Raw genomic sequence first — 53,668 nt, 5'->3', positions numbered from 1 at the left:
GCGCAGCCCAGCCGCTTCATCGCCGAGATGGCGCTGGACAAGGCCACGGTCAAGGAGGACCCGCGCGAGAAGCTCAAGGCCCTGCGCGCGGAGTTCGCAAAGAAGAGCGCCGCCAGTGCGGCCGCGGCGGCGGCGGCCGCCGGGAACGCCGGCTGATGCACCGCCTGCTGCCCGCGGGGGTCGTGGCGGTGCTGCTTGGGGCGGCCGGGGCCGCGCAGGCCCAGCCGATGCCCGATTGCCCGGCAGCGCGCACCCTGGAGGCACGGCAGCTGGTCGGCCTGTGGCGGGCGCAGTTCGAGGGCCTGCCGCAGGGCGCCACCTTGCTGCTGGAGCCCCATCCGCAGTACCCCGGCAGCCTGTCCGGCGAGGTCAACCGCAACGGGGAGCGCTCGCGCCTGGCGGCCGACCTCGAGGACGGCGAGCTGACGCTGGAGGAATCCGCGGATGGCCGGCGCATCGCCGCCACCTGGCTGGGCGAGCTGGTCGAGGGCTCGTGCGGCCGCGAGATCCGCGGCAGCTGGCAGCCCCGCGACGACCCGCGTGCGCGCGGGTTCGTGCTGCGCAAGGTCGACCGCTAGGCACCGGGCGGCGTCGCGCCTGCAGGCGCCCCCCGTTCCCCCGGCGCGCCCAGACCGGCGCCGGCCTCAGCCGCGCGCCGAGCGCCGCCCTGCGAGCAGCACGGCCAGCGTCAGCGCCAGCATGGCCGCCTGCGCGGCCAGCCCCTGCCAGTTGGGATGCACCCCGAGCAGCGGGACCGCCACGAAGTCGACCGGCGTGGAGGTGAGCAGCCCGGCTTCCTGCAACGCCGCGATGCCATGGCCGACGAACACCACCGCCATCGCCACCAGCAGCCACGACGTGGTGGAGAAGAACAGGCCGATCGGCAGCCGCACGCTGTATTTCAGGATCAGGCCGCCCAGCACGGCCAGCAGCAACGCGCTCGCGCCGATGCCGCCGAGCACCTGCGGCCGCCGCGCCTCGCCGGCCTGCGCAAGCAGGGTCTCGTAGAAGAGGATGACCTCGAACAGCTCGCGGTAGACCGCCAGGAACGAGATGCCGGCCATCGCCCACAGCGTGCGCCTGGCGAGCGCCCCCGTCACCTTGTCGCGGATGAAGGTCTGCCAGGCCTGCGCATGCGACTTGTTGTGCAGCCACAGCCCCACGTACAGCAGCATCGCGGCGGCCAGGAGCGCGGCGAAGCCCTCGGTCAGTTCGCGGCTCGCGCCCGAGACCGACAGCAGGTGGCTGGCCACGAACCAGGTGGCCACGCCCAGCAGCACCGCCGCGATCCACCCCGCGTGGATGTACGGCAGCGCGTCGCGCCGGCCGGTCTTGCGCACGAAGGCGATGATGGCCGCCAGCACCAGGATGGCCTCGAGCCCCTCGCGCAACAGGATCAGCAGCGAACTGACGAAGGCCGTGGCAGGCGACATCTCGCCGTCCGACAGCTTGCGGTCGGCCTCGGCCAGCAGGGCCTCGACCTGCTGGACCCGGGTCACCAGCGCCTCGACGGGCCGGCCCTGCTCGATGTCCGACCGCATCGCCATCATGGCCTCCTCGATCCGCCGGCGCAGGCCGGGATCGACGTTGTCCAGGGCGGCCTCGACCAGCTCGAACCCCTCGAGGTAGGCGCTGATGGCGAGCTGGCGGGCACCCGGCCGGTTGCCGGCGCGGTAGGCCGCGAGCGACTCGTTCAGGTTGGTTCGCGCGACCGCCAGCGGCGCCGGGCCGGCCGCCGCGACGGCCGCCGGGTTGGCGACCAGGTAGGCCTGCACCGCACCCAGGTCGGGTGCCCCCGGCGCGGCCAGGGCGGCAGGCGTCGCGGTGACGAGCCGCCGGAAGTCGCCCAGCTCGCCCTTGCCGGCGCCCCGGCGCCACAACGCCTCGCCCTCGGCGCGGCGTTCCGGCGGATTGCGCCAGCCGCCGACCAGGAAGGCCAGCGCCCACCGGTCGGCCTCGGACAGCTCGGTGAACGCCGGCATCGAGGTGCCGCGCACGCCGAGGGTCACCGTGTTGTACAGGCCGTAGAGGCTGCGCTTGTCCATCCGGGCCGCGTCGTGGAAGTTGCTTGGCGCCGGCTCCAGGCCCCTGGCGGCCGGACCGTCGCCGCGGCCCTGCGCCCCGTGGCAGGCGGCGCAGCGCGCCTCGAACAGCGTGGCCGCCCGGGCCAGGTCCGGTGCCTGCTTGGGCGCCACGGTGACGCCGTACAGCTGGATCAGCTCGGCGCCCAGGCTGCGGGCGGCAGTGGACACCTCGGCGCCGGGCGCCTTGGCCTCGATCCGGCCGACCAGCGCCCGCGCCTTCTGCAGCACGGCATCCTTGCCCGCGATCGCCGGCAGCTGCTCCAGCTGGGCGAGCGCCTGGGCCGCGAACTCGCGCTGCTCCTGGTACTCGGCCTGGTCCTGGACCTTGCCGTCCTGGACGGTGTCGGGGTAGTCGACACCGATGTAGTCCAGCATGTGGATGATGGTCTGGGCCTGCTGGTCCGCGCCGGCGGCCGCCTGCGCTCCCGCAGCCCCCAGGACCAGGATGAATGCGAACACGAGGCGCAGCAGCGCGCGAGCAAGGACCATCACCGTCTCTCTGTCGATTGTTGTCTCGGGCGCCGGGGCCAGGCGCACCATCCGCTGACCGCCACCGGCACCGCCAGCGCGAACCAGGACCACGCGTCGCCCCAGCCGTCGGCCACCAGCGCACTGGCCAGCCCCGTGGCCGACACCAGGAAGATGGCCAGGGGCCAGCCCCACAGCTGCAGGACGGCGCGGCTCACGCGGCGCTCCCGGGCGTGGCCACGCCGGCGTCGGGCAGGCCCGCTGGCGCGCGCCTGCGCACCAGCCAGAGGTACAGGCCCGAGCCGAGCACGACGATGCTGACCAGGTCGAGCGCGGCCCACAGGATCTTCATCGGCAGCCCGCCGTAGTCGCCGAAATGCAGCGGTCGCGACACCTGCAGCGCGATCAGGTACCAGGGGAGCCGCGCGGCGGCCGTGACCTGGGCGGTGCCCGCGTCGACCAGCACCGGCTGCGGCAGTCGCGAGGTCAGCGGGTCGTTGCCGCGCAGGTAGAACGTCAGGTGGCGCGGGCTGGAAAACGTGGTGCCCGGGAAGGCGATGAAGGACACGTGGGTTCCCGGCGCGTGCGCCAGGGCCGCCTCCAGCGCGCGTTGCGCGGACGCACGGTCCGCCTGGGCGATCAGCGGCTGCTCGCGGTAGCCGCCGAGCAGGGCGGCCAGTTCGGTGGATTGCCAGCGCTGCTGCAGCAACTCGGCCCAGGTGTTGAGCACCCCGGTGGCGCCGACCACCAGCAGCCAGGCCAGCGTGACGATGCCCAGCAGGTTGTGCAGGTCCAGCCAGCGCACGCGCCGGGACTTGTCGTGCCGCACCTCGCCGAACGCGAGCTTGCGCATGAACGGCGCGTAGAGGACGACGCCGGAGACGATCGACACCAGCAGCAGCAGGCCCATGACACCCAGGAACAGCTTGCCGGGCTGACCCGCGAACAGGTCCACGTGCAGCTTGTCCATCACCCACATGAAGCCCTGGTGCAGCGGCGGCGCCGGCAGCACGGCGCCGGTGCGGGCGTCCACCGCGACCTGCTGGAAGTCGTCGGTCGGCGCGGGGGTCGGCGTCATCGTCACGAACCAGACGTCGCTGCTGTCCTCCTCCTGCGAGGCGAACTGCACGATCCGTTGCGGGTACTGCGCCCGGGCGACCTCGAGCACCCGGTCGAGGCTGACGGCCGGCGTGCCCGCGGGCATCGCCGGCGCCTCGACTTCGGTGCCGAGCAGGTGCCCGATCTCGTGGTGGAAGATCAGCGGCAGGCCGGTCAGGCACAGCAGCAGCATGAACGCCGTGCACACCAGGCTGCTCCAGGTGTGGAGCGCCGACCAGATCCGGATGGCGCGGGCGCTCAGCATGGCGTGCAGGTTCGCGGCATCAGAAGTCGACGCTGGCGCTCAGGGTGTAGGTGCGGGGGGCGCCGACCACCAGGTAGCCGGCGCCGGGAAAGCCGCCGACCGACGCCCAGTGGTTGCGGTCGGCCACGTTGTCGACGCGGCCGCGCAGCGTGACCAGCCTGCCGGCGACTTCGGTCAGGTAGCGCGCGCCGAGGTCCAGGCGGCTCCACCCCGGCACGTCCAGCGTGTTGGCGGCGTTGGCGTAGCGATGGCCGGTGTGCACCACGCGCGCGTCCAGCGCCAGGCCCTGCACCCCGGGCACGTCCCACTCCGCGCCGAGCGTCGCCTGGAACTTGGGCACGCCGATCACCTGCTTGCCGTCGGTGGCGGCCGAGCCGGTGCTGCGCTGCTCGGCGTTCAGCCAGGTGGCGCCGCCCAGGATCCGCAGGCCCCGGGCGGGGACGCCGAACACGTTCACCTCGAGCCCGTCGTGCCGATCCTCGCCGCCGGCCGTGAAGACATTGGCCGCATTGACGAAGGCCCGCGGCCTGGTCGTCGTGAACAGGGCCGCGCCGCCACCGAAGCGGCCAGCGTCGTACTTCACGCCGACTTCCTTCTGCTTGGTCACGTCGGGCGGCAGCGCTTGCCCGGCGTTGGCCACTGCCGCGGCACCGACCGTCGCGGGTGCGGTCTGGCCCTGCGTGAGTCCCTCGATGTAGTTGGCATAGAGCGACAGCTGCTTGCCGGCCTTCCAGACCAGGCCGGCCGCGGGGCTGGTGCGGCTGGCCTCGTAGTCGCTCACGCTGGCACCGGTGGCGGCCGCGAAGCTCTCGATCTCCATCCGCTGGTGCCGCAAGCCCAGCGTGAGCAGCAGCCGGTCGTCGACCAGGGACAGGGTGTCGCCCAGCGCCACGCTGGCCAGGCGGGTCATCCCGGTGCGGCCCGGCGCATCGAGGTTGCCGCCGAAGAGGGTAGCGGCGCTGAACGCCGGCTGCGGATGGAAGGTCGGGCGGTACAGGTTGGTCGGGAGCGCGGTGGCGAAGTCGGCGCCGAACGCGGTCCGCAGGTCCTGCCGGAACCAGTTGGCGGCCAGCACCCATTCGTGGCCGACGCCGCCCGTGCGCAGCTTGCCGCGCAGGCCCAGCTCCCCGGTGTCCACCTTGTCCTCGCGCGTGTTGTCGAAGCGGGAGGCGGTGCCCTCGCCGGTCGCGGCGTTGTTGACGGTGAGGTTGGCCAGCGAGTTCGACTCGGAGCTGCGGCGTCCGCCGTACGCCGCCCAGGCGGTGGTGGCGGGGGAAAGGTCCCACTCGCCGCGCAGCGTGCCGAACAGGTCGCGCTCGTTCGAGTAGGTCCAGGGCTGGGCGTGGTTGGACGAGGCGTCCGGTGGAGCAGGCACGGCGGTCGCGCCGGCGCCGAGCGTGACGTTGGTGCGGGTGCGCTTCAGGCGGTTGTCCTGGTAGCCGAGGTCGCCGGACAGGCGCACGTCGCGGCTGCGCCAGTCGACGCCCACGGCGGCCAGGCCGAGCTCGGCCTTCTCGTCCTCGACGGCGGTGCCGCCGTTGCGGACCGCGGCGTTGAAGCGGATGCCGGTGGCATTGTCCGGACCGAAGCGGCGCGCGACGTCGGCCGCCACGTTGGTCTGGCCGCCGCTGCCCACGCTGGTGGTCACGCGGTTCAGGGGTTCGTTGGGCGCCCGCTTGGGCAGCAGGTTGATCGCGCCGCCGAGTCCGCCGCCGCCCGGGTTGGCGCCGTTCAGGAAGGCCGAGGCGCCCCGCAGCACCTCGACCCGCTCGAACAGCTCGGTGGCGATGTACTGGCGCGGCAGCAGGCTGTACAGCCCGTTGTAGGCGACGTCGTCCGAGTTCAGGATGAAGCCGCGGATGAAGTACGACTCCTGGAAATTGCCGAAGCCGCGTGCAACGCGCACGCCGGGGTCGTTCTGGAGCACGTCGCCGACGCTGCGCGCCTGGCGGTCCTGGATCAGCTCGTTGGTGTAGCTCGTGACCGAGAACGGCGTGTCCATGGTGTCGCGGGTGCCGAGCAGGCCGACCCGCGCGCCGCGCGCGACCTGCCCGCCGGGATACGCCGGCGACAGCCCCTGGGCCGATGCGTCGGCACTGGCGTTGACCGTCACCGACGGCAGGGTGGCCGCCCCGCGGGGCCCGGCCGCATCGTCCGGTGCCTGCTGCGCCTGTGCCGCCACGGCATGCAGGACGAGAACGGCGGCGGCTGTCGCCACGGGCGTGAGCTTGGTCATGTTGTTCCGGGGTTCCTGGTTCGACGGATTGCCGTTCGTCGCGGCATTTGTGCGCGCCGGCTCGAAACCGCTTTGCTCGGCGTGCCGTCTGGAGTATATACGAATCATTCTCATTTATATTCGTTGACTGAACAGGACCGATCTTGCGAGACCACACGCCCGCGCCCGAGAGCGCCACCACCGAATTCCTCCTCAGCCACGTCGAAGCGGTGCTTGCCGGCACCCTCGCGCTGATGACTGCACTGGCCCAGGGCTGCTGTGACCAGCACCGGCGGGCCCTGCGCCAGAAGGTGATCTGCAACCTGACCGAGCTGGAGCAGCATGCGCAGCTGTCCAGGCAGTTCCGCGCCGTGGCGTCGCACCTCCAGCAGCAGTGGTGCGCCCTGGACGGCGGCTCGGCGGCACCGGCCCCGGGCGACCCCATCTTGTGGCACACGCCGCCCCAGGCGATGCAGTGAGGACGGGCGGCGCCCGGTCGGATGGACGGTGGTGCGGCGCCGCGCGGGCGCCTGCCCGCGCGCGGCGCCGGCGTTCGCCCTACCCCAGCAGCTGGATGCGTGCCGGGGACCAGTCGCCGTAGTACTCCTTGGCACGGCGGATCCGCTCGGCGTCCTTGAGCAGCTGGTCGAGCGCGGACAGCGCCCCGACGCCACTGCGTCCGCGCGGCACCCGGTATTCCGGCGGCTTGACCTCCGGATCGGGCGACGGCAGGGTGCGGGCGAAGTGCTCGTTCATGGCTGGGGACTGGCTGTGGCCGGCATCGCGGACCTGTTGCGCGGCTTGGGCCAGACAAGCTCCGCAAACTGCCGGGGCGTGAAGACCGGGTTCGACGGCCGCATGGCGAGCGCGTCGCGCAGGTAGGGGGTGACCGACGCCGCGCCCCTGCCCCAGCGCTGGCCGGCGGGCAGCAGCGGGCCCACGGGCGTGGGCAGGGGACGGTCGAGGGCGGTCATCGGGTCGATGATACGGGCTGGGCGGTCGCGTGCGAAGCCAGTTCAGGTCAGCTGCCAGCCCTGCGGCGTCAGCGGCGGCGGCAGATCACGTTCGCCCAGCGCCTCCAGCAGGTGGATCTCGACCTCGCGGCACAGCGCGTCCAGCGGCAGGTGGTTCTCGGCCAGGCCGAACGGCTCCTCGATCTCGTCGCCCAGCGCGTCCAGCCCGAAGAAGGTGTACGCCACGATGGCCACCACGAACGGCGTCATGAACCCCACCGTGTCGACCAGCCCGAACGGCAGCAGGAAGCAGTAGAGCCACGCCGTGCGGTGCAGCAGCAGGGTGTACGGAAACGGCAGCGGCGTGTTCTGGATGCGTTCGCAACCGGCCGCCACCGCGGTCAGCGCCGAAAGCGACTGGTCCATGTCGGCGACGACCGGTGCGTCCAGGCGCCGCTCGCGCAGCAGTGCGCCCAGGGCCTCGCCATTGCGCCGCAGCAGGAAGTCGGTCCCGCTGCGGGCGGCCGCGAAACCCGCCACGTCGGCCGGCGCGAGCAGCCGACGCACGTCGGGCAGCGGATCGGTGCGGCGCAACTGGTGACGCAGTGCCGACGCGAAGGCGATGGTGCGCATGACCAGCCCATGGCGCGGATCGTCGCGGTCGGCCGGGCCCGCCGGCGCCTCGAAGTGCGCCAGCGTCTGGACCTGGCGGGCGAAGGTGCGGGAGCGGGCCACGAGCTCGGCCCACAGCTTGCGGCCTTCCCAGTAGCGGTCGTAGGCGGCGTTGTTGCGAAAGCCCAGGAAGATCGCCAGTGCCAGCCCGATCAGCGAGAACGGCACCGTGGTCAGCGTGATCTTCCACTCGTAGACGAAGCCGTGCGTCAGCGTGACGAGCAGCGCGACGGCGGTGCAGGTGGCGAGTTCCCAGGCGATGTGCGGCAGCACCGAGCCGCGCACGATGTACAGCAGCTGGGCGCCATGGGGGCGATCGCGGACGATCAAGACAGGCCGCCCAGCTCGTAGTCCACCGTGATGGGCGCGTGGTCGGAGAACTTCTCCTGCCTGTAGATCGACTCGCGTCGCGCAAGCTGCCCGATCGCCGGCGTCGCCAGGTGGTAGTCCAGGCGCCAGCCCACGTTGTTCGCATAGGCCTGGCCGCGGTTGCTCCACCAGGTGTAGCTGGTGTCGGTGGCATCGGGCTGCAGGTGACGGTAGACGTCGACGATGCCGTGCCCGGACAGCAGGCGCGTCATCCACGCGCGCTCCTCGGGCAGGAAGCCGCTGTTCTTCTGGTTGCTGCGCCAGTTCTTCAGGTCCTGCTCCTTGTGCGCGATGTTCACGTCGCCGCACAGCACGAACTCGCGCTCTCCCTTCAGCCGCGCCAGGTGCGGCTCGAACTCGGCCAGGAAGCGGAACTTGGCCTGCTGGCGCTCCTCGCCGGAGGAGCCGCTCGGGAAGTACGCGCTGATCACGGAGAACCGGCGCTGCGGCGTGTCGAAGCGCAGCTCGACGTACCGGCCTTCGGCGTCGAACTCGGTGGAGCCGAAACCCGTCACCACGTCGCTCGGCTCGCGCCGGCTGTAGGCGGCGACGCCCGAGTAGCCCTTCTTCTGGGCGAAGTGGAAGTGGCCCTTGAGCCCCGCCAGTTCCTCGAAGCGGCCGCGCACGTCGTCGGCCTGGGCCTTGACTTCCTGCACGCAAATACAATCCGGGCTCGTCTTCGCGAGCCATGCCTCCAGGCCCTTGCTGGCCGCCGAGCGGATGCCATTGAGGTTGAGGCTGGTCAGTTTGAACAAGGAATTTCCCATGGTGGCAGCGCCCGGCCAGGATGCCCTGGCACAGGACTTCGTGCAGTTCGCGGTGGAATCCGGCGTGCTGCGCTTCGGTGAATTCAGGACCAAGGCAGGCCGCCTCTCGCCCTACTTCTTCAATGCCGGGCTGTTCGACGACGGTGCCAAGCTCGGCCGGCTCGCGCAATTCTATGCACGCCGCCTGCTGGCATCGGGCGTCGAGTTCGACATGCTGTTCGGCCCGGCCTACAAGGGCATTCCGCTGGCCGCGGCCGTCGCGGTGGAACTGGCGCGCGAGGGCCGCAACGTGCCCTACGCCTACAACCGCAAGGAAGCCAAGGACCACGGCGAAGGCGGCACCCTCGTCGGAGCCCCGGTGCGCGGGCGGGTGCTGATCGTCGACGACGTGATGTCGGCCGGCACCGCGGCGCGCGAGTCCATTGCCCTGATCCGCGCCGCCGGCGCGGTGCCGCACGCCGTGGCGATCGCCCTGGACCGCCAGGAAAAGGCGACCGAGGACGGCCGCGACGTCGATCACAGTGCCGTCCAATACGTGCAACGCCAGCTCGGCCTGCAGGTCTGCGCCATTGCCCGCCTGGCGGATCTGCTCCAGTATCTGCAGCAGCATGCCGGCGACGAGCTGGGTGCGCACCACGCCCGGGTCCTCGCCTACCGCGACCGGTACGGGGTGGACTGACGGAGGGAGCTTCTTGCGAACCATCGCGACCCTGCTGGCCGGATTGCTGGCCGCCGGTGCCGCTGCGCCCGCGGCCGCGCAGGGCATCTACACCTGCGTGGACGCCAAGGGCCGCCGGCTCACCGCCGACCGGCCGATCCTCGACTGCATCGACCGCGAACAGCACGAGATCGGCAGCTCGGGACGCCGGCGCAGCATCGGCCCGTCGCTGACCGCCGAGGAACGCGCCGCGCAGGAGGCGCTGGCGCGCAAGGCCGAGGAGGAGCGGCTGCGCGCGGCGGAGGAGAAGCGCCGCGACCGCGCGCTGCTCAACCGCTATCCCACCGAAGCGAGCCACCAGCAGGAGCGCCAGGCGGCACTGTCCCGGGTCGACGTGGTGATCGCCAGCGCCGACAAGCGCATGGCGGAACTGAAGCAGGAACGCACGCGTCTGGACGCCGAGTTGACGTCGGCCGGCAACGACCCGATCCGCGGCCCCCGCGCGCGCCGGGCCGTCGAGGGCAACGAGGCGGACCAGGGTGCGCAGCAGCGGTTCCTGGCCAGCCAGGCCGAGGAGCGCCAGCGCATCACGGCGCGCTTCGACGAGGAGATCGTGCGTTTGCGTCCGCTGTGGCGGCAGGCGTCCGGCGGCGTCGCCGGCAGCACGCCGGCGTCCACCGCCGCACCGGCCACGGCGCCGGCCCGGGCCTCCCGCTAGCCGCGCCGGCCCCGCCGGCCCCTGCCGGCAGCGGCACGCTCAGGCGCCGAGCTTGCGGCGCAGCAGCTCGTTGACCTGCGCCGGGTTGGCCTTGCCCTTGGTGGCCTTCATCGCCTGGCCGACCAGCGCGTTGAACGCCTTGTCCTTGCCGGCCTTGAACTGGGCGACGTTGTCGGGGTTCGCGGCCAGGATGTCGTCGAGGATCTTCTCCAGCTCGCCGGTGTCGCTCATCTGCTTGAGGCCCTTGGCCTCGATCAGCGCGTCGACGTCGGCGCCCTCGCCGGTCCACAAGGCCTCGAACACCTGGCGAGCGGCGTTGTTGGAGATCGTGCCGTCGGCGATGCGGCCGATCAGCGCCGCGAGCGACGCCGCCTTCACCGGGGCCTGCTCGATGCCGATCTCCTGCGCATTCAGGCGCCGCGACACCTCGCCCATGATCCAGTTGCTGGCCAGCTTGGGCTGGCCGCACGCCTTCGCCGCGGCCTCGAAGTAGGCCGCCATCGCGGGGCTCTGCGTCAGCGTGGTGGCGTCGTACTCCGGCAAGGCGTAGTCGGCGACGAAACGCGCCGCCATCGCGCGCGGCAGCTCGGCCATCCCGGCGCGAACCTGCTCCACCCACGCGCGTGCCACCACCAGCGGCGGCAGGTCGGGGTCGGGGAAGTAGCGGTAGTCCGCCGCATCCTCCTTGGTGCGCATCGCGCGGGTCTCGCCGGTGTCGGGATCGAACAGCACGGTGGCCTGCTGGATCGCACGCCCCTCCTCGAGCTCCTCGATCTGCCAGCGGATCTCGAAATCGATCGCCTGCTGCATGAACTTGAAGCTGTTCAGGTTCTTGATCTCGCGCCGGGTGCCCAGGGGCTGTCCCGGCCGGCGCACCGACACGTTGGCATCGCAGCGGAAGCTGCCTTCCTGCATGTTGCCGTCGCAGATGCCGATCCAGGTGACGATCTTGTGCAGTTCCTTGGCGTAGGCGACCGCTTCCTCGCTGGAGCGGATGTCCGGCTCGGTCACGATCTCCAGCAGCGGCGTGCCGGCGCGGTTCAGGTCGATGCCCGACTGGCCCACGAAGTCCTCGTGCAGGGACTTGCCCGCGTCCTCCTCGAGGTGGGCACGCACCAGGCGCACCGTTCTCTTCTCGTCGCCCAGGAAGAATTCCACAGTGCCGCCCTGCACCACGGGGATCTCGTACTGGCTGATCTGGTAGCCCTTGGGCAGGTCAGGGTAGAAGTAGTTCTTGCGCGCGAAGATGCTGCGCGGGGCGATGGTGGCGCCCACGGCCAGCCCCAGCTTGATCGCGCATTCCACCGCGCCCCGGTTCATCACCGGCAGCGTGCCCGGCAGCGCGAGATCGACCGCGCTGGCCTGCGTGTTCGGCTCGGCGCCGAACGCGGTCGCGGCGCGGCTGAAGATCTTCGAGCGGGTGGCCAGTTGCGTGTGGGTCTCGAAGCCGATCACGACCTCGTAGCCCTGGATCAGTTTGGCGGCCATGTCAGACACCCTCCGGCTTGCGCAGGTGGAAGTCGGTCGCCTGCTGGAACCGGTGAGCCGCGTTCAGCAGCCGCGCCTCCTGGAAGTAGTTGCCGAGCAGCTGCAGCCCCACGGGCATGCCAGCCTCGCCGAAGCCGCAGGGCAGGCTCATGCCGGGCAGCCCCGCCAGCGATCCCGGCAGGGTGAAGATGTCGGCCAGGTAGTTGGCCACGGGGTCGTCGGCCTTGGCGCCGAGCTTCCACGCGACCGAGGGCGCGGCCGGTCCGGCGATCAGGTCGCAGGCGCGGAAGGCCTGCTGGAAGTCGTCGGCGATCATGCGGCGGATCTTCTGGGCCTGCAGGTAGTACGCGTCGTAGTAGCCGTGCGAGAGCACGTAGGTGCCGATCATGATGCGGCGCTTGACCTCGTCGCCGAAGCCTTCAGCGCGCGTCCTGCGGTACATGTCGACCAGGTCGTCGTACTGCCGGGCGCGGTGCCCGAACTTCACGCCGTCGAACCGCGACAGGTTGGACGAGGCCTCGGCGGGCGCGATGATGTAGTAGACAGGGATCGACAGCTCGGTGCGCGGCAGCGAGATGTCGACCAGCGTCGCGCCGAGCTTTTCGTACTGCTTGAGCGCCGCATCGATCGCGGCGCGCACGTCGTCCGCCAGGCCGGGGCCGAAGAACTCCCGCGGCACGCCGATGCGCAGGCCATCCAGCGAATCGCCGAGCTGTCGGCCGAAGTCCTCGGCCGGCATGTCCAGCGACGTCGAATCACGATCGGGATCGGGGCCGCACATGGCCGACAGCAGGAGCGCGCAGTCCTCGGCGCTGCGCGCCATCGGCCCTGCCTGGTCCAGGCTGGAGGCGAATGCGATCATCCCGTGGCGCGAGGCCCGGCCGTAGGTCGGCTTGATGCCGGTGATGCCGCAGAACGAGGCGGGCTGGCGGATCGAGCCGCCGGTGTCGGTGCCGGTGGCGGCGGGCGCCAGTCGCGCCGCCACGGCCACCGCGCTGCCGCCGGACGAGCCGCCGGGGATGCGGCTGGTGTCCCACGGATTGCGGGCCGGCCGGAAGGCCGAGTTCTCGTTGGACGACCCCATCGCGAACTCGTCGCAGTTGAGCTTGCCCAGCGAGACGGCGCCGGCCTCCGCCAGCAGGCGCACCACGGTCGCGTCGAACGGCGAGCGGTAGTCCGCCAGCATCCGCGAGCCGGCGGTGCTCGGGAACTCGCGCGTGACGAAGATGTCCTTGTGGGCGACCGGCACGCCCAGCAGCGGCGCGGGATCGCCGGCGGCCAGGCGGACATCGGCGGCACGTGCCTGCCCCAGCGTGACCTCCTCGTCGGTCGCCAGGTAGGCCCCCAGGGCGTCGAAGGCCTGGCCACGCGCCAGGAAGTGGCGCGCCACCTCGACGGCGGAGACGTCGCGCGTGCGCAGGCGGCGGGCCAGTTCGGCCACGGCCAGGTCGTGCAGCGCGCTCATTCGATCACCCTGGGCACCAGGAACAGGCCGCGCTCGACGGCGGGTGCACTGCGCTGGTTGGCCTCGCGCTGATCGGATTCGCTGACGATGTCGTCGCGCAGCCGCAACTGGACGTCCTGGATCGCGGCCACCGGATGGGCCAGCGGTTCGACGCCCGAGGTATCCACAGCCCGCATCGCCTCGACGATGCCGAAGAAGCCGTTGATCTGGGTCAGCATGCGCTCGCTCTCGTGCGGTTGCAGTTCCAGCCGCGCGAGGTGCTGCAGGCGGCGGATGTCGTCGGCGGTCAGGGCCATGGTGAAAAGGTGCAGGGAAACGAGTTGTAAACGCAACAGACGCTGCTGTCGCGTTGCGAGTTATTCACAGGGGTTCGGGTATTATCCCGCCTACAGTGCACGGCCCCCGCAGGGGCCGATTTCACAAAAAAACGAGGAACCCCCCAATGTTCGGAGCTTTCCGGCGGTACTTGTCGACCGACCTGGCCATTGACCTGGGCACCGCCAACACGCTCATCTTCGTCCGGGACAAGGGGATCGTCCTGGATGAGCCTTCCGTCGTCGCCATCCGCCACGAAGGCGGGCCGCAGGGGAAGAAGACCATCCAGGCCGTCGGCCACGAAGCCAAGGCCATGCTGGGCAAGGTGCCCGGGAACATCGAGGCGATCCGCCCGATGAAGGACGGCGTGATCGCCGACTTCACCGTCACCGAGCAGATGCTCAAGCAGTTCATCAAGATGGTGCATCCGCGCTCGGTGCTCAAGCCCAGCCCGCGCATCATCATCTGCGTGCCCTGCGGCTCCACCCAGGTCGAGCGTCGCGCCATCCGCGAATCGGCCCTGGGTGCCGGCGCTTCCGAGGTCTACCTCATCGAGGAACCGATGGCCGCGGCCATCGGCGCCGGCCTGCCGGTGTCGGAAGCCTCCGGCTCGATGGTGGTCGACATCGGCGGCGGCACCACCGAGGTGGGCGTCATCTCGCTGGGCGGCATGGTCTACAAGGGCAGCGTGCGCGTGGGCGGCGACAAGTTCGACGAAGCCATCATCAGCTACATCCGCCGCAACTACGGCATGCTGATCGGCGAGCCCACCGCCGAAGCCATCAAGAAGACGATCGGCTCGGCCTTCCCGGGCAGCGAAGTCAAGGAGATCGAGGTCAAGGGCCGCAACCTCTCCGAAGGCGTGCCGCGCTCGTTCACCATCTCCTCCAACGAGATCCTGGAAGCGCTCACCGATCCGCTCAACAACATCGTCTCGGCGGTGAAGAACGCGCTCGAGAGCACGCCGCCCGAGCTGGGCGCCGACATCGCCGAGCGCGGCATGATGCTCACCGGCGGTGGCGCCCTGCTGCGCGACCTCGATCGCCTGCTGGCCGAAGAGACCGGGCTGCCGGTGCTGGTCGCCGAAGACCCGCTGACCTGCGTCGTGCGCGGCTGCGGCATCGCCCTGGAGCGCATGGAGCGCCTGGGCAGCATCTTTACCAGCGAATAATCCCGGCCTCCTCCCCCGCCGGGGGACGTCCCCCATGCCGCTCGGCACCCTCGATCGCTCCCCGCCGCCCTTCTTCAAGCAGGGACCTTCGGCGCTGTCCAAGCTGATGGTCTTCAGCGCGCTGGCGCTGTTCCTGATGGTGGCGGACACCCGCTTCAAGATCACCCAGCCGCTGCGCGCCACCGTGGGCACGGTGCTGTACCCGGTGCAGTGGCTTGCGCTGCGGCCCGTGCTGGCCCTGCGCAACGCGGGCGAGTACTTCGAATCGCTGCGCTCGGCCCAGGCCATCGAGGCAGCCGCGCGCGTCAAGCTCGCGCAGCAGTCGCAGCGCGCCAACCAGGTGGAGCAGCTGTCGCTGGAGAACGCCCGCCTGCGCAAGCTGCTGGAGCTGCGCGACCGCCTGTCGGCGCCCGGCCAGGCGGCCGAGGTGCTGTACGACGCCGCCGATCCCTACACCCGCAAGGTCATCATCGACAAGGGCATGGCCCAGGGCGTGCAGGAAGGCTCGCCCGTGATCGACGAATCGGGCGTCCTCGGCCAGGTCACGCGGGTGCACCCGCTGATCAGCGAGGTGACGCTGATCACCGACCGCGAGCAATCGATCCCCGTCATGAACACCCGCACCGGCGCACGCAGCGTGGCCTTCGGCGACCCCTCGGGCGCGCACGCCGGGGCCCTGGAGCTGCGCTTCATGGCGGGCAATGCCGACGTGCAGCCGGGCGACCTGCTCACCACCAGCGGTGTCGACGGCGTCTATCCCGCAGGTCTGCCGGTGGGCAAGGTCGACAAGGTGGAGCGCCGAGCCGACTCGGGCTTCGCCCGCATCTATTGCCTGCCGCAGGCGCTGGTCGACGGCGCCCAGCACGTGATGGTGCTCAAGCCGGTGTCGGCCCAGATCCCGCCGCGGCCGGTGGACACGCCCGCCGCGGGCGGCAAGGTGCCCAAGAAGGGCCATCCGTGACCAGCCGCCTTCCGCATCCGAGGGTCGCCGTGTCCGGCGCGGCGCCCGCAACCGACAGGGTCTGCGCGCCATGATCATGCGACCCGGCCAGCAGCTGCTGCTGCCGGCCAACCCCCTGTTCATCTGGTTCACGCTGGTGGTGGCCCTGCTGGTGGACATGCTGCCGCTCGGGCGCACCTCGTGGATGCCCGACGTGCTGGCGCTGGCGCTGGTGTTCTGGAACGTGCACCAGCCGCTGCGCGTAGGCATCGGCGCGGCGTTCCTGTTCGGGATCGCGATGGACGTGCACCAGACCTCGCTGCTCGGCCAGCACGCGCTGGCCTACACCGCCCTGAGCTTCTTCGCGATCACCATGCACCGTCGCCTGCTCTGGTTCACGGTGCCGTCGCAGGCGGTGCAGGTGCTGCCGCTCTTCGCGGCCGCCCACGCGATCGAGCTGGCGATCCGGATGCTGGCCGGCGGCGCGTTCCCGGGTGTCGGGATCCTGCTGGCGCCCGTGATCGAATCCCTGCTCTGGCCGGTTGCGAGCGTGATCCTGCTCGCGCCGCAGCGCCGCGCACCTGATCCGGACGAGAATCGCCCCCTGTAAGGGCCGGGCCGCATGTGGGACATGCGCCGAGGATCGCAGGCCCGTCGTTCCGCCCCCGCACAGCCCCTAGCACCGCCGCACCACCATGACCGAATTGCGCAACGTCGAAGCCGACCTGTCGCGGTTCCGTGCCCGCGTGCTGGCCGCCAGCCTGGCGGTGCTGGTGTGCTTCTTCCTGCTGGCGCTGCGCCTGCTGTACCTGCAGGTCTGGCGGCATGACGACCTGAACGAGCAGGCCGAGAACAACCGCACCGCCATCGTCCCGATCGTGCCGAACCGCGGCCTGATCCTGGACCGCAACGGCATCGTGCTGGCCACCAACTACTCGGCCTACACGCTGGAGATCACGCCTTCGCGCCTGACCACCAGCGTCGAGCGCACCATCGACGACCTGGCGCAGGTCATCGAGATCCAGCCGCGCGACAAGCGGCGCTTTCGCAAGCTGCTGGAGGAGACCAAGAGCATCGAGTCGCTGCCGATCCGCACCAAGCTGACGGACGAGGAAGTGGCGCGGTTCGCGGCCCAGCGCTTCCGCTTCCCCGGGGTCGAGATCAAGGCCCGCCTGTTCCGCAGCTACCCCTGGGGCGAGCTGGCCAGCCACGTGATCGGCTACATCGGCCGCATCAACCAGGCCGAGAAGAAGCAGATGGAGGACTGGGACGAGGATGACCAGGCCAACTACCGCGGCACCGAGTACATCGGCAAGCTGGGCGTCGAGCAGAGCCTGGAAAAGCAGCTGCACGGGGCCACCGGCGTCGAGGAGGTCGAGACCTCCGCCGGCGGCCGCGCCGTGCGCAAGCTCGACAGCAAGCCCGCCACGCCCGGCAACACGGTGCTGCTGTCGATCGACATCAAGCTGCAGAAGCTGGTCGAGGACATGTACGGCAGCCGCCGTGGCGCGCTGGTGGCGATGGATCCCAAGACCGGCGAGGTGCTGGCGTTCGTCTCCAAGCCCACGTTCGACCCCAACCTGTTCGTCGACGGCATCGACGCGGAGAACTGGCAGGCGCTGAACGAGTCGATCGAGAAGCCGCTGCTCAACCGCGCACTGCGCGGCACCTACCCGCCCGGCTCGACCTACAAGCCCTTCATGGCGCTGGCCGCGCTGCAGACCGGCAAGCGTTCGGCCAGCCAGGTCGTCATGGACAACGGTTCGTGGTCGTTCGGCGGCCACGTGTTCCGCAGCCACGGCGACCACGGCCTCGGCCCGGTGGACATGCAGCGCGCCGTGGCGCTCTCGAGCAACGTCTACTTCTACTCGCTGGCCAACGACATGGGGGTCGACCTCATGCACGACTTCATGAAGCCCCTGGGCTTCGGCCAGATCACCGGGATCGACATCTACGGCGAGGTGCGCGGCGTGCTGCCCAGCCAGGAGTGGAAGCGCAACTACTACAAGCGGCCCGAGCAGAAGAAGTGGTACGCCGGCGAAACCATCTCGCTGGGCATCGGCCAGGGCTACAACAGCTTCACCATGCTGCAGCTGGCGCAGGCCACCTCGATCCTCGCCAACAACGGGATCAAGCACAAGCCGAGGCTGGTCATCGGCACCCAGGATCCGATGACCCACCAGCAGGCGCCGCTGCCGGCCGAACCGGGCGAGGACCTGGGCTTCAAGCCCGAGAACGTGGCCGTGGTGCGCAAGGCCATGGTGAGCGTGACGCAGGCCGGCACCGGCGCTGGCGTGTTCGCGGGCGCCGGCTACGTCTCGGGCGGCAAGACCGGCACCGCCCAGGCGGTGACCATCGGCCAGAAGGAGAAGTACAACGCCTCCAAGCTGGAGGAGCACCAGCGGGACCACGCGCTCTACATCGCCTTCGCGCCGGCCGACGACCCCAAGATCGCGGTGGCTGTGATCGTCGAGAACGCCGGCTTCGGCGCCACCGCCGCGGCCCCGATCGCACGCCGGGTGTTCGACTACTGGCTGCTCGGGCAGTATCCGAGCGAGGAAGACATGGCGGCGGTGCGGCAGGGCAAGGCCGGCCGCCCCATCGGCAAGCCGCGCAACGCCGCCGAAGTGGCGTGGCCGCCCGGCGGCGCCGGCGCGGGCGGCGCGACGCCGGCCCTGCCCGCAGCGTCGGCGGCCACCATGGCGGCGGCGCCGGCCTCGGCGGCGGCCACGCCAGTCGCTGCGGCCTCCGCGGCCGTGGCCACGGCCGCGACGAAGCCGGCCTCGGCACCGGCCACCGCGATGAAGGCGGCGTCCGCTCCGGCGAGCGCATCGGCACCAGCGTCAGCGCCGGCCGGGCTCGCGGGAACGCCAGCAGCGGGCGCACCAGCACCCGTGGCGAAGACGGCAGCCGCCGCGCCCGTGGCCGCCGCGCAGCCGGCCTCCGCACCGCGCACGCCCGCCGCGTCGGCCGTGGCGACGGCAGCGGCCTCCGCCCCGGCACGGCCTGCCTCGGCGACCCCGGTGCGGATGGTCGCCGCCGCGCACACCGTGCCCCCCGCCTCGGCCGCCAGCGCCGCGCGCGCGCCGGCCAGCCTCCCGGCCGTCGCACCAGTCCGCTGAAGGCCCCGGGCCCGGTGCGAGGGCCCCGGCCGCAGCGAAGCAGCCGGCACCGGTCGACCGCCGGCGCTCCCTGCAACGCAGACGTGCACGAACGCCCGCTGGCGAGCCCGGCGGCAGGCGAGACCAGGCTGGCGCGGCGCCAGCGCGACCGCCACCTCAGCCGATGTGGGCCAGCAGCCAGGCGCCCACGGCCTGCGGCATCGCGCGCACGTGCGTCGGCCAAGGCCCGCTCGGAAAGCCGACATGGCCGCCCTGTTGCGGCTGCCACAACGTGACCGATGGACCGGCCTGTCGCGCGTCCGGCAGGCTGGCCGCCGGCACGAACGGGTCGTTGCGCGCGTTCAGTGCCAGCGCCGGGATGCGGATGCGCGCCAGGTGCGGCTTGGCCGAGGCGCGTGCGTAGTAGTCGTCGGTGCCCCGGAAGCCGTGCAGCGGCGCGGTGAAGACGTTGTCGAACTCGTACAGGTCGCGCGCCGCCAGCAGCGCCTGCCGGTCGAACAGGCCGGGGTGCTGCGCCAGCTTGGCCAGCGCCTTCGGCCGCATCGTGCGCAGGAACATGGTCGTGTAGACCAGCCGGTTGAAGCCGCGGCCGATCGCCTGGCCGCCGGCGGCCAGGTCCAGCGGCGAGCACACCGACGCGACCGCGTCGGCCAGCCGCGAAGCGCAGGCGCCGGCCTCTCCGGCCCAGCGCAGGAGTGCGTTGCCGCCCAGCGAGACGCCCACGGCGAGCAGCGGGCCGTCATGCGCGGCGCGCAGCCGCTCCAGGATCCACTGGATCTCCTCGTGGTCACCCGAGTGGTAGGCGCGCGGCCCGTGGTTGAGTTCCCCGCTGCAGCCGCGAAAGTGCGGAACCACGTAGGCCAGCCCGCGCTCGCGCGCGACGTCGGCAAACGCCTCGGCGTAATGGCTGCGCGACGATCCCTCGAGGCCATGGAAGAGGACCAGCAGCGGCCGCCGCGACCGCGCCGCGCGGGCGGCCACGGCGTCGTCGCGCGCCGGAAGTCCTCGCGCAGCCGCCGGCGTCGGCTCGGACGCGGGTGCGGAGGCGGATGCGCCATCCTCGAGCCAGTCGAGGTCGATGAAGTCGCCGTCGGGCGCAGTCCAGCGCTCGCGCCGGTAGCGCGGCGCCGTGCCGGCAGTGCGGCGGCCGTACAGCGCCGGCCAGATGGTCTGCAGGTTGCCGCCCGGCAGCCACCACGGCGCGGCATAGGCCATGCCGGCAGCCGGCCGCGTCCCGATCGCGCCGGCCAGCATCAGTGCAGGACCGCGGGCGTGTCCGAGACCTCCTGGATCTCGCTGGGCGTTCCGGGGCTCGCATGGTGGGCCACCAGGCGCCAACCCTGCGCCGTCTTGTGCCAGACGTTGGTGGCGATGACCCAGGCCTGGCGCGGCCCCTCGGGCGTGAGCACTTCCACCTTCTCGAGCAGGCTGTGCACACAGCTGCCCAGCGACTCGACCTTGCGCACGCGCTCGGGCCAGGCGCGGATGCTGCCGTTGGCGAACATGGCTTCGAACGTGGCGCGGATGGCGATGGAGCCGACCACCCGCGGACCGCCGGGATGGATGCAGAAGATGTCGTCCTCGTCGGCCCAGCAGGCCATCAGCTTGTCGATGTCGGCGTTCTGCAGGGCATCGTAGAAGGCGGCCTCGACGTCATCGGCATTGCCCTCGAGGTTGGCGGCCTGGAGTTTGGACTTGCGCATGGCCGGCCGATTATGCGGGGAGCAGCCACTGCCGCACGGCCTGCCGCACGTCTCCCTGCGCCGCGCTCCACACCAGGTCGGGCGCCGCGATGTGGATGCCCGGCGGCGCGAACTGCAGCGCGGCGGCGACGAACTCCGCCATCTTGGGCGAACGCACCGGCTGCTCGCCAGCGGGCACCATGTACTTGGCGACCGACAGCATCCAGCGCGCCAGCCCGGGCAGCCAGCCGCGCGGCCCCGGGCCGGGTGGCTTCTGCGCCGCGCGCACGATCACCAGGCAGTCGAAGCCGAGCGCGGCGACCGCCTGCTCGTCCAGGGTGGCGAGGCCGCGCTTGAGCGCCTCGGGCAAGCGCCCCTGCGCATGCGGCAGCACCAGCGCCAGCGTGCGCACGCCACTGCGCCGCATCCACTGCGCCAGTGCGGGCAGCTGCTCGGGCAGCGGGGTCCACAGGGCCCGCTCGCGCTCATGGAACAGGCGCGGCGGCTCGAACAGCACCACGCCGGTGTCGGCCGAGCCCGCGGGCCAGTCGGCAGGGTCGTCCGACGGCACCAGCGTCGTGCCCACGCGGCGCAGGCCGGCGGTGATCGGTTCGCGGGCGAGCACCTGGGTGGCGGCGAACTGGCCCAGCCCGACCAGCCGCTGCAGCACCTCGCTGCCCAGCACGCCCGTGGCGCCGGCGATCACCAGGCGACCCCGCACGGGAACCGCAGGCGGGCTGGCGAGCCGCTCCGCCTGCAGCGCTTGAAGTGCCACATCGCGCATCCCGGCTATGCTACCGTCGCCCGCACTTTCGAGGAGAACGGCATGAAACGTTGGCTCGTCGCCCTGGCCGCCGCCCTGGCCCTGTCCGGTTGCGGCTACAACGACTTCCAGCGTCTGGACGAGCAGACGCGCTCGGCCTGGTCGGAGGTGCTCAACCAGTACCAGCGCCGCGCCGACCTCGTGCCCAACCTCGTCGCCACGGTCAAGGGCGAGGCCAACTTCGAACAGGAGACGCTGACGCGCGTGATCGAGGCCCGCGCGAAGGCCACGTCGGTGCAGGTGACGCCCGAGGTCCTGGACAACCCCGAGCAGTTCCAGCGCTTCCAGCAGGCGCAGGGCGAACTCTCCGGCGCGCTCAGCCGCCTGCTGGTCGTGAGCGAGCGCTACCCCGACCTGAAGGCGAACCAGGGCTTTCGCGACCTGCGGGTGCAGCTCGAGGGAACCGAGAACCGCATCACGGTCGCGCGCAACCGCTACATCCAGTCGGTGCAGCAGTACAACGTGCTCGCGCGCAGCTTCCCCACCAACCTGACGGCGATGGCGTTCGGCTACCAGGCCAAGCCGAGTTTCACGGTGCAGAACGAGGCCCAGATCTCGACGCCGCCGCAAGTGGACTTCGGCGCCGGCGCCTCCAAGAAGTGAGATGGGTGGCGTCCGCGCGTTCGTGGGCGCGGCCGTGCTGAAACTGCTCGTGCTGGCCGGGGCGTTGTTCGCGCCCTGGTGGACGTTCGCCCAGGGCGTGCTGCCGGTGCCCGCGCTCACGGCGCGGGTGATCGACCAGACCGGCACGCTCGACGACATCCAGCGACGCGGGCTGGAGGACAAGCTGGCCGCGTTCGAGGCCGGCAAGGGCACGCAGATCGCGATGCTGCTGGTGCCCACGACGCAGCCCGAGGACATCGCCAGCTACGCCAACCGCGTGGCGAACGCCTGGAAGATCGGGCGGCGCCAGGTGGGCGACGGCATCCTGCTCATCGTCGCGAAGGACGACCGCCGCGTGCGCATCGAGGTGGCCAAGACGCTGGAAGGGGCCGTCCCGGACCTCGCGGCCCGGCAGATCATCGAGAACGCGATCACGCCGCGCTTCCGGCAGAACGACTATGCCGGGGGGCTCCAGCTCGCGGCGGACCAGCTCATCGCGCGCATCAACGGCGAAGCGTTGCCTGCGCCGGCCCAGCAGTCCGCGCCCGCGACGCCGGGTCCGCAATGGATCGACCTGGCCATCTTCTTCCTGTTCCTGGTGCCCATCGCCAGCTGGATCCTGCGGGCCGTCCTGGGCCACCGGGTCGGCTCGATGCTCACCGGCGTGGGCACCGGTGCCGCGGCGTTGTGGATCACTTCCAGCATCGGGGTGGCGCTGGTCGCGGCCTTCGTCGGCATCCTGTTCGCGGTGTTCCAGTCGGCTCGTTCGGCCCTGGGCGGCTTGCAGCGCGGCGGCCGCGGCGGCGGGCGGCGCGGCGGCGGTTGGGGCGGCCCGATCGTCGGCGGTGGCTGGGGCGGCGGAAGCTGGGGCAGCGGCGGTGGCGGCGGTGGCGGTGGGGGCTGGGGTGGAGGTGGCTTCAGCTCCGGCGGTGGCGGCGATTTCGGAGGCGGCGGCGCCTCGGGAGACTGGTGATGCTGGCACGGTTGCGACGAATGCTGCGGCACCGCTGGCTCGACGATGCCGACACGCGCCGGGCGATGCCGCCCGAGCTGGTGCAGCGGCTGGCGGCGCGGGTCCAGGCGAGCGAGCAGCGCCACACCGGCGAGGTCCGCATCTACGTCGAGGCGGCGCTGCCCATGAGCTACCTGTGGCGGGATGCGACGGCGCGCGAACGGGCCGTCGCGATGTTCGGCAAGCTGCGGGTCTGGGACACCGAGCACAACAACGGGGTGCTGATCTACCTGCTGCTGTGCGAGCACGCGATCGAGATCGTGGCCGATCGCGGGCTGGCCCACCGGGTCGAGGCGGGCGAGTGGCAGCGCATCGTGCAGCGCATGGGGGGCGCGTTCCGCGACGGCCGCTTCGAGGACGGGCTCACGCAGGCGCTGGCGGAAGTGTCGGCCCTGCTGGTCCAGCACTTCCCGGCCGGTCCGCAGACCCAGCCTTCCAACGAGCTGCCCGACGAGCCGGTGCTGGGCTGATACTGCGCGGCGGCGTGTTCCGCGCAGGGATGGCCGTCCCGGTCGGCGCCGGCGGCCATGCACGAGCCGGACAGCGCCTCCTTCTGCGTTGCCGCGCCTGCGGCCTTTTGCAGAATGTCCCACCCTGCACCGTGGGCGCGCCGCCGCAGCCGCGCCTTCCGTGGTTCACTCGGGGCATGAACGACGAATCCGCCCTGCTCCCCCTCATGGCCGTCAGCGTGGCCCTGGCGCTCGTGCTGGCGCGGCTGGCCTCCGGCCGTGGTCTGGCCCGGCGCGACATGCGCCGGCTGCTCGGGATCGGCGCCGTGGTCGGCGGCGCCTGGCTGCTGCTGTCGGCGCTCCAGGGCGCCTGAGCAGCCGCTACTTCGCCGGCGCGGTCTCGCGTGCCGGCGTCGCCTGCTGGGCGCGCGCCGGCTCCTCGGCCTGTCCGCTGGTGTAGGTGGTGCGCGGGCGGTTCTCGCCGGGGGCCGGCTTGCCCGGCAGCGGCGGCAGCGCCCTGGCCCGCTCCAGGTCGATCCCGGCCACCTCGGCGACACGCCGTGCGTAGTCCGGATCGCAGTGCCACAGGTGCCACACCATGCGCAGCTGGATCGGCTCGGGGCACGCCTTCAAGTCGCCGCCGACGTTGGCGACCAGCTCGTCGCGTTCCCAGGGTTCGAAGGTGCGGTAGCGATCGCCGGCCTGCCGGTAGTCGTCCTGCGTGCGCGTGGTCTGGTAGCGGCCGAGGTGGCCTTCGACCCATTGGTGGTAATCCTTCTGCGGCCGTGGCGCCTCGCGCAGTCCGCCGAGCAGGCTGGGCTCGTAGTTGATGTGCCTGTTGGCGCCGGTCGGGTCGACGTAGGCTGCCATCGCCCCGCCCTGCTGGTTGGTGTGGGCGCGCGCGGCCGCCTGCGGCGCGTTGATCGGCAGCTGCAGGTAGTTCGGCCCGACCCGGTACCGCTGGGTGTCGGAGTACGACAGCGTGCGCCCCTGCAGCATCTTGTCGTCGGAGAAATCGATCCCGTCCACCAGCACCCCGGTGCCGAACGCGGCCTGCTCGGTCTCGGCATGCACGTTGCCCGGGTTGCGGTCGAGCACCAGCCGCCCGACCGGCAACAGCGGGAAGCGGTCCTCGGGCCAGCGCTTGGTGTCGTCCAGCGGATCGAAGTCCAGCTCGGGATGGTCGCCGTCGGCCATCAGCTGCACGCAGAACTCCCACTCCGGGTGGTCGCCACGGTCGATGGCGTCGTACAGGTCGCGGGTGGCGTGGCCGTAGTCCTGGGCCTGGATCTGCGCCGCCTGCTCCGCCGTCAGGTTGCGCACGCCCTGCCGGGGCACGAAGTGGAACTTCACCAGGTGCGCGATCCCCTGGTCGTTGACCAGGTTGTAGGTGTTGACGCCGGAGCCCTCCATCTCGCGGTAGGTGGCGGGGATCCCCCACGGACTCTTCACCCAGGTGACCATGTGCAGCGACTCGGGGTGGTTGGCGATGAAGTCGTAGAAGCGCCAGGGCTCCTCGCGGTTGCTCACGGGGTCGGGCTTGAACGCGTGGATCATGTCCGGGAACTTGACCGCGTCCCGGATGAAGAAGATCTTGAGGTTGTTGCCCACCAGGTCCCAGTTGCCCTCGACGGTCTTGAACTTGATGGCAAAGCCGCGCGGGTCGCGCTTGGTCTCGGGCGACTCGCGTCCGCCGATCACGGTCGAGAAGCGCACGAACACCGGCGTGCGCACGCCGACCTGCGTCAGGACCTTGGCGCGGGTGTACCTGGAGGCCGGTTCGTCGCCGATGCGGCCGGTGGGTTCGAACCAGCCATGCGCGCCGGTGCCGCGCGCATGCACCACCCGCTCGGGAATGCGCTCCCGGTCGAAGTGGGTGATCTTCTCGATGAACTGGTAGTTCTCGAGGGTGGCCGGGCCGCGCTCGCCGACCGAGCGCAGCGACTGGTTGTCGTGGACCGGATGGCCCTGCCGGGTGGTGAGCACCGGGCGGTCGCCGGCATCCTGCGCCGCGCCGTCCTGCTTCTGCTTGTCCATGGCGGTTCCCCTGTTCGATTCGGAACCGGCCAGCCTAGTGCGCCGGTGGCGCGGCAGTTTGTCGGACGCTGCCGGGACGGCGCAGCGGCGCCGCCCCACGCGGCGCCTCAGTCGCGCACGTCGCCGTTGGGCCGCAGCAAGGCCATGCCGACGTAACTGCCGCCGTGGCGGAAGCCGGGCTTGAAGTCGACCGCGTAGCCACCGGCGTCGTAACGGCCGAGCGCGGAGAGCGCGCGCTGCAGGCTCGCGCGGCCGAGGTCCTTGCCGGCGCGCCGCATGCCCTCGACCAGGACCTTGGCGGCGATGCAGGCCTCCAGCGCCGTCACCGACATCGACCCGGCGTGCCCCGCGGCCTGCCAGGCTTCGCCGCACTCCCGGACCACCGGCAGCCCGTGCGAGCGCGGGGTCGGGACCGTGGTCGAGACCGAGACGCCGGCCGCGTCCGGGCCGAGCGCGCGCGCCAGCTGGCTGGCCCCGGCGAACGACAGGCTGGTGTACATGTAGCCGCGGCCGGCGGCCTTGAGGCGACGGATCATCTGCGCGGCCGGCGCATACAGCGTGGTGATCACCACCACCTGCGGGTCGGCGGCGATCATCGCCTGCACGTCCTGCTCGCCGATCTCGGCGTTGCGCCGGATCGCCACCGACACCGGCGTGCGCTGGAACTTCTTCAGCACGGCGGCGACGGTCTCGAAGTTCTGCTTGCCGACCGCGTCGTCGTAGTGCAGCACGCTGACGCGGGTGGAGCCGAGGTTGCCCCAGAAATTGACGATCTTCTCGATCTCGTCCGCATAGGTCGCACGGATCGTGTAGACGAAGTCGTTCTGCTTGCGGATGGCGTCGGCGCCGGTGAACGGCGCGAAGAACGGCACCCGCTTGGACGCCACAGCGGGCATCGCCGGAAGGCTCAGCGTGGACGAGGCATAACCGAACAGCGCCACGACCTCGTCGTCCTCCAGCAGCTTGCGCGTGTTCTCGCCCGCCTGCGCGGCGTCGTTGCGGTCGTCCAGCGTGACGAGCCGCAGGCGCCCCTGGGGCAGGCCCCCCGCGTCGTTGACCTTCTTGAAATACGCGAGCGCGCCGTTGCGGATGTCGTTGCCCAACTCGGCGTTGGCACCCGACAGTGGGGCAGACTGGCCGACGACGATGTCGCCGGCCCAGACCAGCGGAGCCAGGGCAGCCAACAGGGTACAGAACGATTTGCGCATGGACTTTTCTTCCCGTGCCGCGGACGGTCCCGGTCGCGTCATGCCGAGCTTAGGCGGGTATCCGCCTCACGGGCCAGCGGCAAACCCGAACCATCGCGGGCGTGTTGGTCACCCGCGACGCTTGTTGGATGCTCAGGGACGTGTGGCGACGAACGCGTAGTTCTGGCTGATGGGAGTCAGCGCCTTCTCGAGCACCAAGTCGATAGCATTCAACGCGGTCGACAGCCGCCGGGATCCGCGCAGCCGGCCCGGCACGCGCCCGAGCACATTGCGTGGGAGAGCGCCGTATCGATGCATTTCGGTGACGGAGAAACCGGCCCCGGTACACAGTGCCGCGATTGCTGGCCGGGTAAAACGGTACTTGTGGTATTTCCACGGGATTCGCATCGAGGGGTCCAGCGGCCCGTGCACGAGCCTGTTCAACGCCTCGATCCAGCTGAACTGATTGGGCAGGTGATAGCAGACAAAGCGACCGCCCGGACGCAACACCCGATGGATCTCCGCCAGGCTTCCCTCCTCGGAGCCACCCATCTCACGCACGTGTTCAAGCACACCAATGCTGAACACGCAGTCGAAGGACGCATCGTCGAATGGCAGGATCGATGTCGAACCACCCTGTGCTCCAGGGACGAACGCGACGCGCGCACGCTCCGCGGGCTCGAGCAGGCTGAAGATCGCTGGTTCGCGTTCGTAGGAATAGGAGGTAACGGTCGCCCCCTGGCGCGCCAGGAAGAACGAGAAGTGGCCATTGCCGCTGCCCCAGTCGAGAACGCGGGCACCTCGCGGCATGTGCCGGGCCACAAGGCTGTACAGCAGCCGGTACTGATTGGCTTGCGGCAGGCTGCGGAACTGGGCCACGCTGTGACCGCCCTCGGCGGTGTCCAAGATGCCGTAAATGTCCGCAACGTTTTGTTCGAAAGGCAGCATGCCGTCGAGTTCCTTCCCGACTGTCGAGTATAGCGATGCGCGGGGCTAAAAGAGAAAAGCCCCGGGCGCTCGCGTCACGGGGCTTTCCTGGGCCACGATCCGCTGGCTACTTCTTCTGACGGTACTTCTGCAGGGCCGCGATCTGGGCGGCCATCACGGCCAACTCGGACTGCGCCTTGGCGATGTCGATCTCGCTGTTGGCGTTCTTCAGCGCTTCCTCGGCGGCCCGCCGGGCCTCGTTGGCCTTTTCCTCGTCCAGGTCCTTGCCGCGGATGGCGGTGTCAGACAGGACGGTGACGCGGTTGGGCTGAACTTCCAGGATGCCGCCGGCAACGAAGACGAACTCCTCGCCGCCGTCGGCCTTCTCGATGCGCACCGAGCCGGGCTTCACGCGCGTGATCAGCGGCGTGTGGCGCGGATAGATGCCGAGCTCGCCGGACTCGCCGGGGAGCGCGACGAAGCGCGCCTCGCCGGAGAAGATGGACTCCTCGGCGCTGACCACGTCGACGTGGATGGTGTGGGTGGTGTCTGCCATGTCGGTCTCCGTCGGGCCGCCTCAAGCCAGCCCTCGCCGCCCGGTGGGCAGCGTGGCGCGCAGGGGGGCGGGCACCGGCGTCATCTTCAGGCCGCCAGCTTCTTGGCCTTCTCGAAGGCCTCGTCGATGGTGCCGACCATGTAGAACGCCTGCTCGGGCAGGTGGTCGCACTCGCCGGCGGCGATCATCTTGAAGCCGCGGATCGTCTCGGCCAGCGGGACGTACTTGCCGGGCGAGCCGGTGAACACCTCGGCCACGTGGAACGGCTGCGACAGGAAACGCTGCATCTTGCGGGCGCGGGCCACGGCCTGCTTGTCTTCCGGCGACAGTTCGTCCATGCCCAGGATCGCGATGATGTCGCGCAGTTCCTTGTAGCGCTGCAGGGTGGCCTGCACCGCGCGGGTGGTGCTGTAGTGGTCCTCGCCGACCACGTTGGGGTCGACCTGGCGCGAGGTCGAGTCCAGCGGGTCCACCGCGGGGTAGATGCCCAGCGCGGCGATGTCGCGCGACAGCACCACCGTGGCGTCCAGGTGGGCGAAGGTGGTGGCGGGCGACGGGTCGGTCAGGTCGTCGGCCGGCACGTACACGGCCTGGATCGAGGTGATCGAGCCGACCTTGGTGGAGGTGATGCGCTCCTGCAGGCGGCCCATCTCCTCGGCCAGCGTCGGCTGGTAGCCCACGGCGGACGGCATGCGACCCAGCAGCGCGGACACTTCCGTGCCGGCCAGCGTGTAGCGGTAGATGTTGTCCACGAAGAACAGCACGTCGCGGCCTTCGTCGCGGAACGACTCGGCGATGGTCAGGCCGGTCAGGGCCACGCGCAGGCGGTTGCCCGGGGGCTCGTTCATCTGGCCGTACACCATGGCCACTTTCGACTCGGCCAGGTTGTCCAGCTTCACGACGCCCGACTCGGCCATCTCGTGATAGAAGTCGTTGCCCTCGCGGGTGCGCTCACCCACGCCGGCGAACACCGACAGGCCCGAGTGCGCCTTGGCGATGTTGTTGATCAACTCCATCATGTTCACGGTCTTGCCGACGCCGGCGCCGCCGAACAGGCCGACCTTGCCGCCCTTGGCGAACGGGCAGATCAGGTCGATCACCTTGATGCCGGTCTCCAGCAGTTCCTGCGACGGCGAGAGCTCGTCGTAGGCCGGCGCACGGCGGTGGATCGGGGCGGTCAGGGCCTGGTCGACCGGGCCGCGCTCGTCGATCGGCGTGCCCAGCACGTCCATGATGCGGCCCAGGGTGGCCTTGCCCACCGGCACCGTGATCGGCGCACCGGTGTTGTAGACCATGGAGCCGCGGCGCAGGCCGTCGGAGGAGCCCAGCGCGATGGTGCGGACCACGCCGTCACCCAGCTGCTGCTGCACTTCCAGCGTGAGCGCGGTGCCTTCCATCTTCAGCGCGTCGTACACGCGCGGCATCTTGTCGCGCGGGAACTCGACGTCCACGACGGCGCCGATGCACTGGACGATTTTTCCTTGGATTTGAGCCATTGTTTCGCTCCGAAATTAAACAGCCGCCGCCCCAGACACGATCTCCGAAAGTTCCTTCGTGATCGCCGCCTGGCGCGTCTTGTTGTAGACCAGCTTGAGCTCACCGATGAGGTTGCCGGCGTTGTCCGTGGCGGCCTTCATGGCCACCATGCGCGCGGACTGCTCCGACGCCATGTTCTCGGCCACGGCCTGGTACACCAGTGCCTCGACATAGCGGATCAGCAGGTTGTCGATCACCGTCTTGGCGTCGGGCTCGTAGATGTAGTCCCAGCCATGCTCGCCGCCGGCGGCCCTGGACTCGGCTTCCATCTTGGCCGCCGACAGCGGCAGCAGCTGCTCGACCACCGGCTCCTGCTTCATCGTGTTGATGAACTTGGTGTAGCACAGGTACACGGCGCTCAGCTTGCCCTCGGCGTACTGGTCCAGCAGGACCTTGACCGGGCCGACCAGGCGCTCCAGGTGCGGCGTGTCGCCCAGCTGGGTGACATGCGAGACGACCTGCGCGCCGATGCGGTTGAGGAAGCCCAGCCCCTTGTTGCCGATCGCCACGGCCTGGCTCGAGACGCCCTGCTCCTGCAGCTCGCGCAGCTTGGACGTCACCGCCCGCAGCACGTTGGTGTTGAGGCCGCCGCACAGGCCCTTGTCGGTCGACACCACGATGAAGCCGACTGCCTTCGTGTCGTTGGTGCGCATGAAGGCATGGACGTACTCGGGGTTCGCCTTGCCCAGGTTGGCGGCGATGTTGCGAACCTTGTCGCTGTAAGGCCGGGCCGCGCGCATGCGGTCCTGCGCCTTTCGCATCTTGGAGGCGGCGACCATTTCCATGGCCTTGGTGATCTTCTTGGTGTTCTCCACCGATTTGATCTTGCCGCGAATCTCTTTTCCTGCAGCCACAGCGTTTCCTTGGGTTGGGCTTAGGCGAAGGTCTTCTTGAACGCTTCGATGGCGGCGACCAGCTCGGCCTCGGACTCCTTGTCCATGGCCTTGTTGGTCTCCAGCTTGGTCACCAGTGCCGCGTGCTTGTCCTTCAGCCAGCCGTGCAGGCCGGATTCGAACGCCAGCACCTTCTTGACGTCGAGGTCGTCGAAGTAGCCCTTGTTCACGGCGAACAGCGACGCCGCCATCATGGCGATGGACAGCGGGCTGTACTGCGCCTGCTTGAGCAGTTCCGTCACGCGGGCACCGCGGTCCAGCTGCTTGCGGGTGGCCGCGTCCAGGTCGGAGGCGAACTGCGCGAAGGCAGCCAGCTCGCGGTACTGCGCCAGGTCGGTCCGGATGCCGCCGGACAGGCCCTTGATCAGCTTGGTCTGCGCCGCGCCGCCGACGCGGGACACCGAGATACCCGCGTTGATTGCGGGCCGGATGCCGGCGTTGAACAGGTTGGTTTCCAGGAAGATCTGGCCGTCGGTGATCGAGATCACGTTGGTCGGCACGAAGGCGGACACGTCGCCGGCCTGCGTCTCGATGATCGGCAGCGCGGTCAGCGAACCGGTCTTGCCCTTGACGGCGCCCTTGGTGAAGGCTTCCACGTAGTCGGCGTTCACGCGCGCGGCGCGCTCGAGCAGGCGGCTGTGGAGATAGAACACGTCGCCGGGGTAGGCTTCGCGGCCCGGCGGGCGGCGCAGCAGCAGCGAGACCTGGCGGTAGGCGACGGCCTGCTTGGACAGGTCGTCATAGATGATCAGCGCGTCCTGGCCGCGGTCGCGGAAGTACTCGCCCATCGTGCAGCCGGAGTACGCCGAGACGTACTGCATGGCGGCGGACTCGGAGGCCGAGGCGGCGACCACGATGGTGTACTCCATCGCGCCGTTGGCTTCGAGCGAGCGCACGATGTTCTTGATCGTGGACGCCTTCTGCCCGATGGCGACGTACACGCAGGTCATGTTCTGACCCTTCTGGTTGATGATCGTGTCGACCGCGACGGCGGACTTGCCGGTCTGGCGGTCGCCGATGATCAGCTCGCGCTGGCCGCGGCCGATCGGCACCATGGAGTCGATGGCCTTCAGGCCGGTCTGCACCGGCTGGTCGACCGACTTGCGCGCGATCACGCCCGGGGCGACCTTCTCGATCACGTCCGTCATCTTGGCGTTGATCGGGCCCTTGCCGTCGATCGGCTGGCCCAGCGCGTTGACCACGCGGCCCACCAGCTCGGGGCCGACGGGCACTTCCAGGATGCGGCCCGTGCACTTGACGGTATCGCCTTCCGAGATGTGCTCGTACTCGCCCAGGATCACCGCGCCGACCGAGTCGCGCTCGAGGTTCAGGGCGAGGCCATACGTGGGCACGCCTTCCTTGGTGGCCGGGAACTCCAGCATCTCGCCGGCCATCGCTTCGGACAATCCGTGGATGCGGACGATGCCGTCGGTCACCGAGATGACGGTGCCCTGGTTGCGGATGTCGGCGGTGGAGGCGAGGCCTTCGATCCGGCTCTTGATCAGTTCGGAGATTTCTGCGGAATTGAGCTGCATGACTCGCTCCTTTGTCCTTTGGCGTCCCGGCCGCTCACGCGGTCAGGGCGACTTTCATTTGTTCCAGGCGGCCCTTGACGGAGGCGTCGAGCACCTCGTCGCCGACAGCCACTCGGATGCCGCCGATCAGCGATGCATCCTCCTGGACCGTGAGGTTCAGCTTGCGGCCGAAGCGCCGCTCCAGCACGCCGCCCAGGTCGGCGAGCTGCTGCGCGGCGATCGGGAAGGCGCTGTACACGATGGCATCGGAAGAGCCCGATTGCGAGTTCTTCAGCGCGCGGAACTGCGTGCCGATCTCCGGGAGCACCGCCAGGCGGTCGTTCTCGATGATCGCACGCAGGAAGTTGCGGCCGGCATCGGGCAACTGCAAGGGCAGGACGCCGGTGACGAGCTGGAAAACCTGCTCATCGCTGACCTTCGGATTGGCCGCGTACTCCTGCAGCCGGGCATCCGCCGCCACCGCCGACAGCGCATCGAGCCATTCCGCCGTGCCGTTCAGGTCCGCGCGGGAAGCGTCGAACAGCGCTTCCGCGTAGGGACGGGCGATGGTCGCGAGTTCAGCCATGGTCGGTCCTTACAGCTCGGTCTTCAGGCGGCCGAGCAGCTCGGCGTGCACGCCCGAGTTGATCTCGCGGCGCAGGATCTGCTCCGCGCCGCGCACGGCCAGGGACGCCACCTGCTCGCGCAGGGCTTCGCGGGCCTGGATCACCTGCTGGTCGGCTTCCGCGCGGGCAGCGGCGATGATCTTGTTGGCCTCTTCGGTGGCGCGGACCTTCGCCTCGTCGACGATCGCCTGCGCGCGGCGCTCGGCGTCGGCACGCATCGCGGCGGTCTCGTTGCGGGTGCGGGCCAGCTCTTCCTCGACGCGACGGTTGGCCGCGGTGAGGTCGGCCTTGGCCTTGTCGGCAGCCGCCAGGCCGTCGGCGATCTTGCGCGCGCGCTCGTCGAGCGCGGTCGCGATCGGCGGCCAGATGTAGCGCATCGTGAACCACACAAGGATCGCGAAGACGATCGCCTGCAGGAACAGTGTCGCGTTGATGTTCACGGATCGGTCCTTTCGGTCGTGACCGCAGCCGTCCCGGTTAGCGCAGGACGAAGGGGTTGGCGAAGGCGAACAGCAGGGCGATGGCGACGCCGATCAGGAACGCAGCGTCGATCAGGCCGGCCAGAATGAACATGCGGGTCTGCAGTTCGTTCATCAGCTCGGGCTGGCGGGCCGACGACTCGAGGTACTTGCCGCCCATGATGGCGATGCCGATGGACGCACCGATGGCGCCCAGACCGACGATGATGCCGCAAGCCAGCGCGACGAAGCCGAGGATGTTTTCCATGAAGTTTCTCCTGGTTGGTAAGTGGAAAAGGGAAAGGGGAAGCGAACCGCCGGCGCCTCAGTGCGCCTGGTGCGACTGGCCGAGGTAGATCAGCGTCAGCATCATGAAGATGAACGCCTGCAGCGTGATCACCAGGATGTGGAACAGCGTCCACACCGTGCCGGCGATCACGTGTCCGATGGCCAGGCCGATGCCCGTGGCGTTCAGCGCCCACGCGCCGCCCAGCAGGGCGATCAGCATGAACACCAGTTCGCCGGCGAACATGTTGCCGAACAGCCGCATGCCATGCGACACCGTGTTCGCGATGAACTCGATGATCTGCATGACGATGTTGAACGGCCACAGCACCGGGTGCGCGCCGAAGGGCGCGGACACGAGCTCATGGCCCCAGCCGCCCAGACCCTTGATCTTGATGTTGTAGTAGAAGCGCATGACCAGCACGCTCAGGGCCAGGCCCAGCGTGGTGGACAGGTCCGCGCTCGGGACGATGCGCAGGTACTCCTTGAAGCCCAGGGCCGGACCGGCCGAGTGCCAGATCTGCGGCAGCAGGTCCAGCGGCAGCATGTCCATGAAGTTCATCAGGAACACCCACACGAAGACGGTCAGTGCCAGCGGCGCCACGACCTTGCGGCTCGCCTCGTTGTGGATCACACCCTTGGCCTGGGTGTCGACCATCTCGATCATCATCTCGACGGCCGCCTGGAAGCGCCCCGGCACGCCCGAGGTCGCCTTGCGCGCCGCGCGCCACAGCACGTAGCAGCCGACGATCCCCAGGAGGATCGAGACGACGATCGAGTCGAGGTTGAAGACGCTGAAATCCACGATGGACTTCTGGGTCACGCTCTCGAAGGCGAAATTCTTCTGCAGGTGCTGCAGATGGTGCTGGATGTACTCGCCCGCGTTCGGTCCGTGTTCGGAGGCAGCCATGTCTTGTTCAGTTCCCGTTTCTTCGATCGCGCCGGGTCCACACCAGCGCCACCCAATACATCTTCGTCGCCACGACCATGCCCACCACCATCGCCAGCCAGCTCAACCCCGGCACCGCACGGGGGGAAGCGACCAGCAGGGCGACGGACAGCCCGATCTTCACCAGCTCCCAGGCCAGGAATCCCACGCCGGCCCGGCCTGCCGCAGAACGGCGCGCCAGAGCCCGCGCGAACACGGCTGCCGGGAAAGCGACCACGAACACGCCCCACGCGACCGACCAGCCGACTTCGGGCCGACCGCTCGCGAGCAACGCCATCGCTGCCGCCACCATCCCGGCCGCCGCCTGCCCTGCCACCACCCGCCAGGGCGAAACCGGCGGACGACGCTCACGCAGCCGCCGCGCCTCTTCGGCGCTGAGCGGCTGGATGGGGGAGGCTTCCTCGGCGTTGTCAGGCAGCGGGGGAACTCTTCTGGTTGACATATCCCGGATCCCGCCGTGTCCGCGGCGTTAAGCGCCTGCAACTTTCGGAAAGCCTCTCATTATATAAGTAGGAACCCCCACGTCCGAAACCTCTCCCACTCTTCCATTCCAACAATGCGCAATCTCCTGCTCCTGCTCCACCTGGCTGGCGCCATCTTCTGGTTGGGCGGCATGGCGTTCGTCGCCATTGCCCTGCGTCCCGCGTTGCATGCGCAGCTGCAGCCGCCGCAGCGCCTGCCGCTCGCGGTGCAGGTGCTGCGGCGCTTCTTCGTGCTGGTCCTCGTGAGCATCGCGCTGCTGCTGGCCTCGGGCGTGCCGCTGCTGCTGCAGGTCCCGGGCCGCCAGGCTCCACCCGGCTGGCACGCCATGGCCGGGCTGGGCATCGTGATGGTGCTGATCTTCGGACACCTCTTCTTCGCCCCCTGGCGCCGCCTGCAGCGGGCCGTGGCCGCGCAGGACTGGCCCGAGGGCGGGCGGCGGATGAACCAGATCGGGCGGCTGGTGCAGGTGAACCTGGCGCTCGGCTGGATCGCGATCGCGGCGGTGCTGCTGTGGCGGTGAGCAGGTCCCTTGCGCTCGGCGCGCTGATGGCCTGGACGTTTGCCGCGTCGGCCGCCCAGGGGGACGACGCGGCCACGTCGCACCACACGCCGCACGGCTTTCGCAACACCGGCATCGGGTCGGTGAACAAGCCGCTGGGCGACCTGCTGCGCTGGCGCTGGCAGGCCCTGCGCGACGGACTGCCGCCAGCGCCGCAGGTGCCCACGCCGGTGGTGCTGCCGGAGCTGGCGCGCTTGAAGGCCTACGGAGCCGCCGCGCGTGCGGGCGGCGCAGCCGGCGTCGCCCAGGGGCCGTCGGTCACCTGGATCGGCCACGCCACCGCCCTGGTGCAATCGGGCGGGCTGAACGTGCTGACCGATCCGATCTTCAGCGAGCGCGCCTCGCCCGTGCAGTTCCTGGGACCGAAGCGGGCGCAGCCACCCGGGATCGCCCTGGCCGACCTGCCGCCCATCGACGTGGTGGTGGTCTCGCACAACCACTACGACCACCTCGACCGCCTCAGTGTCGTGCTGCTCGACCAGCGCGGCCAGGGGCGCACGCTGTTCCTCGTCCCCCTGGGGAACAAGGCCTGGATGGAGGACCTGGGTGTGCGCAACGTGGTGGAGCTCGACTGGTGGCAGGTGCACGTGCACCAGGGCGTCGAGTTCCAGCTGGTGCCGGTGCAGCACTGGTCGGCGCGCGGCCTGGGCGACCGCAACCGCACGCTGTGGGGCGGCTGGGCGGTGCAGGCGGACGACCTGCACTGGTACTTCTCGGGCGACACCGGCTACAGCCGCGATTTCGCCGACACCCGGCGGCAGTGGCAGGCGCGCCACCCCGGCGAGCGCTTCGACCTGGCCCTGCTGGCCGTCGGTGCCTACGAGCCGCGCTGGTTCATGCAGGCCCAGCACATGAACCCGGCCGAAGCCGTGCAGGCGCACCGGGACCTGGACGCGGTGCGCAGCGTGGGGATCCACTGGGGCACGTTCGAGCTCACGGACGAACCGCTGGACCAGCCGCCCCGCGACCTCGCCGCCGCCCGCCAGGCGGCCGGCCTGGAGGCGGCCGACTTCTCCGTGCTGGCGATCGGCGAGACCCGCTGGCTGCCGGCCCGGGCCGCGCGACAATCGATGCCATGACCGACCCGACCATGACGCTGCCCACCCTCCCGTGCTACCTGAACGGCGAGTTCTCCACCCTGCGCGACGCACGCGTGAGCGTGATGGACCGCGGCTTCATCTTCGGCGACGGGGTCTACGAAGTGGTGCCCGTCTACAACGGGCGCCCGTTCCGTTTCGCCGAGCACATGGGCCGCCTCGACCGCAGCCTGGGCGAGATGCGCATCCGCAACCCCAGGACCGCCGATCAGTGGCGCGCGCTGGTGGACACCCTGATCGAGCGCTATGCGCAGCATGCCGGCAGCCCCGCCAGCGAGACCAACCAGCTGGTCTACCTGCACATCACCCGCGGTGTCGCCATGCGCGACCACGTGATGCCCCAGGACATCGAGCCGACCGTGTTCGCGATGGCCAACCGGATGGCCCTCTACACCCCCGAGCAGCGCGCGCGCGGTTTCGCCTGCGTCAGCGCCGACGACTTCCGCTGGCGCAAGGCCCACATCAAGAGCACCAGCCTGGCCGGCGCGGTGCTGTCGCGCCAGATGAGCGCCGACGAGGGCGCCATCGAGACCGTCATGTTCCGCGACGGCTTCCTGTCGGAGGCCGCCGCCTCCAACGTCTGGGTGGTGAGGAACGGCGCGGTGCTCGGCCCGCAGAAGGACAACCTGGTACTCGAGGGCATCCGCTACGGCCTGGTCGAACAGCTGTGCCGCGAGGCCGGCATTCCGTTCGAGCTGCGCCGGGTGAGCCGCGACGAGGTGCTCGGCGCCGACGAGCTGCTGCTGTCCTCGGCGACCAAGGAGGTGCTGCCGGTGACCTCGCTGGATGGCCGGCCGGTTGGAAACGGCCGCCCGGGCCCCATCTACGAAAAGCTCTACGCCGGCTACCAGCGGGCGAAACAGGCTTCCTGAGATGACCGCACCCACCCCCCAGCCCCCTCCCGCCCAGGATCCGCGCAAGGATTCCCTGATCGACTACCCGTCGCGCTTTCCCATCAAGGTCATGGGCGCGAAGGTGGACGGCTTCGTCCCTGCCGTCACCAGCATCGCCAAGCAGTTCGATCCGGACTTCGATGCCTCGAGCATCGAGCTGCGCGACAGCAAGGCCGGCAACTATCTCGGCATCACCGTCACGGTGACGGCCACCAGCCGCGATCAGCTGGACGAGCTCTACCGCACGCTGTCGACCCACCCGATGGTCAAGGTCGTCCTGTAACGCCATGGAACCGAGGGTCCTCGGCCGGGTGGACTACCTGCCCACCTACCGGGCGATGCAGGCGTTCACCGCCGCACGCGACGAGGACACGCCCGACGAGCTGTGGCTGTGCGAACACCCGCCGGTGTTCACGCAGGGCCTGGCGGGCGACGCCAGCCATCTCCTGGCGCCCGGCGAGATCCCGGTGGTGGCCACCAACCGTGGCGGGCAGGTCACCTTCCACGGGCCCGGCCAGGTGGTCGCGTATCCCCTGCTGGACCTGCGCCGTCGCCGCTACTTCGTCAAGGAATACGTGTTCCGGCTGGAGGAGGCGGTGATCCGCACGCTGGCGCAGTTCGGCGTCACCGGGCACCGGGTCCCGGGCGCTCCCGGCATCTACGTGCGCCTGGCCGACCCGTTCTCGCACGATGCCTTGCGCGGCCCGGTGGCACCCGGACGCGCGTTCGACGGCCTCGGCAAGATCGCGGCGCTCGGGGTCAAGGTGAGCCGCCACTGCACCTACCACGGCGTGGCCCTCAACGTGGCGATGGACCTGGAACCCTTCTCGCGCATCAACCCCTGCGGCTATGCCGGGCTGCGGACGGTGGACCTTTCTACAATCGGCGTTCCCACCCCCTGGAACGAGGCGGTCGGCGTCCTGGGCCAGAAGCTCGCGGACCTGCTGGCGCCGTGAGGAAGGATTCCATGAGCTCCACCCCCGTCGTGCGCGAGGCGCAATCCATCGAGACCTACGACGCCAGCGCCAAGCAGAAGGCGGCGGCCAAGCTCTCGCGCATCCCGGTCAAGGTGGAGCCCGGCGAGGTGCTCAAGAAGCCCGAGTGGATCCGCGTGCGCGCGGGCTCCCCGACCACGCGCTTCTACGAGATCAAGCAGATCCTGCGCGAGAGCAACCTGCACACGGTGTGCGAGGAGGCCTCGTGCCCGAACATCGGCGAGTGCTTCGGCAAGGGCACCGCGACGTTCATGATCATGGGCGACAAGTGCACGCGCCGCTGCCCGTTCTGCGACGTCGGCCACGGACGCCCCGACCCGCTCGACCCGATGGAGCCGGAGAACCTGGCCCGCACCATCGCCAGGCTGAAGCTGAAGTACGTGGTGATCACCAGCGTCGACCGCGACGACCTGCGTGACGGCGGCAGCCAGCACTTCGTCGACTGCATCCGCCGCACCCGCGAGCTGTCGCCCGGCACCACCATCGAGATCCTCGTGCCCGACTTCCGAGGCCGCGACGACCGCGCGCTGGAGATCCTGAAGGCTGCACCGCCGGACGTGATGAACCACAACCTCGAGACCATCCCGCGCCTGTACAAGGAAGCGCGCCCGGGCTCCGACTACCGCTTCAGCCTGAACCTGCTGAAGAAGTTCAAGGCGCTGCACCCGCAGGTGCCGACCAAGAGCGGCCTGATGGTGGGCCTGGGCGAGACCGACGAGGAGATCCTCGAGGTGATGCGCGACATGCGCGCGCACGACATCGACATGTTGACCATCGGCCAGTACCTGGCGCCGACGCTGTCGCACCTGCCTGTGCGGCGCTACGTGCACCCGGACACCTTCAGGATGTTCGAGGAGAAGGCCTACGAGATGGGGTTCTCCCACGCGGCGGTGGGAGCGATGGTGCGCTCCAGCTACCACGCGGACCAGCAGGCGCACGCCGCCGGCGTCGGCGCCTGACGACCATGGCCCTGGTGCGACCAGCCCTGTCGCTGCGCACCTACGGCCCCTCGCGCGGCAGCCACTCCCATCACCATGCGCAGGTCCTGGTGGGCCTGTCGGGCGTGCTCGAACTGGAAGTCGAAGGTCGCGGCCGCCGGGTCGGCCCGGGCGATGGCTGCCTGGTGCGGCCGGGCGACCGCCACGACTTCGAGGCGGCCCGGGGCAGCGAGTGCCTGGTGCTCGACACCGAGGTCGATCTGTGGACGTTGTGCGCGGACATGCCTGCCCGCCCGGCCGAGGTCGGCCTGCTGGCGCGCTACCTCGCCCCTGCCCTGCGGCTCGCGCAACCGCTGGCGACGCTGCACGGCCCGGGGCTGCTCCTGGAGGCCTGGGGACCGGTTGCGCGGCCGCGCGGACGCGCGATCGACTGGAGCGAGCTGCAGGCCTGGGTGCAGCACAGGCTGGACCAGCCACTGGGCGTGGCCGACCTGGCGGCACGCGTGCACCTGAGCCCCGGCCAGTTCGCCCAGCGCTGCCGCGAAGCGCAGGGCCGCTCGGTGCTGCAGTGGCTGCGGGCGCTGCGCCTGGCCCGTGCACGCCAGCTGCGCGCGGTCGGAACGCCGGTGGCCGACGTGGCGCGCCGCACCGGTTACCGCTCGCCGTCCGCCCTGACCGCCGCCCTGCGTCGCGCCGACGACTGATCCCGGGCCCTTCGGTGTGTGACCGTCGGCGCGCGACGATGCACCCGCGCCGCGCGACGACGCTGCTGCGTATGCTCGGGCGATGCACCCCAATGTCTATGCCCTGAGCGCCATCGCGCTGTGGGCCAGCCTCGCCTCCCTCGGCCTGCTGCTGCGGCACGTGCCGCCCTTCCTGCTCACCGGCGTCGCGCTGCTGGTGGGCAGCATGCCGGCCTGGCCGCTGGTGCGCCAGTGGAAGGTGCCGCTGCCGACGCTGGCGCTCGGCGTGTACGGGCTGTTCGGCTTCCACTTCCTGCTGTTCATCGCGCTGCGCCACGCGCCGCCCGTCGAGGCCAACCTGGTGAACTACCTGTGGCCGCTCCTGATCGTGGTGCTGGCGCCGGTGTTCCTGCCGCCGCTGCGGCTGCGCGCCCAGCATCTGGTGGCCGCGGCCCTCGGCTTCGCGGGGGCCGCGCTCGCGATCCTGGGCGCGGCCGGCGGCGACCTGCGCGGCGGCTGGTCCTGGGGCTACCTGCCGGCGCTCGGTTCCGCCTTCATCTGGGCCAGCTACTCCCTGCTCACCCGGCGCGTGCAGGCCTTTCCGACCGCGGCGATCGGGCTGTTCGGGGCGGTGTCGGGCGTGCTCGCGCTGGCCTGCCATCTGGCACTGGAGCCGCGCGTGGCGCTCGACTCGCGCGACCTGCTGCTGCTGGCCGCGATGGGGCTCGGTCCCCTGGGCGCCGCCTTCTTCCTGTGGGACAAGGCGCTCAAGGCCGGCGATCCGCGCCAGATCGGCGTGCTGAGCTACATCACGCCGCTGGCCTCGACGCTTCTGCTGATGCTGGTGAGCGGACGCGAGTTCCGCTGGAGCGTGGCGGCCGCGGCGGCGCTCATCGTCGTGTCGGCGCTGGTGGGCACGCGCGCGCCGCGTGATCTCCCGGCCGCCGGTTCTCGGTAGAAACCCCTCCAGGCCGGCACGCGGGCTTGGCTAGCATGCCAACGCACACAACGAAGGAGACAGCATGTTCGAACGCCTGGGCCTGGCCGCCTGCCTGGCGGCCCTTGCCGCCGGCTGCGCGCAGACGCCACCACCCCCCACCCTGTCCGCGGCCGCCGGCCCCGTCGCCGCCGGCGCGCCTGACTGGCAGCAGGGCCGCTCGGCCGCGATGGCGTCGTCCACGCTGGCCCCGGTGGCGGGCAAGCTGACGGCGACACCGCCGTCGGAGATCCCGCTCGACAAGCTCAAGCTGCCGCCCGGCTTCAAGGCCGAACTGTGGGCCCATGGCATGCCGGGCATCCGCGCGATGTCGCGCACCGAGAGCGGCAAGATCTACGCCGGCACGCGCGGGATCGGGCGCGTCTACGAGATCACCGACAGCGGCGGCCAGCGCACCAGCCGCGTCGTGGTCGACAAGCTGAACCAGCCGGCGGTGACGTACCACAACGGCGCGCTGTACGTGGTCGCGATCGACAAGGTGCTGCGCTACGACGGCATCGACCGCAACCCGGGCGCCCAGCCGGTCGACCTCACCGCGAAATTCGACCTGCCGCCCAAGCAGCACCACAACTGGAAGTACGTCCGCTTCGGTCCGGACGGCAAGCTGTACGTGCCGTTCGGCGCGCCGTGCAACATCTGCCTGCCCGAGCAGGCCTACGCCCAGATCCGGCGCTACGACGCCGACGGCTCCAACATGGAGGTGGTCGCCCGTGGCGTGCGCAACACCCAGGGCTTCGACTGGCATCCGGTGACCAAGGAGATGTGGTTCACCGACCATGGCCGTGACTGGCTGGGCGACGAAGGTCCCGAGGACGAGCTCAACCGCATGCCGCGGGTGGGCCTGAACTACGGCTTCCCGTACTGCCATGCCAGCGGCATCGCCGATCCCGACGTCAAGCGTGACAAGGCCTGCGACGGCGTCACGCTGCCGGTGCGCACCATGGGCCCGCACGCGGCGGCCATGGGCGTGCACTTCTACACCGGCACGATGTTCCCGCCGGAGTACCGCAACGTGCTGTTCGTCGCGCGCAAGGGCTCCTGGAACCGCACCAGGAAGTTCGGCTACGACGTGGTGGCCGTCAAGGCCGATGCCGAGGGTCGCGACGCGCAGGTGACGCCGTTCGTCACCGGCTTCCTCGACGAGGGCAGCAACCAGATGTGGGGCCGGCCGGTCTACATGCTGCAGCTGCCCGACGGCTCCCTGCTGCTGTCCGACGAGCAGGTCGGCGCCATCTACCGCATCACCTATGCCCGCTCGTGAGCAATGGGGCACGGCGGTGCGCGCCGCCGCGGTCGGTGCGCTGCTGCTGGGCGGCGGCGCGCCCTTCGCCCAGCAGGCGGCGCCGCCGCAGGCCGCGGCCTGCGCCGCCTGCCACGGACCCGAGGGCCGCAGCCAGAACCCCGAGATCCCGTCGCTGGCCGGCCAGCCGCGCACCTTCATCGAGAACCAGCTCGTGCTGATCCGCGAAGGGTTGCGCGAGGTGCCGGCGATGAAGGGCCTGCTGGATCCCATGAAGGATCCGGAGCTCGTCGCGCTGGCCCAGTACTTCTCCGCGCAGAAGCCGGCGCCCGCACCAGCGCCCCGGGACCGCGAGGCCTTCCAGCGCGGGCAGGCCCTGGCCTCCAAGATGCACTGCGGCAGTTGCCACCTGTCCGATTTCCGAGGCCAGCAGCAGGTGCCGCGCCTGGCGGCGCAGCCCGAGGCGTTCCTCGTCCAGTCGATGAAGCAGTTCCGGGACAACCCGGCGCCCGGCCGCGACACCATCATGGCCTCGGCGCTGTTCGGCCTGAAGGACGCGGACCTGGCGGACCTGGCGCACTTCCTGGCGCACTCGAACTGAGCGTGCGCGCCCGGGGCGGCTCAGCCCCAGGCGGGCGCGAGTTCGAAGCGCGCGGTCAGCGTCTCGCCCGGCCCCAGCCGCGTGCCGCCCAGCACATCGGGCCCGAACCGGTCCTGCAGGTTCAGCCAGTCGGTGCACTGGCTCACCGGCTCGGCGCAGAAGTAGTCGTACCCCCGCTGGCAATAGAGGACGAAGTGGTCGAGCGGCACCTCGGCACGCAGGAGCAGCCGGCGTGCCGGCTGCCCGGCACTGGCAGGCCAGTCGATGCGGGCCTCGCGGCTCCAGCCGACAAAGTTGTTGTCGGTGTGCAGTCCGGCCAGCAGGGCGCCGTCGCGCAGCTGCCGCACCGCGTCCGACTGCACCAGCGCGGTCGGCATCACTTCGGCATCCGCCTCCCACATGGCCCGCGTCGCGGTGGTCAGCCGGGTGCCGGCCTCGTGCGGGAAGTAGGGGTGGTGGCCGATGCCGGCGGGCATGGCCACCGCGTCCTCGTTGCGCAAGCTGATCTCCACCGACAGCCGCTCGGGTGCCAGCCGGAACCTCTGGCGCGACGAGAAGTGCCAGGGCCAGGCCGGACCGGCCTCGACATCGAGCGCCAGCTCCGCGTCGGCCGGCCCCGCCGACACCACGCGCCAGGGCCGCTGCCAGCCGATGCCGTGCAGCGGATGCGGCGAGTCCTCGGCCGGATGGTTGGGCGGGAATCGGATCTCGCGCCCTTCGAACTGCGCCAGCCCCTGGCGGATGCGGTTGCAGAACGGCACCAGGGGGAAGCTGGCCATCGCCAGCGGGTTGCGCTGCGCCAGCCCTTCCCGGCTGGCCGGCCGCAGCCAGTGCGCCTCGTGCTCGCCGGCCGCGTCCCGCCACCGGCGGCTGAACGCCGCCAGCGAACCGCCCACCTCGGGGCTGATCGCCACGTGCTGCTCGCCGGCGTGCAGGCGGACAAGCCGGTCGGCCAGCGCCGGATCGGGGGTATGGGCTTGCAGCAGGTCGGTGCTCACGGTTCGTTCTCCAGGCGCACGCCCGGCCAGGCAGGCGGGACCGTCGCGCCGGGCCATTCTTCCGTCCAGGGCCGCTCGCACAAGCTCGGCAGAGCGATGGCGCGCGAATCGGCCGGCTTGCCGTGACATGTGTCGCTGCCGGGCGCTTGAGTAGCCGTCCTACAGGGTCAGCCGTTGGCCGCAGCCTAGAGTCATCCAGTTCCGCTCCACTTCATGCCGCCCCCCGCACTTTCTGCTTTTGCCGCCCTGCGGGCCTGGCCTCGCGCGGTCGGCCGCTGGACCTGGTGGCTCCTGCGCAACCACTGGCTGCTGCTGCTGTCCACGTTGCCGCTGCTGGCGCTGGCCCTGGCGGCGGCCTATGTCGCCGCGCTGGTGCCGCGCACCCCCGACGTCGGCGACATGCGCGAGGTCCGGGCGCAGCAGCCGAGCCAGATCGTGTCGTCCGACGGCCAGACGCTGGCCGTGCTGCGCCGCGCCAATCGGCAGTGGGTGCCGCTGGCCGACATCTCGCCGCACGTGCTGGCGGCGCTGCTGGCCACCGAGGACCACCGCTTCTACGAGCACCACGGCCTGGACGTCCGGCGCACCGTCTCGGCCGCGCTGCACACGCTCAACGGCCGCCTGCAGGGCGGCTCGACCCTGACCCAGCAGCTGGCGCGCAACCTGTACCCCGAGGAGATCGGCAGGGCGCCGACGCTGGAGCGCAAGCTCAAGGAGGCGATCACCGCGGTGCGCATCGAGGCCGCCTTCGGCAAGGACGAGATCCTGGAGACCTACCTCAACACGGTCCCCTTCCTCTACAACGCCTACGGCATCGAGATGGCCGCGCGGACGTACTTCGACAAGGCGGCGCGCGACCTCGACGTGCTCGAGAGCGCGACGCTGGTGGGCATGCTCAAGGGCACCAGCTACTACAACCCCGTGCTGAATCCCGAACGGGCCCGCCAGCGGCGCAACACGGTGCTGGCGCAGATGGCGCGGCACGGCAAGCTGGACGGCACCCAGCTCGCGGCCCTGCGGCAGACGCCGCTGCGCCTGACCTTCGAGCGGCAGGAGGAGGAGCCGGGGCTGGCGCCGCACTTCGTGGTGCAGGTGCGGCGCTGGCTGATCGACTGGGCCGACCGGAACGGCCGCGACGTCTACGCCGATGGACTGGTGGTGCGCACCACCATCGATTCACGTGCCCAGGCACTGGCGGTGGAAGCCCTGCAGCGGCAGACCGAGCGGGTCCAGAAACTGGCGGACACGGCCTGGAACGGCCGCGCCGGCTGGAATGCCCGCCGCGACCTGGTGGACGCGTTCATCCGCGAAAGCGCCCAGTTCCAGGCGGCCCGCGCGGCCGGCCTGAGCGCGGACGATGCGCTGGCCAAGCTGCGCGGCGATGCGGCCTTCCTGCAGGCCCTGCGCGAGGAGAAGACCCGCGTGCAGGCCGGGCTGGTCGCCATCGAGCCGGGAACGGGCCTGGTGCGGGCCTGGGTCGGGAGCCGTGACTTCGCGCAGGACCAGTTCGACCACGTGCAGCAGGCCCGTCGCCAGCCCGGCTCGACCTTCAAGCCGTTCGTGTACGGCGCGGCCTTCGCCCAGGGCGCGCGGCCGGGCGAGATGCTGCTCGACCAGGTGACCGACATCGTGATCGGCCCCGGCGAGGTGTGGCGCCCCACCGACGTGGGCCAGCCGACCGGCGCGCCGATGACGTTGCGCGACGCTCTGGCCTTTTCCAAGAACACCATCACGGCCCAGGTGATGCAGCGCCTGGGACCCCAGCCCGTGGCGGCACTGGCGCGCGCGGCGGGCGTGCGCGAAAGCCGCCTCGACGAGGTCGCGTCGCTGGGGCTGGGCACCAGCCCCGTCTCGCTCAAGGAGATGGTGGCCGGCTACGCCACCATCGCCAACGGCGGGCGCTACGTGGCGCCGCTGGGCGTGTCGCGGGTGGAGGACCGGCAGGGCCGGGTGCTGGAAGCCTTTCCCGTGGCACCGGCCGAGGAAGCCTTGCCCTTGGTCCCCAATCTGGAGCTGCTCGATGCGATGCGGGGCGTGATCGACCGCGGCACCGGCACGGCGATCCGCACGCGCTACGGCTTGCAGGGCGACCTGGCCGGCAAGACCGGCACCACGCAGGACAACACCGACGGCTGGTTCATCCTGATGCATCCGCAGCTGGTCGCCGGCGCCTGGGTCGGCTTCAATGACAGCCGGATCACGATGCAGGACGCCTGGGGCCAGGGCGCGCGCAGCGCGCTGCCGATGGTCGGCGAGTTCGTCCAGGGCGCGCTGCGCCAGCGGCTGATCGACGGCAAGGCCCGCTTTCCCCGGCCGACCGACCCCGAGCTCGCCGAGGAAGTGGCTGCATGGTGGGCCAATTTCGCGCCCCCGCCGCAGCAGGAGCTGGCCACGGTACCGCTGACCAGTCAGCCCCTGGCGGTGCCGGAAGTGGTCGCCGTGCCGGCCGAACCCTCGGCGGCGGTGCCGCCGCCGCAGATGGAAACCTGGCCGCCGGCGCCATCGCGCGCCGTCGTGGTCGCGCCGCCGCGCGGGGCCCTCCCGCAGGCCGCAGCCCCGGCGGAGATTCCGCAGGTCGTGGTGGCGCCGTCCGCGCCGGCCCCACGGGCGGTGGTCGTGGCCCCGCCGCGGCCTGCCACGACCGTCCAGCCGGCCATGGTGTCCCCGGGGCCACCGGGCGAGGCGAGCGGCGCGGCGCGCGCCCCGGGCGTGCCCGCCTGGTCGGTGCCCGGCGACCCGTACGGCGGCGCCCAGGAGCGCGGGCGCTAGGCGAGCAGCTGGGCCGGCTCGTCGGCAGCGAGCACCTGCTGGGCCCAGGTGGCCAGCCGCTGGGCGTCAGCGCGCAGCACCTCCTGCTTGACCGCCAGGATCTGCGCTGGGTGCATGGAGAACGAGCGCAGCCCCAGCCCGAGCAGCAGCCGGGTGAGCGTGGTGTCGCCGGCCATCTCGCCGCACACGCTGACGCTCTTGCCGGCCGCGTTGCACTCGGCGATGGTGCGCGCCACCAGCTGCAGCACCGCCGGGTGCAGCGGGTCGTACAGGTGCGCCACCGATTCGTCGGCCCGGTCGATCGCCAGCGTGTACTGGATCAGGTCGTTGGTGCCGATCGACAGGAAGTCGAAGTAGTGCAGGAACGTGCGCAGGGTCAACGCCGCCGCGGGGATCTCGATCATGGCGCCCACCTGCACCTGGCCATAGGCGACGCCCCGGTTGTCCAGCTCGGCGCGCGCGAAGTCCAGCAGCGACAGGGTCTGGCGCACCTCGCTGGCGTGCGCCAGCATCGGGATGAGCAGGTTGACCTTGCCGTGCAGCGCGGCGCGCAGGATCGCGCGCAGCTGGGTGAGGAACATGGCGGGGTCGGCCAGGCACCAGCGGATGGCCCGCAGCCCCAGCGCGGGGTTCAGGTGGGCCGCGTCCCGGTGCTCGTGGTCCAGCGGCTTGTCGGCGCCGACATCGATGGTGCGGATCGTGACCGGGAGCCCTTGCATGCCCTCCACCGCCCGGCGGTACGCCTCGTACTGCTCGTCCTCGTCGGGCAGGTGGCCCTTGCGGCCCATGAACAGGAACTCGCTGCGGAACAGGCCCACGCCGCCGGCCCCTGCCGCGACCGCGCCGACCGCGTCCTCCGGCAGCTCGATGTTGGCCAGCAGCTCCACCTTCTGCCCATCGAGGGTGATCGCCGGCGTGTGGCGCAGCCGGGCCAGGCGGCCGCGCTCGAGCTCGGCCTGGCGCTGCTTGAAACCGTACTCGGCCAGGATGATCGGCGAGGGGTCGACGATCATCACGCCATCGTCGCCGTCGACGATCACCCAGTCGTCCTGGCGCACCAGGTGGCTGGCGCTGCGCGCCCCCACCACGGCCGGGATGTCCATGCTGCGCGCCACGATGGCAGTGTGCGAGGTCTTGCCGCCGACGTCGGTCACGAAGCCGGCGAAGACGCTCTGCTTGAACTGCAGCATGTCGGCCGGCGACAGGTCGTGCGCGATGAGCACCAGCGGAACGTCGACGCTGTCGTCGAGCAGCAGGTCCTGCTGGGTCTTGCGGCGACCGCGGGGCGGCGCGGCGGGCGTGGCCACGCCCTTCATGTAGCGCAGGATGCGCTCGGCCACCTGCTCGAGGTCGGCCTTGCGCTCACGCAGGTACTCGTCCTCCATGTCGTCGAACTGGCGCGACAGCTGCTCCAGCTGCGTGGTGAGCGCCCATTCGGCGTTGTACAGGCGCTCGCGGATCCAGTGCTTGACGCCGTCGATCAGGTCCTCGTCCTGCAGCAGCATGAGGTGCACGTCGAGCAGCGCCGACAACTCGTGCGGGGCCTCCTTGGGCCCCATTCCGGCGATGGTCTGCTGCAGGCGGTTGATCTCGTCGATGACGGCGTTGCGGCCGGCGCGCACGCGCTCGATCTCGGCCTCGACTTCACCGGGCTGGATGAAGTAGTGCGCGACGTCCACCCGCCCGGCCATCAGCACTGCGCGCCCGATGGCGATGCCACGCGCGACGGGAAGGCCGTGGATGGAGAAGGTCATGGCTGGGAAGTGTGGGGAAGATCGCGGCGCGGCACGCGGCCGGCACTGGCAATCCTGTCAGGGAGGGCGGCGCCCGGCCCGCGCCGCGTCATCGGCTCGATGGACGCGCGTCGCGGGCGCATGGCCTCATTCCCCTTCGCCGAACTTGTCGTTGATCAGGGCGAGCATCGCGTCCATCGCCTCGCGCTCGCGCTCGCCGTCGGTCTCGAGCACCACCTCGCTGCCGATGCCGGCGGCCAGCATCATGACGCCCATGATGCTCTTGGCATTGACGCGGCGCTCGCCCTTGGCGATCCAGACTTCGCAGGGGAAGCTGGCTGCGAGCTTGGTGAGCTTGGCCGAGGCCCGGGCGTGCAGCCCGAGCTTATTGCTGATGGTCGTGCTGGTCTTGATCATGGTTGCGTCGGCGCTGGTTCTGCGGGGCGGTGATCGCCACCTGCATCACTCCTTGCGTGCCGCCCACGACCGCGCGCGCGACCAGCGCGTCGAGCGGTTCGTGCCGGTAGCTCACGCTGCGCAGCAGCATGGGCAGGTTCACGCCGGTGATCAGGCGCGACGTCACGCCGTCGACCAGCTTCTGGGCCACGTTGCTGGGCGTGGCGCCGAAGATGTCGGTGAGCACCAGCACGCCCTTGACGCCCGGGGGATGGGCGAGCTGGGCCATCGCGATGCGCGCGGTGGCCAGCGTCTCCTCGGGCGACAGGTTCGGCTGCACGTCGATGGCCGCCAGCGAGGCGGCGCAATCCGGGAACACGTGCAACGCGCACTCGCGCAGGGCATGCGCGAGTGGAGCGTGGCCGATGATCAGGATCGCGTTCATGGACGTGCGGGGTGCGGTTGCTCGGGATTATCACGTCTCCCCATCAGGAACCAGCCGTAGGCGGCGACCGCGCAAGCCAGGAACACGCCGAAAGCTGCACGGAAGGCACCCACTTCCGTCGCACCCGCGGAGCGGAAGGCATCGACCAGCAGCCCGATGCCCCACTGCACGACGAACACGCCCGCGAAGATCACCAGGTTGTACGCCGACAACGCCCGCCCGGCCAGGGCCGACGGGAAGGCCATGCCCACCGCCGGCTGCGCCAGCGAGACGAAGGTGGAGCTGACGCAGAACAGGGCCCAGGCCGCGGCCGCGGCGGACGGGCCGGCCACGATGATGGCCGCCAGCACCACCAGGCTGAGAGGCAGGCCCCAGGTGATCAGCCGGTCGGTGCCCAGCCCGCGGCGCGCCAGCACGGGGTTGAGCAAGCCCCAGGTCCAGAACGTCAGGAGCATCGCCAGGTTGATCGCGAACAGGCCGGTGGCCGCACGCAGTGGCTCGTAGCCGCTGACCCGGACCATCCACGGGCCGGCCCACAGCGACTGCACCGCGATCATCCCGCCGTAGTTGACGAACCCGATCGGCGCCATGCGGCGGAAGTAGGGGTGGCGCCAGACCTGCCGGTAGCTCGGCGGCTCGTGGGCAGGCGATTCGCCGAGGTCCCAGCCCGGCACCTGCCAGGCCAGCACCAGCGAGGAGACCGCCAGCATCACGGCCAGCAGCAGGAACAGCGGGCGCCAGCCGACCAGGGGCAGCATCCACTGCACCGGTAGCGTGGACGCCACCATGCCCAGCGAGCCGGTCATCAGCATCCACGAATTGGCGCGCAGCTGGCCCGGCCCGTCCAGCCAGCGGCGGTAGCCGGTCAGCGGCGCCATCAGGCAGGCGCTGACCCCGACACCGCACAGCACCCGTGCGGCCAGCAGCGACCAGAAGCTGCCGGCCAGCGCGAAGGCCACGCAGCCGGCGACCGCCACGCCGACGAAGCTGAGGATCACCTTCTTCGGCCCGTGCCGGTCCAGCCAGGTGCCCAGCGGCAGCTGGGTCGCGGCAAAGCCGAAGAAGAAGCCGCCGGCGAGCAGGCCCAGGTCGCGCGCCGTCAGGTCGAATTCGGCGGTGAGGGTCGGCGCCAGCGTCGCCGTGACCGCCCGCAGCACCGCCGAGAAGAAGTAGGCGAAGGCGAAGGCGAGGAAGACGACGACGGCCGTGCGACGCGGCAGCGCAGTCATCGGAACGTCAGCCCCTCGAAGAACGTCGCGGCTTCGGGCCCGGCACGGCCGGCATAGACGACGGCCTGGAACACGTGCCCACCGCGCGCGAAGTAGGCGGCCTCGCCGTGCACCGCCGAGCCGTCGGCGCGTCGGCCCTCGGCGCCCACCCGGCGCGAGCCCGCCAGCGCGATCGCGCCGGGCGGCACGAACGCCGCTGCCGTCGAGCCGGTCGCCTTCATGTTCGCCAGGGTCGCCGCGCTCCATTGCGTGAGCACCTCGTCGGCCCGGCCGGCCTCGCCGAGCTCGGCATGCAGGATGGCGAAGGTGGCGCCGCCGGTGTCGCAGCCGACCACGGAGAGCTCGACGTCGCGTCCTGCCATCGGGACGCGGCGGGACCCCTTGTCGGGCTTGCACGGGAACATGGCCCGCAGGTCGGTGGGATCGACGCGCACTTCGCGCCAGTTGAAGGTGGGGCTGCAACCGGCCAGCGCGGTCAGGAGCAGCGCCGCCGCGAGGGAACGGGGCATCGTCCGATGATACGGTTCCGGCGCGACAATCAGCGCCATGACAGCACTCGATGGCATCCGCATCCTCGACCTCTCCCGCGTGCTGGCCGGCCCCTGGTGCACCCAGACCCTGGCCGACCTCGGCGCCGACGTGATCAAGATCGAGCGCCCGGGCAGCGGCGACGACACGCGCAGCTGGGGCCCGCCATTCCTGCAGGACGCGCAGGGCCGCGACACGCGCGAGGCGGCGTACTACCTGGGCACCAACCGCAACAAGCGATCGGTCACGTGCGACATCTCGCAGCCCGAGGGCCAGGCACTGGTGCGCGAACTCGCGGCCCGGTGCGACGTGTTCATCGAGAACTTCAAGGTCGGCGACATGGCCCGCTACGGGCTGGACCATGCCTCGCTCAAGCAGGTCAACCCTCGCCTGGTGTACTGCAGTGTCACCGGGTTCGGCCAGACCGGCCCGTACCGCGAGCGGGCCGGCTACGACTACGCGGTGCAGGGCATGGGCGGCCTGATGAGCGTGACCGGCGAGCGCGACGACCTGGGGGGCGGGCCGCAGAAGGTCGGGGTCGCGGTGGCCGACCTGTTCACCGGCATGTACGCCGCGGTGGCGATCGTCGCCGCCCTGCGGCACGCGGAGCGGACCGGCGAGGGGCAGGCGATCGACATGGCGCTGCTCGACACGCAGGTGGCGATGCTGGCCAATCTGGGCGCCAACTACCTCGTGAGCGGCATGGCACCCGGCCGGGCCGGCAACGCGCACCAGAACATCGTGCCCTACCAGGTGTTCGAGGTCGCCCCGGCGCCGGAGGGCAGCAAGGACCACCTCATCCTCGCCGTCGGCAACGACGGGCAGTTCGCCAGGTTCTGCGAGGTGGCGGGCCGGCCCGAGCTGGCGGCCGATCCACGCTTCGCGCGCAACCAGGACCGCGTGCGCAACCGGGCGGTGCTGGTGCCGCTGCTCGAATCGGTGCTGCGCACGCGTCCCAAGGCCCAGTGGCTGGCCGCACTGGAGGCGGCCAAGGTGCCGTGTGGTGCGATCAACAACCTGGCCGAGGTGTTCGCCGACCCGCAGGTGGGCGAACGCGGCATGGTCACGCAGTGGGACCACCCGCTCGCCCCCGGGCTGCGGCTGGTCTCCAGCCCGATGAAGCTGAGCGCGACACCGGTGCGCACCGAGCTGCCGCCTCCATTGCTGGGGCAGCACACCGACGACGTGCTGCACGAGTTGCTCGGCTGGAGCGATGACCGCATCGCCGCGCTGCGCCAGCAGGGGGTGGTCTGATGGCGACGTTCGTCCTGGTGCACGGCGCCTGGCATGGCGGCTGGTGCTGGCGGCGGGTGGTGGAGCGGCTCGAGCGGGCTGGCCACCGCGCCCACGCGGTGACGCTGACCGGCGTCGGCGAGCGCGCCCACCTGCTGTCGCCCGCGATCACGCTGGAGACCCACGTCGAGGACGTCGCCGCGGTCATCGAGGCGGAGGAGCTCACCGACGTCGTGCTGGCCGTGCACTCCTATGCCGGGATGATCGGCACCGCGATCGCGGACCGGATGGGCCCGCGGCTGCGGCACCTGGTGTTCGTGGATGCCGTGGTCCCGCGACCGGGCGAGAGCTGGAGCAGCACGCACGCCCGCGCCACCCGCGAGGCCAGGCGCGCCGGGGCCCAGGCGTCCGCAGACTACAGCCTGGCGGTCCCGGACCCCAACAACTATGGACTGGCCGGTGCCGACTACGCGTGGGTCCGGCGACGGCTGACGCCGCATCCGGGCCACACCTACGACGCGACGCTGGACTTCGACCCGGAACGCGTCGCCGCCGTTCCCCGCACCTTCGTCAACTGCACCCAGCCCGCGCTGCCGACCATCGACGCGATCCGCCCGCGCATGGCCGATCCCAACTTCTGGAACGGCGCCTGGCGCGGCGGCGGTGGTGCCAAGGTGGTGGAGCTGCGCACCGGCCATGACCCCATGGTCAGCCTGCCGCAGGAGTTGGCCGACGTGCTGCTGGCCTGCGCCTGATGCGGGCCGCCGGGGTGTCCCAGGGCGGGCAAGGTCGAGGCGTCCGGCGTAAACTCGCGCCATGAAGAAAGCACTGGTCGGCATCGCCGCCGCGGCCCTGGTCGCGGTGGGCGCGGCGGTCTACATGAACACGGGCACGGCCGCCGCGCCGCCGTCCACGTTCGTGCTGCTCGACGGCTCCAAGCGCACCACCGAGGACCTCAAGGGGCGCGTCACGCTGGTGAACTTCTGGGCCACGAGCTGCGTGACCTGCGTCGGCGAGATGCCCAAGATGATCGCCACGCACGACAAGTACAAGGCGCGCGGCTACGACACGCTGGCGGTGGCCATGAGCTACGACCCGCCGAGCTACGTGGTGAACTTCACCGAAACGCGCAAGCTGCCATTCCAGGTCGCCATCGACAACACCGGCGCGGTGGCCAAGGCCTGGGGTGACGTGCAGCTCACGCCGACCACCTACGTGGTGAACAAGAAGGGCGAGATCGTCAAGCGCTATGTGGGCGAACCGAACTTCGCCGAACTCCACCAGCTGATCGAGAAGCTCCTCGCCGAGACCTGATCCCGGTGCGCCGAGACGAAAGAAAAGCCCCGCGACGCGGGGCTTTTTTGCTGGGGGTGACGTGGGGGGCGCCAGTGGGCGCCCGGTGCCCTCACTGGTTGCGGAAGTTGTCGTGGCAGGACTTGCAGGTGCCGGCGGTGGACGTGAACGCGGCCTTGAGGTTGTCCAGGTTGTTGGTCTTGGCCGCGGCCAGCAGCTTGGTGGTCTCGCCCACCATCTTGTCGGCGTGCTC

Annotated in this window: 60 protein-coding genes (1 of these 60 cut by a window edge); 27 read left to right on the top strand and 33 right to left on the bottom strand. The window is 70.7% G+C overall.

The annotated features are described in order from the left end of the window. Positions 1-156 carry the final stretch of an ATP-dependent helicase gene (locus VFE82_RS00310; protein ID WP_324998231.1) on the top strand. Its footprint begins 1,959 nt before the window's first position, so the window shows 156 of its 2,115 coding nt (coding positions 1,960-2,115); its start codon lies off the left edge, out of view; it ends in the stop codon at positions 154-156. After that, positions 156-578 carry a hypothetical protein gene (locus VFE82_RS00305; RefSeq protein WP_324998230.1) on the top strand — a complete coding sequence of 141 codons (423 nt, stop codon included), beginning with the start codon at positions 156-158 and terminating at the stop codon, positions 576-578. The genes VFE82_RS00310 and VFE82_RS00305 overlap by 1 nt, the downstream gene beginning before the upstream one ends. Before the next feature lie 66 nt (positions 579-644). Here VFE82_RS00305 and VFE82_RS00300 read toward each other — a convergent pair whose 3' ends face one another. The 4 genes from VFE82_RS00300 to VFE82_RS00285 are packed head-to-tail and all read right to left on the bottom strand — an operon-like array spanning position 645 to position 6,151. Then, the gene (locus VFE82_RS00300) at positions 645-2,573 is read right to left on the bottom strand and encodes a cytochrome c/FTR1 family iron permease (RefSeq protein ID WP_324998229.1); all 1,929 of its coding nucleotides are present in this window, start codon (positions 2,571-2,573) and stop codon (positions 645-647) included. Beyond that, on the bottom strand, positions 2,573-2,770 hold the full coding sequence (locus VFE82_RS00295; protein ID WP_324998228.1) for a hypothetical protein: 198 nt from the start codon (positions 2,768-2,770) through the stop codon (positions 2,573-2,575). The genes VFE82_RS00300 and VFE82_RS00295 overlap by 1 nt, the downstream gene beginning before the upstream one ends. Next, a complete protein-coding gene (locus VFE82_RS00290; RefSeq protein ID WP_414708704.1) occupies positions 2,767-3,915 on the bottom strand; it encodes a PepSY-associated TM helix domain-containing protein in 1,149 nt (382 codons plus the stop codon). The genes VFE82_RS00295 and VFE82_RS00290 overlap by 4 nt, the downstream gene beginning before the upstream one ends. A gap of 19 nt (positions 3,916-3,934) precedes the next feature. Further along, positions 3,935-6,151, bottom strand: coding sequence for a TonB-dependent receptor (locus VFE82_RS00285; RefSeq protein ID WP_324998227.1), 2,217 nt, complete (start codon positions 6,149-6,151; stop codon positions 3,935-3,937). A 143-nt stretch (positions 6,152-6,294) separates the two neighbouring features. Here VFE82_RS00285 and VFE82_RS00280 point away from each other — a divergent pair, with 143 nt between their 5' ends. Continuing rightward, positions 6,295-6,609: a hypothetical protein gene (locus VFE82_RS00280; protein WP_324998226.1), complete on the top strand. Its 315-nt coding sequence runs from the start codon at positions 6,295-6,297 to the stop codon at positions 6,607-6,609. A 79-nt stretch (positions 6,610-6,688) separates the two neighbouring features. Here the strand turns inward: VFE82_RS00280 and VFE82_RS00275 are convergent, their stop codons facing one another. The 4 genes from VFE82_RS00275 to VFE82_RS00260 are packed head-to-tail and all read right to left on the bottom strand — an operon-like array spanning position 6,689 to position 8,879. After that, positions 6,689-6,886, bottom strand: coding sequence for a hypothetical protein (locus VFE82_RS00275; RefSeq protein ID WP_324998225.1), 198 nt, complete (start codon positions 6,884-6,886; stop codon positions 6,689-6,691). Further along, positions 6,883-7,104 (bottom strand): hypothetical protein, encoded by a 222-nt coding sequence (locus tag VFE82_RS00270; protein ID WP_324998224.1) that lies wholly within the window; start codon positions 7,102-7,104, stop codon positions 6,883-6,885. Before VFE82_RS00270 ends, VFE82_RS00275 begins: the two co-directional genes overlap by 4 nt. A 42-nt stretch (positions 7,105-7,146) precedes the next feature. Beyond that, positions 7,147-8,085 carry a bestrophin family protein gene (locus VFE82_RS00265; protein WP_324998223.1) on the bottom strand — a complete coding sequence of 313 codons (939 nt, stop codon included), beginning with the start codon at positions 8,083-8,085 and terminating at the stop codon, positions 7,147-7,149. Further along, entirely contained in the window at positions 8,082-8,879 is a 798-nt protein-coding gene (locus VFE82_RS00260; protein WP_324998222.1) for an exodeoxyribonuclease III, read from the bottom strand. Before VFE82_RS00260 ends, VFE82_RS00265 begins: the two co-directional genes overlap by 4 nt. Positions 8,880-8,889: 10 nt before the next feature. Between VFE82_RS00260 and pyrE the strand changes: the two genes are divergently transcribed. Together pyrE and VFE82_RS00250 are read left to right on the top strand one after the other, a co-directional pair. Continuing rightward, positions 8,890-9,570, top strand: a complete 681-nt coding sequence (gene pyrE / locus VFE82_RS00255) for an orotate phosphoribosyltransferase (RefSeq protein ID WP_324998221.1) — start codon at positions 8,890-8,892, stop codon at positions 9,568-9,570. Between the two features lie 13 nt (positions 9,571-9,583). Then, on the top strand, positions 9,584-10,267 hold the full coding sequence (locus VFE82_RS00250; RefSeq protein WP_324998220.1) for a DUF4124 domain-containing protein: 684 nt from the start codon (positions 9,584-9,586) through the stop codon (positions 10,265-10,267). Positions 10,268-10,306: 39 nt separating this feature from the next. On the opposite strand, the gene gatB is transcribed toward VFE82_RS00250, so the two are convergent. Genes gatB through gatC form a run of 3 tightly spaced genes read right to left on the bottom strand, consistent with a single transcriptional unit; the run spans position 10,307 to position 13,516 of the window. Continuing rightward, positions 10,307-11,755, bottom strand: coding sequence for an Asp-tRNA(Asn)/Glu-tRNA(Gln) amidotransferase subunit GatB (gene gatB, locus VFE82_RS00245; protein WP_324998219.1), 1,449 nt, complete (start codon positions 11,753-11,755; stop codon positions 10,307-10,309). 1 nt (position 11,756) lies between these two features. Next, the gene (gatA, locus tag VFE82_RS00240) at positions 11,757-13,220 is read right to left on the bottom strand and encodes an Asp-tRNA(Asn)/Glu-tRNA(Gln) amidotransferase subunit GatA (RefSeq protein WP_324998218.1); all 1,464 of its coding nucleotides are present in this window, start codon (positions 13,218-13,220) and stop codon (positions 11,757-11,759) included. Further along, the gene (gatC, locus tag VFE82_RS00235) at positions 13,217-13,516 is read right to left on the bottom strand and encodes an Asp-tRNA(Asn)/Glu-tRNA(Gln) amidotransferase subunit GatC (protein WP_324998217.1); all 300 of its coding nucleotides are present in this window, start codon (positions 13,514-13,516) and stop codon (positions 13,217-13,219) included. Before gatC ends, gatA begins: the two co-directional genes overlap by 4 nt. A gap of 146 nt (positions 13,517-13,662) precedes the next feature. Between gatC and VFE82_RS00230 the strand changes: the two genes are divergently transcribed. From VFE82_RS00230 to mrdA, 4 genes are all read left to right on the top strand, one after another. Continuing rightward, complete coding sequence (locus VFE82_RS00230; RefSeq protein ID WP_055893880.1) at positions 13,663-14,706, top strand: rod shape-determining protein; 1,044 nt, start codon at positions 13,663-13,665, stop codon at positions 14,704-14,706. Between the two features lie 34 nt (positions 14,707-14,740). Then, positions 14,741-15,667: a rod shape-determining protein MreC gene (gene mreC / locus VFE82_RS00225; RefSeq protein ID WP_324998216.1), complete on the top strand. Its 927-nt coding sequence runs from the start codon at positions 14,741-14,743 to the stop codon at positions 15,665-15,667. Positions 15,668-15,737: 70 nt separating this feature from the next. Continuing rightward, complete coding sequence (mreD, locus tag VFE82_RS00220; RefSeq protein ID WP_324998215.1) at positions 15,738-16,256, top strand: rod shape-determining protein MreD; 519 nt, start codon at positions 15,738-15,740, stop codon at positions 16,254-16,256. Positions 16,257-16,341: 85 nt separating this feature from the next. Further along, entirely contained in the window at positions 16,342-18,768 is a 2,427-nt protein-coding gene (mrdA, locus tag VFE82_RS00215; RefSeq protein ID WP_324998214.1) for a penicillin-binding protein 2, read from the top strand. A gap of 156 nt (positions 18,769-18,924) precedes the next feature. Here mrdA and VFE82_RS00210 read toward each other — a convergent pair whose 3' ends face one another. From VFE82_RS00210 to VFE82_RS00200, 3 genes are read right to left on the bottom strand one after another with little or no spacing between them, the layout of a single operon-like run. After that, positions 18,925-19,983 carry a YheT family hydrolase gene (locus tag VFE82_RS00210; RefSeq protein WP_324998213.1) on the bottom strand — a complete coding sequence of 353 codons (1,059 nt, stop codon included), beginning with the start codon at positions 19,981-19,983 and terminating at the stop codon, positions 18,925-18,927. A 38-nt stretch (positions 19,984-20,021) separates the two neighbouring features. Next, positions 20,022-20,471, bottom strand: a complete 450-nt coding sequence (locus VFE82_RS00205; RefSeq protein ID WP_324998212.1) for a YybH family protein — start codon at positions 20,469-20,471, stop codon at positions 20,022-20,024. Positions 20,472-20,481: 10 nt separating this feature from the next. Then, positions 20,482-21,234 (bottom strand): hypothetical protein, encoded by a 753-nt coding sequence (locus tag VFE82_RS00200; protein ID WP_324998211.1) that lies wholly within the window; start codon positions 21,232-21,234, stop codon positions 20,482-20,484. A gap of 42 nt (positions 21,235-21,276) precedes the next feature. Here VFE82_RS00200 and VFE82_RS00195 point away from each other — a divergent pair, with 42 nt between their 5' ends. From VFE82_RS00195 to VFE82_RS00180, 4 genes are all read left to right on the top strand, one after another. Next, positions 21,277-21,876 carry a LemA family protein gene (locus tag VFE82_RS00195; protein ID WP_324998210.1) on the top strand — a complete coding sequence of 200 codons (600 nt, stop codon included), beginning with the start codon at positions 21,277-21,279 and terminating at the stop codon, positions 21,874-21,876. 1 nt (position 21,877) lies between these two features. Next, complete coding sequence (locus tag VFE82_RS00190) at positions 21,878-22,849, top strand: TPM domain-containing protein (RefSeq protein WP_324998209.1); 972 nt, start codon at positions 21,878-21,880, stop codon at positions 22,847-22,849. Further along, positions 22,849-23,358, top strand: coding sequence for a TPM domain-containing protein (locus VFE82_RS00185; protein WP_324998208.1), 510 nt, complete (start codon positions 22,849-22,851; stop codon positions 23,356-23,358). Before VFE82_RS00190 ends, VFE82_RS00185 begins: the two co-directional genes overlap by 1 nt. Before the next feature lie 176 nt (positions 23,359-23,534). After that, positions 23,535-23,711 (top strand): hypothetical protein, encoded by a 177-nt coding sequence (locus VFE82_RS00180; protein ID WP_324998207.1) that lies wholly within the window; start codon positions 23,535-23,537, stop codon positions 23,709-23,711. Between the two features lie 7 nt (positions 23,712-23,718). Here VFE82_RS00180 and VFE82_RS00175 read toward each other — a convergent pair whose 3' ends face one another. The 12 genes from VFE82_RS00175 to VFE82_RS00120 all read right to left on the bottom strand — a co-directional run bounded on the left by VFE82_RS00175 (position 23,719) and on the right by VFE82_RS00120 (position 34,747). Next, positions 23,719-25,374 carry a catalase gene (locus tag VFE82_RS00175; protein WP_324998206.1) on the bottom strand — a complete coding sequence of 552 codons (1,656 nt, stop codon included), beginning with the start codon at positions 25,372-25,374 and terminating at the stop codon, positions 23,719-23,721. A gap of 107 nt (positions 25,375-25,481) precedes the next feature. Beyond that, positions 25,482-26,582 carry an ABC transporter substrate-binding protein gene (locus tag VFE82_RS00170; protein WP_324998205.1) on the bottom strand — a complete coding sequence of 367 codons (1,101 nt, stop codon included), beginning with the start codon at positions 26,580-26,582 and terminating at the stop codon, positions 25,482-25,484. A gap of 132 nt (positions 26,583-26,714) precedes the next feature. Continuing rightward, a complete protein-coding gene (locus tag VFE82_RS00165) occupies positions 26,715-27,509 on the bottom strand; it encodes a class I SAM-dependent methyltransferase (protein WP_324998204.1) in 795 nt (264 codons plus the stop codon). Between the two features lie 106 nt (positions 27,510-27,615). Next, positions 27,616-28,044, bottom strand: a complete 429-nt coding sequence (locus VFE82_RS00160; RefSeq protein ID WP_324998203.1) for a F0F1 ATP synthase subunit epsilon — start codon at positions 28,042-28,044, stop codon at positions 27,616-27,618. Between the two features lie 86 nt (positions 28,045-28,130). After that, positions 28,131-29,540: a F0F1 ATP synthase subunit beta gene (gene atpD / locus VFE82_RS00155; RefSeq protein ID WP_324998202.1), complete on the bottom strand. Its 1,410-nt coding sequence runs from the start codon at positions 29,538-29,540 to the stop codon at positions 28,131-28,133. Positions 29,541-29,555: 15 nt separating this feature from the next. Further along, positions 29,556-30,434 (bottom strand): F0F1 ATP synthase subunit gamma, encoded by an 879-nt coding sequence (atpG, locus tag VFE82_RS00150; protein WP_324998201.1) that lies wholly within the window; start codon positions 30,432-30,434, stop codon positions 29,556-29,558. 20 nt (positions 30,435-30,454) lie between these two features. Further along, positions 30,455-32,008, bottom strand: a complete 1,554-nt coding sequence (gene atpA / locus VFE82_RS00145; protein ID WP_324998200.1) for a F0F1 ATP synthase subunit alpha — start codon at positions 32,006-32,008, stop codon at positions 30,455-30,457. A gap of 34 nt (positions 32,009-32,042) precedes the next feature. Continuing rightward, positions 32,043-32,573: a F0F1 ATP synthase subunit delta gene (locus VFE82_RS00140; protein ID WP_324998199.1), complete on the bottom strand. Its 531-nt coding sequence runs from the start codon at positions 32,571-32,573 to the stop codon at positions 32,043-32,045. A 9-nt stretch (positions 32,574-32,582) separates the two neighbouring features. Continuing rightward, positions 32,583-33,053, bottom strand: a complete 471-nt coding sequence (locus VFE82_RS00135) for a F0F1 ATP synthase subunit B (RefSeq protein ID WP_324998198.1) — start codon at positions 33,051-33,053, stop codon at positions 32,583-32,585. Between the two features lie 37 nt (positions 33,054-33,090). Then, positions 33,091-33,339 (bottom strand): F0F1 ATP synthase subunit C, encoded by a 249-nt coding sequence (atpE, locus tag VFE82_RS00130; RefSeq protein ID WP_324998197.1) that lies wholly within the window; start codon positions 33,337-33,339, stop codon positions 33,091-33,093. A 57-nt stretch (positions 33,340-33,396) separates the two neighbouring features. After that, entirely contained in the window at positions 33,397-34,266 is an 870-nt protein-coding gene (gene atpB, locus VFE82_RS00125) for a F0F1 ATP synthase subunit A (protein WP_324998196.1), read from the bottom strand. Between the two features lie 7 nt (positions 34,267-34,273). Beyond that, the gene (locus tag VFE82_RS00120) at positions 34,274-34,747 is read right to left on the bottom strand and encodes an ATP synthase subunit I (protein ID WP_324998195.1); all 474 of its coding nucleotides are present in this window, start codon (positions 34,745-34,747) and stop codon (positions 34,274-34,276) included. A gap of 114 nt (positions 34,748-34,861) precedes the next feature. On the opposite strand from VFE82_RS00120, the gene VFE82_RS00115 reads away from it, so the two are divergent. From VFE82_RS00115 to VFE82_RS00070, 10 genes are all read left to right on the top strand, one after another. Continuing rightward, positions 34,862-35,308: a CopD family protein gene (locus VFE82_RS00115; RefSeq protein WP_324998194.1), complete on the top strand. Its 447-nt coding sequence runs from the start codon at positions 34,862-34,864 to the stop codon at positions 35,306-35,308. Next, a complete protein-coding gene (locus VFE82_RS00110) occupies positions 35,305-36,426 on the top strand; it encodes an MBL fold metallo-hydrolase (protein WP_324998193.1) in 1,122 nt (373 codons plus the stop codon). Before VFE82_RS00115 ends, VFE82_RS00110 begins: the two co-directional genes overlap by 4 nt. Beyond that, on the top strand, positions 36,423-37,316 hold the full coding sequence (locus tag VFE82_RS00105) for an aminotransferase class IV (RefSeq protein WP_324998192.1): 894 nt from the start codon (positions 36,423-36,425) through the stop codon (positions 37,314-37,316). The genes VFE82_RS00110 and VFE82_RS00105 overlap by 4 nt, the downstream gene beginning before the upstream one ends. A 1-nt stretch (position 37,317) precedes the next feature. Then, positions 37,318-37,620: a YbeD family protein gene (locus VFE82_RS00100; RefSeq protein ID WP_324998191.1), complete on the top strand. Its 303-nt coding sequence runs from the start codon at positions 37,318-37,320 to the stop codon at positions 37,618-37,620. Positions 37,621-37,624: 4 nt separating this feature from the next. Continuing rightward, the gene (lipB, locus tag VFE82_RS00095; RefSeq protein WP_324998190.1) at positions 37,625-38,293 is read left to right on the top strand and encodes a lipoyl(octanoyl) transferase LipB; all 669 of its coding nucleotides are present in this window, start codon (positions 37,625-37,627) and stop codon (positions 38,291-38,293) included. A gap of 11 nt (positions 38,294-38,304) precedes the next feature. Next, the gene (gene lipA, locus VFE82_RS00090; RefSeq protein ID WP_324998189.1) at positions 38,305-39,291 is read left to right on the top strand and encodes a lipoyl synthase; all 987 of its coding nucleotides are present in this window, start codon (positions 38,305-38,307) and stop codon (positions 39,289-39,291) included. Between the two features lie 5 nt (positions 39,292-39,296). Next, on the top strand, positions 39,297-39,974 hold the full coding sequence (locus VFE82_RS00085) for an AraC family transcriptional regulator (protein ID WP_324998188.1): 678 nt from the start codon (positions 39,297-39,299) through the stop codon (positions 39,972-39,974). A gap of 82 nt (positions 39,975-40,056) precedes the next feature. After that, a complete protein-coding gene (locus VFE82_RS00080) occupies positions 40,057-40,911 on the top strand; it encodes a DMT family transporter (RefSeq protein WP_324998187.1) in 855 nt (284 codons plus the stop codon). A 64-nt stretch (positions 40,912-40,975) separates the two neighbouring features. Next, the gene (locus VFE82_RS00075; RefSeq protein ID WP_324998186.1) at positions 40,976-42,211 is read left to right on the top strand and encodes a PQQ-dependent sugar dehydrogenase; all 1,236 of its coding nucleotides are present in this window, start codon (positions 40,976-40,978) and stop codon (positions 42,209-42,211) included. Beyond that, positions 42,198-42,791 (top strand): c-type cytochrome, encoded by a 594-nt coding sequence (locus VFE82_RS00070; RefSeq protein WP_324998185.1) that lies wholly within the window; start codon positions 42,198-42,200, stop codon positions 42,789-42,791. Before VFE82_RS00075 ends, VFE82_RS00070 begins: the two co-directional genes overlap by 14 nt. Before the next feature lie 20 nt (positions 42,792-42,811). Here VFE82_RS00070 and VFE82_RS00065 read toward each other — a convergent pair whose 3' ends face one another. Beyond that, the gene (locus tag VFE82_RS00065; protein ID WP_324998184.1) at positions 42,812-43,789 is read right to left on the bottom strand and encodes an aldose 1-epimerase; all 978 of its coding nucleotides are present in this window, start codon (positions 43,787-43,789) and stop codon (positions 42,812-42,814) included. A gap of 213 nt (positions 43,790-44,002) precedes the next feature. Here VFE82_RS00065 and VFE82_RS00060 point away from each other — a divergent pair, with 213 nt between their 5' ends. Next, positions 44,003-46,558: a penicillin-binding protein 1A gene (locus VFE82_RS00060; RefSeq protein ID WP_324998183.1), complete on the top strand. Its 2,556-nt coding sequence runs from the start codon at positions 44,003-44,005 to the stop codon at positions 46,556-46,558. Here VFE82_RS00060 and ptsP read toward each other — a convergent pair. The 5 genes from ptsP to VFE82_RS00035 form a co-directional block, all read right to left on the bottom strand. Next, a complete protein-coding gene (gene ptsP / locus VFE82_RS00055) occupies positions 46,555-48,312 on the bottom strand; it encodes a phosphoenolpyruvate--protein phosphotransferase (protein ID WP_324998182.1) in 1,758 nt (585 codons plus the stop codon). The genes VFE82_RS00060 and ptsP overlap by 4 nt on opposite strands. A 126-nt stretch (positions 48,313-48,438) precedes the next feature. Continuing rightward, complete coding sequence (locus VFE82_RS00050; RefSeq protein WP_324998181.1) at positions 48,439-48,708, bottom strand: HPr family phosphocarrier protein; 270 nt, start codon at positions 48,706-48,708, stop codon at positions 48,439-48,441. After that, positions 48,677-49,132, bottom strand: a complete 456-nt coding sequence (locus tag VFE82_RS00045; protein ID WP_324998180.1) for a PTS fructose transporter subunit IIA — start codon at positions 49,130-49,132, stop codon at positions 48,677-48,679. The genes VFE82_RS00050 and VFE82_RS00045 overlap by 32 nt, the downstream gene beginning before the upstream one ends. After that, positions 49,129-50,361, bottom strand: coding sequence for an MFS transporter (locus VFE82_RS00040; RefSeq protein ID WP_324998179.1), 1,233 nt, complete (start codon positions 50,359-50,361; stop codon positions 49,129-49,131). Before VFE82_RS00040 ends, VFE82_RS00045 begins: the two co-directional genes overlap by 4 nt. Further along, positions 50,358-50,870, bottom strand: a complete 513-nt coding sequence (locus tag VFE82_RS00035) for a hypothetical protein (protein ID WP_324998178.1) — start codon at positions 50,868-50,870, stop codon at positions 50,358-50,360. The genes VFE82_RS00040 and VFE82_RS00035 overlap by 4 nt, the downstream gene beginning before the upstream one ends. Positions 50,871-50,907: 37 nt before the next feature. On the opposite strand from VFE82_RS00035, the gene VFE82_RS00030 reads away from it, so the two are divergent. From VFE82_RS00030 to VFE82_RS00020, 3 genes are all read left to right on the top strand, one after another. Then, positions 50,908-52,143 carry a CaiB/BaiF CoA-transferase family protein gene (locus VFE82_RS00030; RefSeq protein WP_324998176.1) on the top strand — a complete coding sequence of 412 codons (1,236 nt, stop codon included), beginning with the start codon at positions 50,908-50,910 and terminating at the stop codon, positions 52,141-52,143. Next, entirely contained in the window at positions 52,143-52,877 is a 735-nt protein-coding gene (locus VFE82_RS00025; protein WP_324998175.1) for an alpha/beta hydrolase, read from the top strand. Before VFE82_RS00030 ends, VFE82_RS00025 begins: the two co-directional genes overlap by 1 nt. A 61-nt stretch (positions 52,878-52,938) precedes the next feature. Then, the gene (locus tag VFE82_RS00020) at positions 52,939-53,436 is read left to right on the top strand and encodes a TlpA disulfide reductase family protein (RefSeq protein WP_324998174.1); all 498 of its coding nucleotides are present in this window, start codon (positions 52,939-52,941) and stop codon (positions 53,434-53,436) included. Positions 53,437-53,527: 91 nt separating this feature from the next. Here the strand turns inward: VFE82_RS00020 and VFE82_RS00015 are convergent, their stop codons facing one another. After that, positions 53,528-53,653 (bottom strand): cytochrome c, encoded by a 126-nt coding sequence (locus VFE82_RS00015; protein ID WP_324998332.1) that lies wholly within the window; start codon positions 53,651-53,653, stop codon positions 53,528-53,530. Between the last annotated feature and the right edge of the window lie 15 nt (positions 53,654-53,668).

Origin of the sequence: Ramlibacter sp. (assembly GCF_035655895.1) — a bacterium.
Taxonomy (GTDB): Bacteria; Pseudomonadota; Gammaproteobacteria; order Burkholderiales; family Burkholderiaceae_C; genus Ramlibacter.
Note: the sequence above shows the minus strand (reverse complement) of the source record. Positions and strands in the feature narration are given on the sequence as shown.

Excerpts from the sequence above, each read along its gene's own strand:
- VFE82_RS00200 (WP_324998211.1), bottom strand. The coding sequence starts at position 21,234 with ATGCGCGATGTGGCACTTCAAGCGCTGCAGGCGGAGCGGCTCGCCAGC.
- atpA (WP_324998200.1), bottom strand. The coding sequence starts at position 32,008 with ATGCAGCTCAATTCCGCAGAAATCTCCGAACTGATCAAGAGCCGGATC.
- VFE82_RS00165 (WP_324998204.1), bottom strand. The coding sequence starts at position 27,509 with ATGCTGCCTTTCGAACAAAACGTTGCGGACATTTACGGCATCTTGGAC.
- VFE82_RS00060 (WP_324998183.1), top strand. The coding sequence starts at position 44,003 with ATGCCGCCCCCCGCACTTTCTGCTTTTGCCGCCCTGCGGGCCTGGCCT.
- VFE82_RS00230 (WP_055893880.1), top strand. The coding sequence starts at position 13,663 with ATGTTCGGAGCTTTCCGGCGGTACTTGTCGACCGACCTGGCCATTGAC.
- atpD (WP_324998202.1), bottom strand. The coding sequence starts at position 29,540 with ATGGCTCAAATCCAAGGAAAAATCGTCCAGTGCATCGGCGCCGTCGTG.
- VFE82_RS00285 (WP_324998227.1), bottom strand. The coding sequence starts at position 6,151 with ATGACCAAGCTCACGCCCGTGGCGACAGCCGCCGCCGTTCTCGTCCTG.
- VFE82_RS00045 (WP_324998180.1), bottom strand. The coding sequence starts at position 49,132 with ATGAACGCGATCCTGATCATCGGCCACGCTCCACTCGCGCATGCCCTG.
- gatB (WP_324998219.1), bottom strand. The coding sequence starts at position 11,755 with ATGGCCGCCAAACTGATCCAGGGCTACGAGGTCGTGATCGGCTTCGAG.
- mreD (WP_324998215.1), top strand. The coding sequence starts at position 15,738 with ATGATCATGCGACCCGGCCAGCAGCTGCTGCTGCCGGCCAACCCCCTG.
- VFE82_RS00040 (WP_324998179.1), bottom strand. The coding sequence starts at position 50,361 with ATGACTGCGCTGCCGCGTCGCACGGCCGTCGTCGTCTTCCTCGCCTTC.
- VFE82_RS00035 (WP_324998178.1), bottom strand. The coding sequence starts at position 50,870 with ATGCCCCGTTCCCTCGCGGCGGCGCTGCTCCTGACCGCGCTGGCCGGT.
- VFE82_RS00140 (WP_324998199.1), bottom strand. The coding sequence starts at position 32,573 with ATGGCTGAACTCGCGACCATCGCCCGTCCCTACGCGGAAGCGCTGTTC.
- VFE82_RS00210 (WP_324998213.1), bottom strand. The coding sequence starts at position 19,983 with ATGGCCTATGCCGCGCCGTGGTGGCTGCCGGGCGGCAACCTGCAGACC.
- lipB (WP_324998190.1), top strand. The coding sequence starts at position 37,625 with ATGGAACCGAGGGTCCTCGGCCGGGTGGACTACCTGCCCACCTACCGG.
- VFE82_RS00075 (WP_324998186.1), top strand. The coding sequence starts at position 40,976 with ATGTTCGAACGCCTGGGCCTGGCCGCCTGCCTGGCGGCCCTTGCCGCC.
- VFE82_RS00160 (WP_324998203.1), bottom strand. The coding sequence starts at position 28,044 with ATGGCAGACACCACCCACACCATCCACGTCGACGTGGTCAGCGCCGAG.
- VFE82_RS00105 (WP_324998192.1), top strand. The coding sequence starts at position 36,423 with ATGACCGACCCGACCATGACGCTGCCCACCCTCCCGTGCTACCTGAAC.
- atpE (WP_324998197.1), bottom strand. The coding sequence starts at position 33,339 with ATGGAAAACATCCTCGGCTTCGTCGCGCTGGCTTGCGGCATCATCGTC.
- VFE82_RS00020 (WP_324998174.1), top strand. The coding sequence starts at position 52,939 with ATGAAGAAAGCACTGGTCGGCATCGCCGCCGCGGCCCTGGTCGCGGTG.
- VFE82_RS00305 (WP_324998230.1), top strand. The coding sequence starts at position 156 with ATGCACCGCCTGCTGCCCGCGGGGGTCGTGGCGGTGCTGCTTGGGGCG.
- mrdA (WP_324998214.1), top strand. The coding sequence starts at position 16,342 with ATGACCGAATTGCGCAACGTCGAAGCCGACCTGTCGCGGTTCCGTGCC.
- VFE82_RS00290 (WP_414708704.1), bottom strand. The coding sequence starts at position 3,915 with ATGCTGAGCGCCCGCGCCATCCGGATCTGGTCGGCGCTCCACACCTGG.
- VFE82_RS00275 (WP_324998225.1), bottom strand. The coding sequence starts at position 6,886 with ATGAACGAGCACTTCGCCCGCACCCTGCCGTCGCCCGATCCGGAGGTC.
- atpB (WP_324998196.1), bottom strand. The coding sequence starts at position 34,266 with ATGGCTGCCTCCGAACACGGACCGAACGCGGGCGAGTACATCCAGCAC.
- VFE82_RS00115 (WP_324998194.1), top strand. The coding sequence starts at position 34,862 with ATGCGCAATCTCCTGCTCCTGCTCCACCTGGCTGGCGCCATCTTCTGG.
- VFE82_RS00100 (WP_324998191.1), top strand. The coding sequence starts at position 37,318 with ATGACCGCACCCACCCCCCAGCCCCCTCCCGCCCAGGATCCGCGCAAG.
- VFE82_RS00015 (WP_324998332.1), bottom strand. The coding sequence starts at position 53,653 with ATGGTGGGCGAGACCACCAAGCTGCTGGCCGCGGCCAAGACCAACAAC.
- VFE82_RS00070 (WP_324998185.1), top strand. The coding sequence starts at position 42,198 with ATGCCCGCTCGTGAGCAATGGGGCACGGCGGTGCGCGCCGCCGCGGTC.
- VFE82_RS00120 (WP_324998195.1), bottom strand. The coding sequence starts at position 34,747 with ATGTCAACCAGAAGAGTTCCCCCGCTGCCTGACAACGCCGAGGAAGCC.
- ptsP (WP_324998182.1), bottom strand. The coding sequence starts at position 48,312 with ATGACCTTCTCCATCCACGGCCTTCCCGTCGCGCGTGGCATCGCCATC.
- VFE82_RS00190 (WP_324998209.1), top strand. The coding sequence starts at position 21,878 with ATGGGTGGCGTCCGCGCGTTCGTGGGCGCGGCCGTGCTGAAACTGCTC.
- VFE82_RS00170 (WP_324998205.1), bottom strand. The coding sequence starts at position 26,582 with ATGCGCAAATCGTTCTGTACCCTGTTGGCTGCCCTGGCTCCGCTGGTC.
- lipA (WP_324998189.1), top strand. The coding sequence starts at position 38,305 with ATGAGCTCCACCCCCGTCGTGCGCGAGGCGCAATCCATCGAGACCTAC.
- VFE82_RS00080 (WP_324998187.1), top strand. The coding sequence starts at position 40,057 with ATGCACCCCAATGTCTATGCCCTGAGCGCCATCGCGCTGTGGGCCAGC.
- mreC (WP_324998216.1), top strand. The coding sequence starts at position 14,741 with ATGCCGCTCGGCACCCTCGATCGCTCCCCGCCGCCCTTCTTCAAGCAG.
- VFE82_RS00300 (WP_324998229.1), bottom strand. The coding sequence starts at position 2,573 with ATGGTCCTTGCTCGCGCGCTGCTGCGCCTCGTGTTCGCATTCATCCTG.
- VFE82_RS00180 (WP_324998207.1), top strand. The coding sequence starts at position 23,535 with ATGAACGACGAATCCGCCCTGCTCCCCCTCATGGCCGTCAGCGTGGCC.
- gatC (WP_324998217.1), bottom strand. The coding sequence starts at position 13,516 with ATGGCCCTGACCGCCGACGACATCCGCCGCCTGCAGCACCTCGCGCGG.
- VFE82_RS00205 (WP_324998212.1), bottom strand. The coding sequence starts at position 20,471 with ATGCGCAAGTCCAAACTCCAGGCCGCCAACCTCGAGGGCAATGCCGAT.
- VFE82_RS00030 (WP_324998176.1), top strand. The coding sequence starts at position 50,908 with ATGACAGCACTCGATGGCATCCGCATCCTCGACCTCTCCCGCGTGCTG.
- VFE82_RS00185 (WP_324998208.1), top strand. The coding sequence starts at position 22,849 with ATGCTGGCACGGTTGCGACGAATGCTGCGGCACCGCTGGCTCGACGAT.
- VFE82_RS00175 (WP_324998206.1), bottom strand. The coding sequence starts at position 25,374 with ATGGACAAGCAGAAGCAGGACGGCGCGGCGCAGGATGCCGGCGACCGC.
- gatA (WP_324998218.1), bottom strand. The coding sequence starts at position 13,220 with ATGAGCGCGCTGCACGACCTGGCCGTGGCCGAACTGGCCCGCCGCCTG.
- VFE82_RS00050 (WP_324998181.1), bottom strand. The coding sequence starts at position 48,708 with ATGATCAAGACCAGCACGACCATCAGCAATAAGCTCGGGCTGCACGCC.
- pyrE (WP_324998221.1), top strand. The coding sequence starts at position 8,890 with ATGGTGGCAGCGCCCGGCCAGGATGCCCTGGCACAGGACTTCGTGCAG.
- VFE82_RS00085 (WP_324998188.1), top strand. The coding sequence starts at position 39,297 with ATGGCCCTGGTGCGACCAGCCCTGTCGCTGCGCACCTACGGCCCCTCG.
- VFE82_RS00025 (WP_324998175.1), top strand. The coding sequence starts at position 52,143 with ATGGCGACGTTCGTCCTGGTGCACGGCGCCTGGCATGGCGGCTGGTGC.
- VFE82_RS00195 (WP_324998210.1), top strand. The coding sequence starts at position 21,277 with ATGAAACGTTGGCTCGTCGCCCTGGCCGCCGCCCTGGCCCTGTCCGGT.
- VFE82_RS00270 (WP_324998224.1), bottom strand. The coding sequence starts at position 7,104 with ATGACCGCCCTCGACCGTCCCCTGCCCACGCCCGTGGGCCCGCTGCTG.